Here is a 57,671-nt window from a genome sequence, read left to right as displayed (position 1 = left end):
GCGCGGCCATCGATCTGGCCCATCCCGCGGCCGCCGAGACCGGTCCGGAACCACGTCCGTTCCACGAGGACCAGGTGAACTCGTTTCCCGCCGTTCATCGGGGGCGGCCCTCCACGATCACGTGGATCGACGAAGAACGCATCACCCGGCTCGCCGCCCGCCACCACGTCCGCATCCGCCTGACCCACGCCGTCGGCGACTTCGCCGGGACGGGCCAAGTCGTGGCCGACGTGGAGGCGGAAGGGACAGATACCGACCCGCGCCTGGCGCGTCGGGTCAGCGCCTGCATCCGCTACGGTCCCAGCCGCAGCCTCCGGCAGGACGCCGCATACGGACTGCGACTGCTGGCCGACATCGCGATCCGGGCCCTGTCTCCCGGCATCAACGACCCCACCACGGCGGTCCAGGCACTCGACCAGATCGAGAACGCCCTGCTGCGACTCGCGCACCGGCCCCTCGGTCCCGTCTGGCTCGTCGACGCGCACGACACACCCCGCGTCAGACTGCACGCGCCTCAATGGGAGGACCTCGTCTCCCTCGCACTCGACGAGACCCTCCTGTACGGCTCCTCCACCCCGCAAACCGTGCGGCGCCTCAATGCCCTTCTCCTCAGCCTGCTCTCAGCAGCACCCCCGAGCCGCCGACCACCGATCACCGACCGCGCCGAGGCCTTGGAACGTCTCGCCGCCGCACGCCTGCCCGACCCGCTCCTCCACCACGTCGCGTCCCAGCCCGACCGGCAGGGCCTCGGCGGCACCGCTGCACCGCAGGACACTTCCGAGTGACGGTGCCGCACACAAGGTCCTGCGGAGCCCGTGCGGCTGGTCGGAGACCCGGGGGGCTCCGTCGGATGCCTCCGCGTCAGCGCGCAGGAGGCGTACGCAGGGCGAGAACGGCCAGGTCGTCGTGGCCATCGCTGGGATGCCGGTCCGCCAGGACGTCGCACAACTCCGTCAACGGAAGGCCCACGTGTGCCGCGGCAAGTTCGGCCAGCGTGCGCAGGCCGGCGTCGATGGGCCGCCGATGGTGCTCCACCAGCCCGTCGGTGTACAGAACCACGGTGGTACCGGGCGGCAGCCGGCGCGTGTGATCGCACCGGTGTCCCAGCGGGTCGACGCCCAGGGGCAGATCCGGCTCGAAGGCCAGGTAACGGGCCTGCCCGTCCGGGGTGACCAGCAGAGGCGGGGGATGGCCCGCCGTGCTCCAGGTGAGCGTCCATTCGTCCGACCCAGCGGGCTCGATCCGGGCCAGGCACGCGGTGGTCAGGCACTGCACGTCGAGTGTGTCCTCGGTGGCGTCCAGCCGCTTCAGGATGGAACTGGGCGGCACCGGACGGTCGCAGAGCAGCGCGCGGAGCATGCTGCGGGTCTGCGCCATGGCAGCCGCGGCATGCAGGTCGTGCCCTGCGACATCACCGATGATCGCGGCACAGGCGCCGTCCGGAAGAACGAACACGTCGTACCAGTCACCACCGATACGCTGAGGCCGACCCGCCGGCCGGTACACCGCGGCAGCCTCGAACGGCCGAAGATCCGGCAGGCGCGGCAGGAACAGTCGCTGGAACTCCTCACTCCTGTCCCGCACCCGCTCGAACAGCCGGGCGTTCTCGATCGCCACCCCCGCCGCACCGGCCAGCGCCACCAGCATCGCCTCGTCCTCCTCGTCGAACGGCAGATCGTCCCGACGCTCGGACAGATACAGATTCCCGTACACCCGCTCCTGCACCCGGACCGCCACCCCCAGCAGCGTCCTCATCGCCGGATGACCTTCCGGGAAACCCACCGACTGCGGATGACGCGCGATGTCGTCCACCCGCAACGGCTCCGGATGCCGGATCAGATACCCCAGCAACCCCCGCCCTCGCGGCAGATGCGTCCCCGCGAGCCGCTCCCGCTCCTCCTCGTCCAGCCCCGCCGTGATGAAGTCCGCCAGCCCCACCCCGTCCTCGTCCAGGACACCCAACGCCCCGTACCGCGCCCCGGTCACCTCCACCGCGGCCGACACCACCCGCGAGAGCACCACCCCCAGATCCAGCTCCCGGCTGACCGCGAGCATCGCCGCCATCAGCACCTGCAACCGCCGCTGTGCCCTCCCCAGGTCACGCAATTCCGCCGAGATCCTCTGCAGCCCCGGATCCAACGGAAACCGCACACCACCGTCCCCGCCCCTTTCCGAACCACCGGCCCCGTCCATGAACAAATCCTTGCATAAATCACATGAAGTGCCATGAAAGCCGCACCTCTCGACCCTCCGTCCGTGCATTCCCTTGTGCGGCCGGCGCGATGCATGGTCACCAGCCGCCCACCACTGTCGGGGGAAGGCGGCTCTGAACTGTCGTTCCGGATCACCGATGCGGGCCTGCGGGGCTGGAAGATCCGCACCGCGATGTTCCGGGTGCCACCTGGGCCGGCTGCCATACAGACCCCTGGAGGTATTGCATACAGTATCCTGTCAGGCTAACGTCTACTCATGCGGCTGACCAAGTGCACCGACCCGACACTCCCCATGACCACCGCACGGCGGAGCTGAGTATGGCGACCTATGGCGACGACACGACAATGAGGCGGATCCTCACCGCTGCGGGAGACACCTGGGCCCTGGTGGGCCTGTCCGACAACCCCGAACGAGCCGCCTACCGCGTGGCCGAGAAGCTCCAGCGCATCGGCAAGAGGGTGGTGCCCGTACACCCCAAGGCCGAGTCAGTGCACGGCGAGCAGGGCTACGCCTCCCTTGCCGAGATCCCGTTCGCGGTCGATGTCGTCGACGTCTTCGTCAACTCGGCTCTCGCCGGGAACATCGCGGACCAGGCCGTGGCCATCGGTGCCAAGGCGGTCTGGTTCCAACTCGGCGTCACCGACAAGGCCGCCTACGACAGAACCCGCGAAGCCGGCCTGCTCATGGTCATGGACCGCTCCCCGGGACGCGAAATACCCCGGCTCGGACTGGGCTGACACCGCTCACAAACCGCCCGCCACCCATCAGGCCCGGGCGGCCGATGGCACGTCGGCCGCTCCCGGGCAGAGTTGAGAACTCCCCCGGCCCGGCGTGGGCGACGGCCACCGACGAACTGCGCGCGAACATCCAGGAACTGCCGGCAGGCCTCACCGTTCGACGGTCGGCAGGCGGTGAAAGAGGCCCGCGAGTGCGGCACGGTCGGTGGTGGTGAAAGCGGGCTTGCCGACCGGCCGCTGCACAACAGCAGTTGCCGGCGGAGCGCGAGCATGTCGATGCCCTTCTCATGTCCGCTCATCGTCAGCGGGCCCGGGATCGCCGGGATGTTGCTCGCAGCGTCGTGTGCGTTCGCGGACGAGGCTCCCCGCAGGCTCAGCCGTGGAGGAAGGAGGTGACTTCGGAGAACGGTGTGGCGGTCTCGGGTGTGAAGCGCCTGGTCTCTCCTCGGAAGGAGCGGACCTCCAGCCAACTCTGGGCTGCCGCAGTCGGGAGCACGTCCAACAGTGCCTTGACGTCCGCGGATCTGAAGACCTTGAAGGTCTGCGTCCGCCGGTAGTTGGACGGCTGGACATCGAACCTGAGGTCGACGACCGGCTGTGGCCGGCGGCTCCAGTCGCTGTAGGGCAGTGCACCGTGGCCGCGGATTCGCGCGTCGACGAGGACTTCCGGATCCGCGTCGCCGATCTCGCAGTCGAAGATCGGGAAGGCTGTCGCGACGCGAGCGGCGATGGCCGGATACGCGATGCAGGCTTGCCCGAGTGCCGGCGAGCACAACAAGGCGTGACTGAAAGGTCCCACCGGCGTTGACAGCGGCACCTTGTGGTGGGACTGCCCGTCGAAGGGCAGGTCGCGCCCGGCGCCGAGGACGGCCAGGAAGGACGACACGGCCGCGGGGTCATGGCACTGTCCGCGCACGGTGAAGCGAACGGCGCTGCGTCCCTGGTCTCGCAGCACGAAGTACTCGTGGAATCCCATCGGGTGATCCGGGGCATGGCTGCGGTGGTACGTCTCGTCAAAGCCATCGATCGGCAGATACTCGGGGACCGGGGCATGCGGCCGGGTGCTTGACTTGATCACGTCGAGGACGGGCGTCTGCTGGTCAAGCTCGGCGGCGTCAGACGGCCGCTCGACCTCGGCGAAGCCCTTGCGGAGCCATTCGTTGATCTTGCGGGAAGCATGGCGGCCGGCGTGCTGTTCGTCGTCCAGCGTCGACGTGCTCGCCTTGCCGCTGGTGCCTATCACGCCCCAACGGAGGAAGCAGCGGATGCCTTCCTGACGAATCTCCCGGTACTCGGTCTTGGCCCCCCGCAGGAGCTCGAATCGCCGCCAGTCCGCCACCCGTTCCTCCAGCACATGTCCGTACCCGACCCCGACGACGCCGAGAGCCAGGGCGGGCCGAGCCACGTCCGGAGCCGCGATACGACTTATCGGACGGTCCAGCCGCGCAGCGTCACGGCGATCTCCTCCACGGTGACCTGGCCGGCCTCCGTGTCGCGGACGAGAGCGGCGGCCTCCTTGGGCGGGTACTCCAGGCGGTGGCCCTGCAGGGTCAGGAACCCGAAGGTGCTGACCCAGGCGAACTGCAGGTTCGAGTGCTCCAGGCAGGGGGTTCGGGCGAGTTGGTGCAGGAGCGCGGCCGCCTTGAGGTGGTCCGAGCCGTAGCAGTCGCGGTCCATGGCGCTGGAGTGGACGCGGGCCACTGCGGCGTACAGCACCCCCAGTTCGTGCACCTGCGGGTCGCCGTCGATCTGCTCGGCGACGTGCAGCAGGAACGGCACGTCGATGCGGTGGATCACGCGGCGTTCCCGTGGCCGGCCTCGGCGCCGTCCAGCTCGGCCAGGCGGTTGCGCGCGGCCTGGGCCGCGGCGCGGCGGTCCGTGTCGGGCCGGTCGTCGCCGAGTTCGGCGAAGGCCTCACGGGTGTACTCCGATGCCTGCCGGGCGGCGTCGAGGAAGACCCGCTCAACGGCCGTGGCACGGTCGTAGGCCGCGGACAGCACGTACTCCTGCAAGCTCATGTCGGCGGCCTTCGCGGCCGCGGCGATGGCGTCGTACTGCTCCGGGTCGGGGAACCGGAGGCTCATCGCCTTCTTCTCCGATGACGGCTTCATGGTGGCGATGCTACCACTGGTGGCACCACCGGGGAGGGGCAGCCCACCCGCTCAGGCGGGCTTCGTGTCCTGTTCGCCATGGGCGGGGCGACGGTAGGCGCCGTACCACCAGATCCGGGCGAGTTCACGGGCGAGGACGGCGTCATGACTGCCGTCGTCGACTTCGATGTGGTGCGCGATCGCCTGGGCGCCGCCCCACACGATGATCCGGCTGGCGGAAACGGCGTCGAGGTCGGCCGTCGTCATGCCGGCGGCCTGCTCGGACAGTACGGTGCGCAGCGTCGTCTCCTCGAAGCCTTCGAGGTTGGCGGTGTAGAAATCGCTCACCACGGAGTCGTACGACGCCGCCTCCCGGACCGCCATGATCACGCCTTGGTTGGCACGTTGGATCCTGATCACTTCCTCGAAGAACCGGGCGAAGCGGTCTGCTCCGTCCTCGCCCGCGGCAGGGTCCCACTGGCGTGCGAGCGCCAGCAGCGACTCCCGCAGGCCGTCGGTGAGCCGCACCAGGACCTCCGACTTGCTCTGGAAGTGCGCGTAGAACGTGGCCCGGGAGACGCCCGCTTCCTCGAGAAGCTGCTGGACACTGATGTCGGAGAAGGCCGTACCGGAATCGAGCAGCCGCTCCAGGGTGGACGTCACTTGCGCCCGGGTCGCGGCCGACCGCGCGGCGTAGCTGTCCGCCTGGCGGCGGGTCACGGGTCGCATCAGGCGCCCTCCGGTGTGTGTCGTGCCTCGAACCGACCCGTGCCGCAGTGTCCCTGCGCAGCGGCTCGCTCCATCTTCCCCGATGTGGAAACGGCCGCATGCCCGGTGGGGGCCCGCCTGCGGCTTCGTACGGCCGTGGGGCCGCCCCCCCCATTGTGCACGGGCGTCCCCGGCTCAGCGCACCACGGGAAGGGCGTAGTCCCACAGCCGGTCCGCGGCGGCGGGGTCCACCGACCACTTCGCGACACCCGCCATCACGTCGGGGCCCCCGTCGACGACCTGCGACTCCTGGTTGTCCTCGAAGTACCGCCCTGTCACGTTGTCCAGGAGCGGCGAAGCGGCCAGCAGCACGGTGGTGGCGGCTCCCTGGGCCGGGGTCTTGAAGTAGTCGGGGGTGAGCAGGTTGCCGTCCGCGTCCATGGCACCCAGGGCCTGCATGGTCGCCTGGTCCATGTGGCGGGCCAGGTTGGTGTGGATCCACCCCGGCGCGCAGGCGTTGGCGGCGATGCCGTCCTCCGCCCACCGACGGCTGATCCCGACGGCGAGCAGCACGTCCGCGGTCTTCGACTGCGCGTAGGCGACGAACGGGTCGTAGGGGTGCCGCTCGAACTGCGGGTCGTCGAAGTCGAACCCCGCCCGCAGCTGGGCGCCGGAACTGACCACGACGACGCGCGGCTTCTCTGCGGCCCGCAATGCGCTGTGCAGTCCGACCGCCAGGGCGAAGTGGCCGAGGTAGTTGGTGGCGAGCTGCATCTCCCATCCCTGCGCATTGAGCTGATGCGTCGGGAGCATCATCACGCCCGCGTTGGCGACGAGGCCGTCGAGCGGCCCACTCCAGTCGTCGCAGAAAGCGCGGACGGAAGCCGGGTCGGCCAGGTCGAGTGCGACGGCCCGCGAGCCCGGCAGCTCCTTGACCAGCACCTCGGCGTCAGCGGGGTTCCGTGTGGCGATCGTGACCTGCGCCCCGGCACCGGAAAGCGCGCGCACCGTCTCGACACCGAGACCGGACGACCCCCCGGTGACGATCATCCGGCGCCCGCTGAGGTCGACTCCCTCGAGTACCTCAGCGGCGGTGGCCCGCATTCCGAACGGCGTGGTGATGAGCGTCATAGCTGTGCCCTGCCTTCACAAGATCTGGTTCCTCGCCCGGCCGGTGAGACCACTCACCGCTTCGGTCCAGGCGTCACTGAAGAGAAACCATACATCGTGTTCAGACTCTCGTTCTGCCCGGAGTGCGCCTACGTGAAGCCGAGCCCGCGCGCGGAGCCCGCAGGTCACAGGAAGCGCCGCACAGGAATGACGGCTGCTTCCTTCAGACGCTGCGACAGGGGCCGCCGCTTCCACCGGTCCGCCTCGATCGCCTCGCTGCGTGTGAGGTCGTCGTCGAAATCGTTGTCCAGGACGCCCGTGAAGGTCTCGTCGAGAACGGCGAGCATGACTTCCTCGTCGTGCTCCATCGAGCGGCGGTTGAAATTGCTGGAACCGATCAGCGCGGCGACCCCGTCCACCGTCATGATCTTCGTGTGGAGCATCGTCGGCTGGTACTGGCGGATGTCCACACCCGCCGCGAGCAGCGCGGCGTAATGGTGCTGGCCCGCGAGCCGGCAAGCCCGCTGGTCGGTGTACGGGCCGGGCAGCAGGATCTGGACCTGGACGCCGCGGCGGGCGGTGGCGCACAGCAGGTCGACGAAGAAGGAGTCGGGAGCGAAGTAGGCGGTGGACAGCCGGAAGCGTTCCTGCGCGGAGGTGAGCACGACGCGGATGAGCGTCTGCATGTCCTGCCAGCCGAAGCTGGCCGAGCCGCGCACCACCTGTACGGTCGCGGAGCCCGGCTGGGCATGTTCGGCGAAGCGGTCCCGGTCGTCGAACAGGTCGTCGTGGCACTCGGCCCAGTTCTGGGCGAACGCGGCCGCGATCCCGTCAACCGCCGGGCCACGGACCTCCACGTGGGTGTCACGCCACTCGTCAGGGGTGCGGGCATCGCCGCACCATTCCTCGGCGATGCCGACGCCGCCGGTGAACGCGGTGCGCTCATCCACGATGAGGGCCTTGCGATGGCACCGGTGGTTCTGCTTGAGCGGGGAGATCCACGCCGGTTTACGGAACCAGGCGACCTGCACCCCGGCAGCGTCCATGTCATCGAGCAGTTCCTGTTCGATCTCCTTGGCCCCGAAGCCGTCCAGCAGCAGCCGCACCCGGACGCCGGCGCGGGCGCGGTCCGCCAGAGCGGCGGCGAAGTCACGGGCAATCTGGCCGCGCCAGTACACGAACGTCATCATGTCGATGACGTGCTCGGCCCCGCGGATCGCCTCCAGCATCGCGGGGAAGATCTCATCCCCGTTGCGCAGCGGAACAAGCTCATTGCCTTCGGTCGCCGCGACCCCGATCAGCCGCTCCAGACGTCTGCGCAGACGCTGCTTGCGCTCTCCCACCCGCACCGGATCGTCGCCGTCCTCCGGAGGGAGGGACGGGACAAGGGTCTTCTCCGTACTCATGCGGGGCTTCTCCTGGGGATCCGTAACGGGCTGGTGCCGGGCAGCCGACTGGACGCGTGCGAGGCGGACAGCGACACGCTCAGTCTGTCCACCACGATCGTTTTCATCGCCCCCCACGCCGAGCAGTCGGGCACCATCGCCGGACCCCGGACGAATCCACCACGGTGTCGTAGTGGCGCGCGGGGGCGCCCTCACGAACACCTGCGGACCCTGCCCCGCCCCGCTCCCTCGCGACGGAGCCGGCAGGTCCGCAGGCATCCAGCAGAGCCGAGGGCGTCCCACATGCGCATCCTCACTCCGGGATGGCCGCACGACGCGCCGCCACCGTCAGATCACTTGGTGGCGTAGACCGCCGTGTAGCCGCCGATGAGGGGACGGGCCACCGTCGTGGCGAAGCCCGCCGCCTCCAGCCAATGGGTGGCATCGGCGACGGTGTACTCGGATCCGCCTTCCGTGTCGATGAGCATGTTCAGCGACACCAGCAAACCGTAGGTGTTGTGCCGCCTGCCGTCGTCGATCATGGCGTCGTAGACGATGAGCGTGCCTCCCGCCGGCAGGGCCTCATACGCTTTGCGGAGCAGGAACTGCCGCTGCTCGGGAGCCCAGTCGTGCAGGATCTGCCCCATGACGTAGACATCGGCCGGAGGAAGGGGATCGGCGAAGAAGTCGCCGCTGTGGAAGGAGAGGCGGCCGGCCAGCTCGCGGGCATGCGCGGATTCCTCGAACACCGGCCGTACCTGGGGCAGTTCGAAGACCGTTCCGGTCATCTCGGGGTGGGATCGCAGTACGGCCGCGGGTACCGCTCCCAGAGCGCCGCCGAGGTCGACCACGTGCTGCCGGCCGGTCCAGTCGAAGTCGGCGGCGAGTGCGCCGGCGAGGGGGGTGCTGACTCCGTCCATGCCGTTGAGGAAGTTGCGCCAGGCAACGGGGTCCTGGCTCAGCGTGGCGAAGAAGGGGGCCCCGGTGAGCGTGACCTCGTTCTGCTGGGTGCCGGTTCGCAGGGCCTCGGTGAGGTTGCCCCAGAAACCGAAGAGGCGGGCATTGGCCATCTCCAGGATTCCACCGATGTAGGAGGGCTTCGCCCGGTCCAGGAACACGTCCGCCGCGGGGCTGTTGCGGTACACGCCGTCGTCGTCGCGTTCCAGCATGCCCAGCGACACGAGGGCGTCGAGGAAGTCCGCCGACGACCTGGGGTGAAGGCCCACTTCCCCGGCGAGCGATGTACGGTCCCGACCGCCCCGCGCGAGGGTCGTGAACACTCCCAGCTCCACCGCGCTCAGCAGCGTCTTCGACGCCATGAATCCCAGGCCCAGCTGCAGGATCGGCTCGGGGGTGATCGCAACGCCGGCCGTCGGGCCGGTGGTCGCACCGGCGTCGGCGACGACCCCGGCCTTGCTCTCGGAGTGCAGTTCCATGAAGCTCCTTTGTGGAGTGATCAATACAGAATTACGGCAGACGGAGACCGGCTTGCGCCGCGCAAGCCGGAGCCCGACCGCGGCCGCCCGCCAGACCACACACGTCCCCACCGCGAGACATCCGGAACGCGGGCCCGTCCCACCCGACCGCGATCGGGGTCGAGCGTTCGCTCCGCCTCACGGGGAAGGCTAACATGTTTCTGGATTGATCAATAAAGTTATCGATCGTGCCGTGACTGGCAGATCGCAGCAGGCAGAGGGGGCGAGCTGCGTCCAGGCCTCGGCGGCCCGCCCACGCCGCAGGAGCGGCATTCGGAGATCAGCTGCACCTGTCCGGCCGGGCATCGACCCGCAGCGATGAGCGGAGGATCCTCGCCCTGCGGCACCGGACGGCGTCAGCAACCAGCCGGCGGGCACGTACGAGTCGCGCCGGCAGACTCCTCATCGCATGGCATCGAGGACTTCGTCGGTCGACAGCAGTGCATGGGCGAAGAAGCGGTAGTTGATGATCGCCGCCTGATACCCGTCGCCCCAGACCGGGTGGCGGGGTCCGGCTGTCGCATCCCTGACCACGGTGACCTCGAATCCCTCCTCGATGAGGTGACGCATGTGGGACTCGACGCACATGTTCGCCAGCATGCCGCCAAGAATGATGCGCTGTATTCCCCGCTTGCGCAGTTGCAGTACCAAGTCGTTACTTTCCGGCCCGAACACCTTGTGCGGGCTGGCAACCACCGTTCTGCCGTCTTCGATATAGGGCTTGAAGCGCTCCACCCAGTCCGCACCGGAGTTCCGGAACCCCGTCAGATCGAGCTGTCCCGCACGGGCGAACGTGTGGTTCTCCAGCTCGCTGGTCTCGAGGGGGCCGTTCATTCGCCATCCGCTGTCGGTCGGATAGAAGTAATGGGGCGAGATGAAGACCTCGTATCCCCCCGCCTTCGCCGCCTCGAAGATTCTCTCCATGTTTTCGACGGTCCTGTTCTCCGTGACGCTCGCCCCCACCGCGTCCCAGGCAGCCCCGTCCTCGCTCAGCACGTCGTTCTGCGGGTCGATGAACACGACGGCCGTGTCGGTCTTCGAGATTTCCACCTGTGCTCCTCACGCGATACGCACCAGTGGCGCGACGAATATTCCGGTATCGCGGGGTGTCCTGCCGAAGTACATTCCGGTCCGGCGAGACGATGTCTCTTCCTTGTCCGGTGCGGATTGCTGCGACACCAAGCGACAGCACTCGAGTTCCGCGCTCACCTCGGGGTGCATGCCCTGAGGGGCGCTTTCCCGGCCACTCGGCCCTCCGTCCCACCCTGCACCATCTCGGGGCGTTCCGCATCGGTGCATTGCTGCACCCGATCACCGTCCCTGCCGCCCCACGATGCGATCGGCCGGTCTTGGCCGGTGCCGGCGGGCCGGGCCCTCGGGGCCGCACAACGCCGGTTCGGCGTCGTCGATTACGCCGTTGGGAGCAGGTGAACGACTCCACGCGACCCGAGCACGACGGGCGGACGGGAGTGTTCCCGACCGGGTTGACGCACTCGCGGAATGTCCCAGGATGCGCCGCGATGAGCCGCCTACCATGATGTGCCGAAAGAGCGCCAGTTCACACAGCCACTGGAATCATATCCCCGCCAGAATTCAGGAATCAGCATGGCTGAAACTTTTCCATCCCGCGAGGAGTGGATCGCCGGGGGCAGCCGCCGGCCCCTCCCCGGATTCCCGTACACGATATTCGTGCGACAGGACGGGCCCGTGTCCGGTCGTCCCGTGACCCTGTTGCACGGTTTCCCCACCTCCTCGCACGACTGGGGTGCCGTAGTCCCCCACCTCGTGGCTGCCGGGTGCCGGGTGACGACAGCGGACTTCCTCGGTTTCGGTGAGAGCGACAAGCCGTACCCCCATCACTATTCGGTTTGTGAGCAGGCCGACCTCGTCGAAGCACTCTGGCGGCTCACCGGCGATGAGACGACTGCCCTGGTCGCCCACGACTACGGGGTGTCCGTCGCGCAGGAACTGCTGGCCCGGGGTCCGGCCAGGGTGACGTCCATGACGTGGTTCAACGGAGGCATCTGGCCTGATCTGCATCACCCGATCCCCGAGCAGAACCTCCTTGCCGGCCCGGGCGGTACGGACGTGGCGCGCCATGTGGACGAGGAGAAGTTCACCGCGGCCATCCAGCGCCTCACCGGCGAACGGCCCCTGCCGGCCGACCTGCTGCACGACATGTGGCTCGGCGCACGCTCACATGACGGCTTCAGAATCCTGCCGTCGCTCCTGAACTACATGCAAGAACGCAGGGAGAACAGCACCCGCTGGACCGGGACGCTGTGCACCTACCAGGGCGAGCAGCACTTCATCTGGGGACCGGCCGATCCCGTCAGCGGCGCACACGTGATTCCCCGTATCCGCGAGGTCGCGCCCCACGCGGCGCTCACCGTCCTGGACAAGGCTCCGGCAGTCGGCCACTTCCCCCAGGTGGAAGCACCCGGAATCGTCGGCCCACTCCTCGCGGACTGGCTGGGAGACCGGACGTGAGTGGGCCTGCGGACCAGGCTTCTGCGGGCGGCCGCGTCAGGTGTTCTCCAGGCCGCCGTCGACGGTGAGGACCTGGCCGGTGACCCATTCCACCGTGGGGTCGGCGAGCCGGAGCACCCATGCGGCGACCTCCTCCGGCCTGCCACGGCGGCCGAGGGGGATGCGGGCGGCCTCGGCGTCCTTGATCTGCTGGACTTCGGCCGGGGAGAAGCCGGAAGAGGCCAGCGCCCCGGACTCCACGGGCCCAGGGGCGACGGCGTTCACCCGTATGCCCTCCGGGGCGAGTTCGAGCGCCCAGCTACGGGTCAGGTGCTCGATCGCCGCCTTCGACGCGCCGTAATGACTCGCCACGGCAAGGGGACGGTGCCCGAAGGTGCTCGCGATGTTGATGATCGACCCGCGGGACTGCGCCAGGTACGGCAGTGCGGCGCCGGCCAGCAGGCTGGGGGCGACGACGTTGGTGTCGAAGATGTGCCTGACGCGGTCGGCCGCCACCTCGCGCAGTGGCATGGACACGAAGACGCCGGCGTTGTTGACCAGGACGTCCAGCCGGCCCCAGCGGTCCACGGCCGTTTGGATGATCGACTGAGGTACGTCCTGCTCGCTGACGTCGCAGCGGATGGTCTCGATCGAGGGGTGTGCATCGGAGAGCTCGGCGAGAGCCTGTGCGTTGCGGCCGGTCCCGAGGACGGCTGCTCCGGCATCGGCGAAGGACATGGCCGCTGCACGGCCGATTCCCGAGCTGGCGCCGGTCACGATCACCACTCGGCCGGTGAAGTCGACTGCCGGACGATTCGACATGGTCGGACCCTTCCATTGGAACGTGGACTGGGAGCACCCGAGCCGCCGGGGTCACAGGCGTACGGCCACCGCGGCGGCAAACGGACCATGTGCGTCCGTCGCGCAGGCCCTGATTCCCGACGACATGAGGCATTTGCCTTTCGGGGTACTGGACCGGACGGCGCTCCGGTCTGTGACACGTTGGCCGCAGGACAGCGTGCGGCGGTCCGGCCGGACGGGCGGTACAACGACCACGGCGCCGCGTGGGGCGCGGTCCTGGCGGCATCGGGGCCGGGTGTCCACCCGGTCGCCCATGAGCCGGCTCTCTGCCCGTGCGAGTCGGCCCGCTCTTGAGTCTCCACCGGCTGGAAGGCCCACACTCCTGACGTGAACGACGACAGCCTTCCGCTGCTGACCATCGGGCAGCTGGCCCGGCGTACCGGCATGCCGGTACGCACGATCCGCTACTGGTCCGACCTCGGCGTCGTGCCTCCGGCCGACAGGTCCGGCGGCGGCTACCGGCTCTACGACACCGAGGGCGTGGCCCGCCTCCAGCTGGTGCGCACCTTGCGTGAGCTGGGGCTCGGGCTGGAAGAGGTGCGCCGGGTCCTGGAGCGGGAGGCCACCGTCGCCGAGGTCGCCGCCGCACACGTGCAGGCCCTGGACGTACAGATCCGTGCCCTGCGGCTGAACCGGGCCGTCCTTGCCACGGTGGCCGGACGGCAGTCCGACACGGAGGAGATGGAACTCATGAACCACCTCGCACGGCTCTCCGCACAGGAGCGAACGGCGATCATCGAGGACTTCGCCCGTGAGGTCTTCGACGGCCTCGAGGCCGATCCTCTCCTTCAGGACCGAATACGCGGCCTGCCCCCGCAGCTTCCCGACGACCCGACCCCGCAACAGGTCGACGCTTGGATCGAACTGGCCGAACTGGTCGCCGACCCCGCTTTCCGCACCCGCATGCGGCACATGATGGAGCACCACGCCCAGGGGCGAGGAGACCGGAACGGGCCGGGCCGGCAGCCCGGCGCCTTCCTGTTCTTCGCCCAGAAGATCGCCCTGCTCGTCACCCCGGCGCGAGAGAACGGCACGGATCCCGCGTCGGACGAGGCCGCCGCCGTACTCGACGACCTCTTGGGTACGGGGCCCGGGTCGCCTCGCCGTAGCGAGGTCCTGCAACGGATCGAGGCCGCCCTGGACACGCAGGCCGACAGGTACGGACACCTCCTGGCGGTCATCCGGGGCGAGGAACCCGGGCCCGCAGCGAACCCCGACCACCACTGGCTGGCACAGGCCCTGCGGGCGCACATTTGATGCCGGGCGGCTACGACCCGAACTTCGTCCATCGGCCCTCGGAGACCACCTCGACGATGCCGTCGACCACCTTGATGGCCGTCTGTTCGTCGATGGCGTAGGCCGGGGCGCCGATGTCGGCGGCCCACCGCTCCGCGTCGGCCATGGTGTTGCCCGGGAAGGCGTCCAGGTGCGGGAAGATCGAGAAGTCGACGACCCCCAGGGTACGGTCGTCCGGCGCGGACGCCCACTCGACGAAGTACGCACCGATCCGGGGTGTCATCACCATGCTTCCGGCACTGACTCCCACCCAGACCGTGTCGGGCAGCGAAGGCAGCAGGTCGGCCACTCCGGACTCGCGCATCCAGTGGCACAGGTACGTCGCGTCGCCGCCGTCGACCAGGAGGACGTCGGCCTCCCGGATCCAGGGGACGTACCGCTCGGCGCCGACCGTAGGAAGTGCGGTGAGCTCGAGGACGCCGAGCGACGCCCAGCCCAGGCCGGTCAGGTGCTGCCACGTGGGCTCGGCGGCCAAGAGGCCCCGTACCGACGTCGGACCGCACATCGGGTGACCCCATTGCGCTGTCGGAACGCAGAGGGCGTGGGATGCGGCGATCGGCTTGCCGAGAAGCTGCACGAGCGCCGTGCGGATGCTCGGGTTCGTGACGCCGCCTGACGTGAGCAAGAGCTTCAAGGTTCCTCCAGGTCCGTGCGCGCGGGGACGTCCTGAAGACCTCGGTCCGTGCGGGAACTCATCGGAGTTCGGGCAACCTCTTCAAGGGCCCCTCGGATCAAGGCGGTCCCGGCACCGGTGCCGACTTCCGCGGCGCGGACTTCAGTGCCGTGCGCCGCTCGTGCCGGCACAGCCGTACGGTGGCGTCACCAGACTTCGGGGCCCTCCAGCCCTCCGGAATCCGGCCGCACGTCCTCGGCGATCGCGTCCCACATGACCGCGAGAAGCACAAGCGTTCGATCCCGCTGGTTCCTGAGCGACAGCCCCGTCAGCTTCTCGATCCTGGTGACCCGGTACAGCAGGGTGTTGCGGTGCACCGGCAGCGCGGCCGCGGCGGCCGCGCTGTCGAAACCGTTGTCCGCGAGGCACCGCAGGGTGATCTCCAGATCCGTGGCATCCGCCTGCTTCAAAGGGCCGAAGACCCGCAGAGTCGTCCGCTCGGCGATCCCCGGCGAATTGGCAAGCATCAGTTCGGGCAAGAAGTCCTCGGCGTGCACGAGGCCCCGGCGCCCGGACCTGGCTGCGATCGCGATGAGTGCGCGCAACCCGTCCGCTGCCGCCCCCAGTCGGTGTCCGCCCGTGAGGGGCGGGTCCTGAGCCAGAAGCAGTCGCGGGTCATCGAGGTACGGCGACCAGTCGAACTTCGGCGAAGCGAGGCCGGTGACGCCGACGCCCTCGGTGAACGCGAGCACCCCCGCGGAACGCAGCCGCGACGCGAAGTGGGCATGCCCGCCGACGTGAACCCCTACCAGCCGCGCGGTGAAGGGGCAGAAGGGTTCTGTCAGGTCGAAGCCGACCCGGGCGGCCCGGTCCCGGTCCTCGATGGTGACGGGCAACTGCGCGCACAACCGGTCGAACAGGGCACGAGCACGCCGGTCACCAGCGGTGGACGGTGCGTCCTCCTGGTCCGCGTAGACCTGCGCGACCACGGCCACGACGATGTCCAGGTACTGCTCAAGAGCGCTCCAGAGCGTGTCCGACTCGGCGATCAGCAAGGACCGTCCCTCGTCGGTCGCCAGATCCAGCAGCGCTTCCCAGAACATCCGGGCACCGCGGCGGTACACCAGGATGCTGTCCTCGATCGGCTGGCCGGCCGCGGCACGTGCACGCAGGAATTCGTGCAGTTCGGAACGGAGGTAGTCGTCCGGGGGGATGCCGTTGATCATCCAGCGCATGACGAGATCGACGTTCCAGCGCACCACGGCCGCGCGGTCCACCGGCCAGAGAAAGTTCGTGTAGGCGGGGAGCCGGGCGAATCCGAACTCCATCCGGCGCACCAGAACGCCCGCGTCCATGCGCTCCAGAACACGCCGCAGGTCACCACTCGGTCTGCCCGGACCGGAGGGGTCGTGCACAGTCACTCACAAATCCTTGCACAGCCGCCTCTGCGAGCACCGGGCGCCGGTGCAGGGCGTCCGGCGAAGGCGCCCGGTGCACCGGCCCCGATCACGGCTCGTGGACCTCTCCTCAGGCGGCGGCCCGGATCCGGCGTGCGAGTCCCAGCTGCATGGCACCCAGCATGATCAGCCACAGCCCGGCCAGGAGGGACAGCGTCAGCAGGGACAGCCCCGGCCAGACCAGCAGTGTCAGGCCCGCGAGAACACCGAGCAGCCCGATGAAGACATTCCACCCACGCCCGGGCAGCGCGGGATGGTCGATCGCCGCGAACACGGCCGTGAAACCGTCCACGATCCAGTAGACAGCCAGCAGAATCCCCAGCGCGAGCAGCGTGATCAGGACGTGCCGGATCGTGTACAGCCCGAGGAGCAGGCTCACGACGCCGAGGATCGCCGTGAGGGTGCGGGCGGTACTCGACTCCCCGAGGCTTGCGGATCCCACCAACCGGAAGACCCCGGTGACGATCAACTGCGTGCCGAGGAGCACCGCGAGCACAACGAGGGTCGGACCGGGCCATGCCACGGCGATGATGCCGGTGGCGATGGAGACCACTCCATAGAGCAGATGCCAGGTCCAGGAGCCGCCCACGCGGGCGACGGGGCTCTTGTTCATGCCGCGACGCTAGGGGCGTCCCCGGTGGGCGAGGGCCCAGAAACCCGCCTGTTCTTCGTGCCCGCGCCCAAGGGGGAAGGGCATTGAATGACGGGGGCGGAAGTCACGTCCGTGGAGGCCGTACGCGCGAGAGCCGGCACGCATCGGAGCCGGCCGCAGTCCCCTGGGGCGGACCTGCGGGAGGTGGCAAACGGGCAACCGCCCGGCAGTGCTGCGGTGGCTGCCCCGATGAACGTGTTTCCAACTGCCGATGGGGAGTGTGCGAGGAGATGGCCGGTCTCGTTGGCTGGGAGAGCTTCGGCGTGATGACCGGGGGTGCCAGTGGGGCTCTGACCGGTCTGTTGTTCGTCGCGGTGTCCCTGAACGCCGAACGGATCGCGGGACACCCGGTGCTGCGGGCCATCGCTGCGCAGACGCTCGTGCTGTTCCTCGCGCCGCTGGTCATGGCGACGGTTCTGCTGGTGCCCCGCCAGCCCGACTGGGCCCTGGGCACGGAGTTCATCACCGCAGGGCTGGGTGGGGGCGTGAGCCTTCTGGTCATCGAGCGTCGCAAACGACGTGTGGCCAACGTTCCCAGGAGGCGGGCCGGGCTCTTCGATCGTCGGGACACCGGCATCGTCGTCATGCTGTTGTTCGTGGCCGGCGGAGCCGTCCTGGCGTGCGGCCTGCCCACCGGGCTCTACCTGCTGCTGCCCGCATCGGTCGTGGCGTTCGTGAGCGGCGTGCTGAGCGCATGGAACTTCCTGCTCCCGCCGCCGGACGTGATGTGACAACGCGGGGTGCCCACTCCGCATCCCCCGCGTCGCGTTCGGCACCGGCACAACGGTCACCACGGGATGGGCCACCCCCTGCGCCGGTTGCCACCGGTCGGGACGAAGTACCCGCGACACCTTGCATTCCTGCGCGTCGGCCGCCCTCCCCTGTCCGCCGGCGCAGCGGTATCCGCTGCCCCGCGCGCGGGCGGGAGCCGCATCGCACCAAGCCTCCGGAAGGTTGAACCATGGACGCCATGACCCGGACCGCCGCCGGGCCCGCGGCGGTCGGCCGGCTGCGCAGCGTTCTCCGGGGCCTCGACAGCGAGTCACTGGCACGGCAGGTGGCCTGCAAGCTGAGCGGCGCCCCGGTGGGCCGGATAGCCGGTCGTGGCTGTCAGGCGGGCGTCATGGAGGACATGGTCCGACGCAGTCTGGATCTGGCCAGGAACTGGCTGCTGAGCGGGCAGGGACCCGACGAGGCAGCGCTGTCCGACCTGTACGAGACGGCGCGGGAGGCGGCACGCCACGGCCTGGCCGCCGAGGACGTGATCCGCGCCTGCTCGGGAGCGGCGCGGGCAGTGCGGAGCACCGTGCTGGAAGCCGACTCGCCGGAAAGCGGTGCCTGGCTGCTCCCGCACCTGGAAGTGCCGTGGGCGTTCCTCGACATCGCCCTCACGACGGTCACACGGGCGTTCGCCGACCAGCGGGACCTGCCGTCCGCCCACGGCAACTCCCGGGCGGCGACGCTGTTCGCACGCGTCTGCGCGCAATCGGCGACGACCGTCGAGGACCTCGACCGGGCGGAGCGACTGGGTTTCCGACTCGCGGGGCCGCACTGCCCGTTCGTCGCCGCCATCGTCGGCGGCTCGGCCGCCGCGCACTCGGGACTGGCGGCGCGACTGCGGTCCGCGGGCGCACTCGCCTGCGCGGACGGTCACCGCGTCGCCGGCCTGACCGGACCGGACTTCGACTGGGCCGGCCCTCTTGCCGACAGTGCGCTGATTCTCGCCACCGAGTCGGCCACCAGCGACACAGGGCTCGCGGACGCGGTCGGCAACCTGCACGATCTCGTCACTCTGGCGATCGGGGACGGACGCCGGGGGCGGATCCGCCTGGACGACTTCCTGACGGAGATCATGCTCGCGAATTCCCCCCGGCTGGCCGACAGCATCGTGCGACGGGTCCTGGGCCTGCTGGATGCCGAGGACCCCTCGGGAACTCTGTCGCAGACACTGCGCTCCCTGGCCGCGCACGGCTTCAACCGGACGGAAGCGGCCGCGGCACTCCCGGCCCACCGCAACACCTTGCTCTACCGCATCAACCGGATCGAGAAGCTCTCCGGCCTCGACCTCGACCGCCACGCACATCGAGAGCTGGCCAGGCTGGCCGTGGTCTGGAGCGACACGGTGAGCAGTGGTAATCGGGCCCGGCACGACCACGGGCCGGCGACGGACGGATGAGCCCGAGCGCCCGGTCCTCGCGAAGCGAGCTGGTGTCGTCGCCGCGCACAACTGCGGCGGCGACTGTTGGGGCCGTGCACAGTGCGCGCGGCGGCACGCTGTCTGCGACAGAGCAAGGCCGTCCGGGCGCGTGCGCCTGGCCGCGGCCGCGGCCGCAACGATGGAGGGATGCAGGCATGACTGCTGCAACGAAGACGATCGTCCTGATTCACGGGCTGTGGATGACACCGCTGGCCTGGGAGCACTGGGTGGCCAGGTACGAAGCGCGCGGCTTCACCGTCGTGACGCCCGGCTACCCCGGGATCGCGCCGGGGGAAGCCGGAGTGGCTGCGCTCCGCGAGGACGCCTCGGCGATCGCCGGCGTCGGAGTCCGCGAGGTCCTGGACCACCTCACTGAGGTCATCGAGAAGCTCGACGCTCCTCCGATCATCATGGGGCACTCGTTCGGCGGGACGTTCGCGCAGCTTCTGGTGGGCTCCGGTCTCGGAACGGCCGGGGTGTCGATCGACGGCGCCGCGGTCAAGGGCGTGAATGCCATGCCGCTGTCGGAGCTGCGCTCGGTCCTCCCGGTGCTGAAGGACCCGGCGAACATACGCCGGGCCGTCCCCCTGACGGCCGCTCAGTTCCACTACGCCTTCACCAACACTCTGGACGAGAACGCCTCCCAGCAGGTCTTCGACCGCTACGCGGCACCCACTCCGGCCCGCATCCTCTTCCAGGGCGGTTTCGCGGCTGTCACCCCGCACGCCGCCACAACCTTCGACTTCTCCGACAGCGACCGCGCGCCGCTGCTCTTCGTCTCCGGCGGCAGCGACCACATCCTGCCCCCCGTCGTCCAGCGGCAGAACTACGAGAAGAACGCGAAGCACTCGACGGCGGTCACCGCCCACACCGTCTTCGACGGGCGCGATCACTTCACCTGCGGAGCGCCCGGATGGGAAGCCGTCGCCGACTTCGCCCTCGACTGGGCACTGAGCCCGCGGGCCGGAGTCCTCGACGCCGCGTCCGGCGAACGCTGACCGGACCGACGGCACCAGCGGACAGGGAGACACCCGCCATGTCGAGGACAGTGGCCGACGGACTGTGGGAAATGCTGGTCAGCGCCGGTGTGCGGCGCTGCTACGGGATCGTGGGGGACGCGCTCAACCCCGTGGTCGACGCGATGCGGCGCAACGGCCAGGTGGACTTCGTGCACGTCCGGCACGAAGAGTTCGGCGTCTTCGCCGCGGTCGCCGAGGCGAAACTGACGGGACGCCCCGTCGCCGTGTGCGGAACGGCGGGCCCCGGAGTGGCGCACCTGATCAACGGGATGCTGGACGCCCTCAAGGAAGAGGTGCCCGTCATCGTGCTGGCCGGCGACACCGAGACACGCCTGACGGACAGTTCGACCGTCGAAGAACTGAACCCCTACCGGTTCTTCGCGTCCGCGGCGGTGTACGTGGGCCGGCTGGTCAATCCCGCTCAGCTGCGCACTGTCGTGACCTCGGCGGTGATGGCCGCCGTGACCCGGGGCGGTCCTGCGGTCGTCGCGCTGCCTGGTGACATCGCGGCGGCGGACGCGCCGAAGGACCGCTACGAGATTCCGCTGCCGCGACCGGTGCGTGCGCCTGCCGGGGCCGAGGATCTCTCGGTCATGGCCGAGATGATCAATGCGGCCGGTACCGTGGCGGTCTTCGGCGGCGAGGGATGCGCCGGGGCCCACGCCGAGGTGAAAGCGCTGGCCGAGAAGCTCAGCGCACCGGTCGGTTACTCCCTCAAGGGCAAGCAGTTCCTCGAGCACGACAACGCGAACGCGGTGGGGATGACCGGTCTCCTCGGCTACGGAGGCTGCCATTACGCGCTTCAGCACGCTGACCTGCTCCTGATGCTCGGCACCGACTTCCCGTTCAGCGAGTTCCTGCCGCACGGCAGGACCAGGGTCATCCAGGTCGACCGGAACCCGGAACGGCTCGGTCGGCGCGTACCGGTGGCCTTGGGCGTCACCGGCGACGTACGGGCCACCGTGGCCGAGCTGCTGCCGCTGGTCGAACCGAAGGCCGACGGGGCGTACCTCGCCCACTGCGTGGCGGAGACCGAACGTTTCCACCGCAGGATGCGGCACTACACCGACAAGGGTCCTCGTATCAAACCGATCAGGCCCGAGTACCTCGCCACCGTCCTCAGCGACCTCGCCGACGACGACGCGCTGTTCTTCGCGGACACGGGCACTCCCGTCATCTGGGCCGCTCGACACATCAAGTACGGCCCGCGGCGGCGGTTGTTCGGATCGTTCTCATGGGCGTCGATGGCCACCGCCTCACCCGGCGCGTTCGGCGCACAGCTCGCCTTCCCCGGCAGACAGACGATCGCGCTGTGCGGCGACGGAGGGTTCACCATGCTCGCTCTCGGCGATCTGCTCACGGAGGTACAGCACCGCCTTCCCGTCGTGCACATCGTGCTGAACAACAGCAGCCTCGACTTCGTCAAGATCGAACAGCAGGAAGCGGGCTTCGTTCCCTTCGGGACTGATTTGGCCAATCCGGACTTCGCCGCCGTCGCAGAGGCCCTGGGCGCCAGGGGCATCCGCATCGAGGACCCCGATGACGTGGAGGAGGGGCTCGCCGGCGCACTGTCCCACACGGGCGGCCCGGTCGTCGTCGACGTCCTGGTCGACCCCTATGCGCTCGCCGTCCCGGCCCACGTACCCGTCGGCACCGCTGCCGGCTTCACGCTCAGCGCGGCGCGGCAGGTCCTTGCCGGCCGACTCGACGACGTCATCGAGACAGCGACGCACAACGCCCGGCTCATCCGACCGACCACCGGGCCGACCAAGAAAGACGCACGATGACAGACACCCGCACCTCCTCACCTGACGCTCCGGGGGCAGCCCCCTGGCGCGAGATCCACCACGGCGGCTCCCCCGAAGCCGAAGAGGCTCATTTCCGCGACTTGGCGGACATCGTCGTCGGTGTCCAGCGGGCCAACAAGGAGAAGTCCGGATCGCAGGTCTCCCGTCGCACTTTCCACGCCAAGATCGTTGTCGGCGTGGACAACGCGGAGCTCCGGTTCCGGACCGACCTGCCCGCCGACCTGCACGCCGGGCACTTCGTCGCCGGGACACAACTGCCGGTAATCGTGAGGCTGTCCAACGCCAGCGGGACCATCCGGTCCGACGTCGTCCCCGACCTCCGCGGCGCGGCACTGAAGATCAGCCACCCCGGTGGGAGCGAACACGACCTCCTCATGACGAGCTTTCCGGTCTCCCACGCCCGTGACGCCACCCAGTTCGTAGAGATCGCCAGGATCGGTGCCGGTCCCGAACACCTGGTCATGTCACGCATGCTGGAGGCTTTCGGCCCATCGGAGACCGCACGCATCGTCGGCAACCTGCGACAGGCCAACCGCCCGTCCCCCAGTCTGGCTCTGGAGTCCTACTGGAGCCGCGGGGCCATCCTGTGGGGCGATGCCGGACCCGTCAGGTTCCGCATCAGCCCTCTCGCCGGTCCCGAACCCACGTCCGCCCCGCCGCAGAACTCGAACGACGGACTCCGGACCGAATTCGCCGCCCGGCTCAGCGGCTCGTCCGTGCGATTCGCCCTCCACATCCAGAAGTACGTCAACGAGCGACTGACACCGATCGAGGACGGGTCGGTCGAATGGATGGAGGACGATTCGCCCTGGCTCGGCGTGGCCACCCTGACGATTCCCGTCCAGGACATCCTTGGCGAAAGAGGCCTGGCCAACTGCGACCGCGTGGACAGCCTTGCCTTCAACCCCTGGCACGCCCCGCCGGAGTTCCGCCCGCTCGGCAACCTCAACCGCGCCCGCCGCACCGTCTACTCGGCCAGCGCCCGGGAGTGGCAAGCCCGATGACGGCGGCGGAACAGTGCCACTGCTCCCCCTGGGCCCGGTCGGCCTGAACGGCGCCGCCCGCGCCGGAGACGGCAACAGGCGGCACCGTTGGGGAGACGTGAATGCGCTCGGCCTTTCGGCCCGGTGGGCAGCGACCCCACCGGTCCGAAAGGCCCACGCAGGACGGGCCGGGTCAGACGGTGAGGCGATCGGCCATGAGCTTGGCGAAGCGCGCCGGGTCCTTCAGTGCGCCGCCTTCGGCGATGAGGGCCATGCCGTAGAGGAGTTCCGCGATGTCGCCGAGGCCGGCGTCGGCCGGGTCCCCGCCACGTTCGGCGTGGGCCTTGTTGAGGCTGCCGACCAGCGGGTGGCCCGGGTTGAGTTCGAGGATGCGCTTGGTGTGCGGGACGTCCTGGCCCATGGCCCGGTACATGTTCTCCAGCGCCGGGGTGATGTCGTGCGTGTCGGAGACGAGACAGGCCGGGGAGACGGTCAGGCGGGTGGACAGCCGGACCTCCTTCACGTCCTGGGTGAGTACCTCGGTCATCCAGGACAGCAGGCCGGTGTACTCCTTCTGCTGGTTCTCGCGCTCGCTGACGGTCTGCGTGTCCTGCTCACCTGCGTCGAGGTCGACCTCGCCCTTGGCCACCGAGCGCAGCTGCTTGCCGTCGAAAGCGGGTACCGCGGTGACCCAGACCTCGTCGACGGAGTCGGTCAGCAGCAGTACCTCGATGCCCTTCGCGCGGAAGGCCTCCATGTGCGGGGAGTTCTCGACGGCCTCCCGGGAGTCGCCGGTCAGGTAGTAGATCTCCTCCTGGCCCTCCTTCATGCGCTCCACGTACTGCGCCAGCGTGGTCGGCGCTTCCGCGTCGTGCGTGGAGGCGAAGGAGCACAGCGACAGCAGGGTGTCCCGGTTGTCGAAGTCGCTGAGCAGGCCCTCCTTCAGCACGGAGCCGAACTCGCGCCACACGGTGGCGTACCGGTCGGGTGCGCCCGTCATCAGGTCCTTGAGGGTGGACAGGACCTTCTTGGTCAGGCGCCGGTGGATCATCTGGATCTGCCGGTCCTGCTGAAGGATCTCGCGGGAGACGTTGAGCGAGAGGTCCTGCGCGTCCACGACGCCCTTGACGAAGCGCAGGTAGGACGGCAGCAGTTCCTCGCAGTCGTCCATGATGTGGACGCGCCTGACGTACAGCTGCAGGCCGCGGCGGTGATCGGCGGTGAACAGGTCGTGCGGGGCGTGGGAGGGGATGAACAGCAGAGCCTGGTACTCGAAGGTGCCCTCGGCCCGCAGCAGGACGGTCTCGGCGGGGGCCAGCCAGTCGTGGGCCAGGTGCTTGTACAGCTCGTGGTACTCCTCGTCGGTCACCTCCTCCTTCGAGCGCGCCCACAGCGCCTTCATCGAGTTCACGGTCTCCGGCGCGGCAGGCTGCTCGCCCCCGTCGTCCTCCGGGTCGGCGGCCGCCGCTGGGGCCTGTGCCGGCATGCGGATGGGCCAGGTGATGAAGTCCGAGTACCGCTTGACGATCTCCCGGAGCTTCCAGCCGTCGGTGTAGTCGTGCAGCTGGTTCTCCGCATCGGCGGGCTTGAGGTGCAGCGTCACCGCCGTCCCCTGAGGCGCGTCGTCGGCGGCCTCGACCGTGTACGTTCCCTCACCGCGCGAGGTCCAGCGGGTTCCCCGGCTCTCCCCCGCCCGCCGGGTCACCACGGTGACCTCGTCGGCGACCATGAAGGCCGAGTAGAACCCGACTCCGAACTGGCCGATCAGGCCGGCCGCGGCATCCGCGTCCTTGGTGTCCTTCAGCTCCTGCAGCAGCCTCGCCGTCCCGGAACTGGCGATCGTGCCGATGAGGGACACGACCTCGTCGCGGGACATGCCGACCCCGTTGTCGCGAACCGTCAGCGTCCGCGCCTGAGCGTCCGCGTCCAGGGCGATGTGCAGGTCGGAGACGTCCGCGTCGAGTGCGTCGTTCTGCAACGACTCCAAGCGCAGCTTGTCCAGCGCGTCGGAGGCGTTGGAGACCAGCTCCCGCAGAAAGACATCCTTGTTCGAATACATCGAATGGATCATCAACTGCAGCAGCTGACGCGCTTCCACCTGGAACTCGTGGATCTCAGCGGACATGACGAGCGAACCCTCCATAGATCTGTGGCCTACTACCGCACGCACTCTAGACCGAGTGCCGCACACCCCTCAGCAGCATGCCGGGCGCGCGCCCGACGCCCCCGGATGACGGACCGGTGCTCCGCCAGGACCCCGGCGGTCGGGTACGGGCGGCAAAGAGCGGTCCGCCGTGCCACGGCACTCCAGGACAGGGGGCGCCCGTGTGCGCGGAGGGCTGAGTAGCGACCCGTCAGGGCGTCACGCAAGATTGGCTCATGCCGGTTCTGATCGCCGCATGCGCCATGGCCATGACTCTTGTGGGTGGATTCGTCGCGCAGCGGGTCGGTGACCGCCGTCATCTGGTTCTCGGTCTTGCCGCCGGTCTCATGCTCGGCGTCATCGGTTTCGATCTGCTTCCCGACGCGCTGGCCGCTCAGCCACGGCACGTGTTCGGGGTTCCCGCGGCATTGCTGATGTTCGTCGCGGGGTTCCTCGCTCTGCACGTGGTGGAGCGGGGGGTGGCCATTCACCGCGCCCACGAGAGCGAGTACGCGCCCCACACCCACGCGTTGGGGCACACCCACGAGTCCGCGGAGGGAGTCGGCCTGGCGGCGGCGTCAGCGCTCGTGGGACACAGTGTGATCGACGGGTTCGCCATCGGCGCGGCATATCAGGCCGGCAATACGCTGGGCATCGTCGTCGCGATCGCGGTGATCTCCCACGACTTCGCCGACGGCTTCAACACCTACACGATCACCAGGCTCTACGGCAATGCCCGGCGCCGGGCTCAACTGCTGCTCCTGGCCGACGCGCTGGCTCCGGTCGTCGGGGCGGCGATCACGCTGGGCTTCACGATCCCGACGGGGCTGCTGGGCCTGTATCTCGGCTTCTTCGCCGGCTTCCTGCTGTACCTCGCAACGTCGGACATCCTGCCGGAGGCCCACAGCCCCCATCCCTCCAAGGCCACCTTGTTGTTCACGGTGACGGGTGCTCTGCTGATGTGGCTGGTGATCGGGCTCGCCGACTGAGCGCTCACCGTGCCCGCTGTGACCCCGAACGCGGAGCACGGCCTCCACCTCGGGTGCCTGTCATCGGGACGGGACACGCAGCCGCCGGCACGCCGCGCGCAGGGCTGGACCCGGAGGTACGGTTTGTAAAGCCGCCCTGGGGTTGTCAAGGAGCCGGGGCCCCGGCTTGTCGGCATCGCCGCCGGAGGGACGGGCAAGGAATTCCCAGAGGGCCGGCCCATCGCCTCGGGCTCGTCGCGGTGGCCCCGGCAGCCTTGGAGGGGTCGTATGAGCTCCGACAACCGGGTTTTGATCGTAGGAGCGGGCCCCTCGGGCCTGTTGCTGGCGGGCGATCTGGCGGAGGCCGGTGTCAGCTGCACCGTCGTCGAGCGGCGGGTGCAGGAATCGCAGCTCACCCGGGCGTTCGCCGTCCACGCGCGGACGATGGAGCAACTCGACGCCCGCGGTGTCGCCGACCAGTTGCTCGCGACCGGCGTCCGCAACCCGGTTCTGCAGTTCTTGGGGATCGACCTGTCGCGGTTGCCGACCCGGTACCCGCATGTGCTGGTCACACCGCAGTACCACACCGAGCGGGTACTCCGGGAACGGGCCGTTTCCCATGGTGTCGACATCCGGGAGGGCTGGGAAGCCGTCGGGCTCGAGCAGGACGCGACCGGCGTCGACGTTCAGGTACGGGCCCCGGACGGCTCCCCCCAAACGCTGCGCGCGACCTATGTCGTGGGCGCCGACGGGAGAAACAGCATGGTGCGCCGATCCCTCGGCCTGCCGTTCCCCGGCCGCTCCGCGGTGCGGTCCATGATGCTGGCCGACGTCCGGCTGGCCGACCCCCCGACAAAGCCCCCCACCGTAGGGGCAGTGGGCGACGCCTTCGCCATCCTCGTTCCGTACGGCGACGGATGGTTCCGCATCATGGCCTGGAATCGCCACCATGAGATGCCGGACAGCGCACCGGTCGATCTGGAGGAGATCCGGGCCATCGCCCGACGGGCACTCGGCCGCGACTTCGGTATGCACGATCCGCGCTGGATCTCGCGGTTCCACAGTGACGAGCGGCAGTCGCCGCACTATCGCGCCGGGAGGGTCTTCCTCGTCGGCGACGCGGCACACGTGCACTCCCCCGCCGGCGGCATGGGCATGAACACCAGCATCCAGGACTCGGCCAATCTGGGCTGGAAACTCGCTGCCGTCCTGCGCGACGGTGCCCCCGAAGCCCTGCTCGACACCTACGAGGCCGAAAGGCACCCGGTGGGGCGCAGAGTGCTGCGTATGAGCGGCGCGCTGCTGCGCGGTGTCCTGACCACCCCGCGCGCGCTGCGCGGCGTCCGGGACGTCGCCGCCCGGACCGTCCTGCGTCTCCCCCCGGTGGCCTCGCGGCTGGCGCGGGCGATGTCCGGCATCGACATCGCCTACGGCGCCCCGGCGGGCGCGGACCCGCTCACGGGGAGGCGTGCTCCGGATGTCCCGCTCACCGACGGCCGACGCCTGTACGAGGTACTGCGCGGCCGCCGGTTCGTGCTGGTCACACCGGCGGACGCGCCGCTTCCCGCTTCGGTGACCGAAGCGTGGGCCGGCACGGTGGAGTGCGTCACGACGTCCGGTCCGACCAGCAGGTCCGTACTGGTCAGACCGGATGCCTACATCGCGTGGGCCTCCTCCGAGCAGTCCGCACAACGCCGGGCGGACGAGGTGGGGCGGACGCTGGCCGGCCACCGCGGTGACGCGATCAAACCTGGTTGAGACCGCCGTCGACGAAGAGCTCGGTTCCGGTGATGAAGCTGCTCTGGTCGCCGGCGAGGAAAAGCGCCGCCGCCGCCGCTTCCTCCGGGTGGCCCATCCGCCCCAGAGGTATCTGGCCGGCGAAGAAGTCCCAGAGCTTTGCGGCCTCTGCCGCATTGGGAGCGAGCCCGGAGTTGCCGGGGGTCTGGATCGGACCCGGAACGAGGGTGTTCACTCGGATCTTCCGGCTCTTGAGTTCGTTGGCCCACGTGCGGGAGAAGGAGCGGATGGCCGCCTTGGAGGCCGCGTAGACGCCGAAAGCCTCTCCGCCGGAGGTCGCCGCGGTGGACCCGGTGAGGATGACCGAGGCGGCCTCGTTCAGCAGGGGAAGCGCCTTTTGGACGGTGAAGAGCGTCCCCCTCACGTTGATCCCGAAGGTCGAGTCGAAGTGCTTCTCGGTGACGGCTTCCAAGGTCGAGAACTCGCCGCCGCCGGCGTTGGCGAACAGCACGTCGATGCGGCGCCCCTGCCCGGAAACGGCGGCGTAGAGGCGGTCGATGTCATCGAGGTCGGAGACGTCGCCCCGGACCGCGGTGGCGTTCGGACCGATCTCGGCCAGCGCGGCGTCGAGCGCTTCCTGGCGCCGACCGGTGATGAACACGTACGCGCCCTCGGCCGCGAACCGCTTGGCGGTGGCCAGCCCGATCCCGCTGTTACCCCCAGTGACGATGGCTGTCCTGCCGTCGAGCTGTCCCATGATCAAGTCTCCTGTCCGGTGGAGGTCCGACCTCCACAGCTGTAGCTGTACGGCCCGCGCCGACGCGGCGGGGCACGTTATGGACGATACGGTAAAAAACACGATGCTGGACGGATCGGTCAAAAACTATGACCCAGCCCACTCGGCGCTCGACGCGGACGGTGGGCGGCGGGCGCCGGGCGGACGGGCGGACGGGCGGACGGGCGGCAATGAGATCGCGTCGTCCCCAGCGCCGGCAGGGGGCCCTCGCCCCTGCCCCGCCCCGTCCAGGGCTGCCCGGGACGGGTCGGCCCGCCTCGTGGGAGGGGTTGACCCCGTGGAATGAGGGCCACCGCGGACGTGCCGCCCGCTCCAGCGCCGCCGCGTCGACGCCCGACCTGGCGATCGAGACGAGGTACCGCCCCCGCCGCGCCACGGGCGAAGTCGTGCATGGACGTACCCGCGAATCCGGTCGCTCAGAACCGGTCCCGTGCGACATCCGGGCCCCTGGCCGGCGGCCCGCGACGGACGCGAGGGCGACCTCCGGCCACCTCTATCCCCGTGTGCGGGTCGCGACATGCGCCCCGTCTTTCGGCTCGACGCCGGCCTCACCATCGGCCGCAGCGCCCGCGGTCCCGTCCTCGCCCACGACGACGAGCACTGCACAGCCTGGATGCTGGCGCCGAGGCCGTCGGCCTGCCACGCAATGCCAGGCGACCGAAGGGGCGGCACCGGGCGCACCGTAATTCCTCCAGGCCAACAGGGTCGTCTCAGTATGATCCGCGCATGTCCTGGATACGACGCCGTGGGCGCAAAACCGAGCAGGCCGACAACCGCCTGCCCGACCTGGAGTTCCTCGCTCTGGTGAAGGCGGGCCTCGAGGCCCTCGCGCCCGGCGTGACCGAGGGCGCCGAACTCAAGGGCAACTCGCTGCTCAGCCCGCACGGCTGGGCGGTAGCGGTGACCCCGCCCCAGCACGGGGGTGGCCGTCACTACGACCTGGTCGCGCTGCCCGACGTGAGTCTCCAGCCGGACGTGCCCTGCTTCACGGACTGCGTCGTGGCGGTCGGAGCCGATGCCCGTGACGCCGCAGACACATGGGTGCAGACCGCCGGCGCGTGCCTGCTTGAACTCCTGTACCAGCAAGGGCGCTTCGCAGCGCAGGAGGGCCCCGAGCACGAGCGAGGTGTGACCGACTGGCACTCGATCACCTCCGGCACCGTGGCCTTCGGCCTCGACCCCACCGAGAACCGGCGGATGCAGGCCGCCCTGCTGGAAGCGAACGTCCTGCACCGCGTCGCGGACACGTTCACCGCGGACCTGGAATCCCCGTTCTTCAACGGCGTCAAAGTCTTCTACGGCGGCCGACCCGGCGCGATGGAGGCCGAGATCCGGGTCAACGGCACACGCCACCAAGCCGCCTCCGCGGCCATGGCGGCACTGAACCTGCCCGAGCCGACGACGTTCACGGCGGTCCGCTACTACACGCTGCTGCTCCCGACTCCGGCCGAGGACCCCGCGCCGAGCGGCGCCACGACCGGCCCCGCCCCCCACCACGGCCACGGTGCGCAGTGCTGCTGCGGCGGGGCGCTGGATCCGGAACGCCCGGGCTTCGACTTGGCTCTGCCCCACCTTGTCGCCGAACTCCCCGAGGAGGAGCGGGCGAAGAGCGTACGCGTCGCCACCAAAGCCATGATGGTCGTGGACGGCGTCGGCAACTTCCTCAAAGCGCGGCTCCCGATCCCGCTCCAGGACGGCCGCACGGTGGTCTACCTGGTCTGGATCTACCTCCAGGCCGAGGTGATCGAGGAATTCGTCACCCGTGTCCACGACGGCACCCTGCCCGGGCACCGCTTCGAGGGCCTGCTGTGCAACGCGGTCGGGCCGTGGGGCGAGGAGGTGCTGCGTGCGCCGGTCGTCCTTGAGAGCCCGCCGGCCAAGGAGGAGGGGAGGATCTCCCGCTGCGAGGTGGTCGACTCCACCCATCCACTGCTGGCCAAGGTGCTGAACGACCGCTGGCCCGCGGAGTTCGTGCTCGGCGAGCGCGATCGCCGATCGTAGGTGCGCTGAGCGGCAACCCGTTGCGGGCGCTCCTGTGATCCGCGTTGAGGCGCGTTGCCGGCGGCCCCGCTGACCACACGCATGGTTATGCCTCTGAATCGCGCGCCATCATGTACATGTTCCCGATGTCGGGATCGCCGTAGAAGAAGAACAACTGCACATCGTCGTGTTGATCGCGGTCCACGAAGAAGGACCACGTGTAGGTCGACGGGGGTTCGGGGTCCGAGGAGTCGGCGGACGTCGAGGGGGAACGGCTGTCCACCCGGGTCCGGGCTGTCAGCGCGAGTCGCACGACCTGTCCACTGTCCCTGTCCTTCAGTTGCCAGGTTCCCGTACCGGAGAGACGCCAGCCCTCCTCGAAGTCGAAGTCCTGCCCGTCGAGCTTCTCAACACGAGCCACCCCGTCTTTGCGAAGCACCATGCGGGTACCCTCGACGTTTTCCCAGGCCCCTGCGATCTCGGCCGCCGTGGTGTCGTGGACCCCTGTTCCCCCGTAGTACTGATACGGGCCGGCGCATGCCGTCAGGACAGCCAGAACCACCGCCAAGCCCCCGATGGCCGCCCCCCACGCATGCGGCCTTCTTCCAGCGCCCACCAGGACCTCCCCGCCCTCAGCCGGTCTCGGCCAACCGATAGATGTGGGCCGTGGAGACGTACCTTGCCAGAAGAGTTGAACACGTTCAACTTTCCGACGGGAAGGGTCACGTCCCACTCCGCCGGAGCCGAGCCGTCAGAATGTGCACGAACACGCGGGACGGGAGCCATATATGGAGCTGACAACAATCGAGCGCTCTGCCGGGGCCTTCCAGAAGCCGGTCGGCGCGGCGGAGCTTCAGGCGATCTGCCATCGAGCCTTCGGAAGCCGGGCGCGGGTGGTCTCCGCCGTCGAACTGGGTGGCGGCATGTACAACAACACCTTCCGTGTGGTGGTGACTGGGCAGGATCGACCGGTGGTTGTACGTGTCGCGCCCGAGCCGGGCCTTCAGTTCCGGTCCGAGCGTCAGCTGATGCGCAACGAGTACGCCAGCGTTCCCTGGCTCTCGGTGATCGCACCCCTCATGCCCAGGGTGATCGCGACGGACTGGTCGCACGAGGTCATCGGCCGTGACTGGATGATCCAGACCCTGCTGGACGGAGCGCCCGCTTCCGGTCCTCAGGGTCTCGTCGCGTACCCACGTCCGGCGTGGAGGACGTTCTTCCGGCAGATGGGCGCCATCGCCGGCAGGGTGCACGGCGTACGGGGCCCGCATTTCGGGCCGGTTGCCGGGCCCGGATACGCGACGTGGCGTCAGGCGGTGATCGCGTCCCTGGAGGACATCGCCACGGACCTGGACGCCGAGGGCCTCAACGCGGCCGACATGCGCCAGGTGGTGGCAGTCGCCAGGGAAGAGCCGGCCCTGGACGACATCACCGAACCGCGCCTTCTCGCCGGCGACCTGTGGATCGTGAACGTCATGGTCGCCGAAGGCGCCCCTGAGCCGACGATCAGCGGGGTCCTCGACCTGGACCGGACCCTGTGGGGCGACCCCGCGGCCGACTGGACCATCCGGATGGCCGTGGCCAAGCCCGGCACGGAACGGGACGCGTTCTGGGAAGGCGACGGCTACGGCCCGCTGGACCGATCTCCGGCGGCAGTCCGGCGCTCACTCATCTATCAGGCACGCCACCTGGGAGCCGTACGCCTGGAGCACCACCGCCTGGGGAACACCGGCGGCGTGCGGAGCACCTGCGACGACATGGCGGCAGTACTGACCGAGCTGAACTGACCCGTTCAGCACCCCGCACAGAACGGCGGGCCGCTGAAGTCCCTCGCCTGCGACCCGCCGTCTGACACCCGTCACGGGGAACTTCCGCGAACGGACGGGCGGCCTGGTGCGGGCACGATGGCAGGATGGCGCGAAGCCGATCACAACGGTTGTCGTGCGCGACGGCCGTGAGAAGACAGGAACTGCGATGAGTTCGGAAAGCCGGCCGACGCGTCGGGTCGTCCTCGGGACGTGGCCCACTCCTCTGGAGCCGATGCCGCGGCTGGCCCGTGCGCTCGGCCTCGGCGCCGATGACCTGTGGGTGAAACGGGACGACCTCACCGGCCTGGGCGGTGGTGGCAACAAGGTACGCAAGCTCGAATGGACCTGCGGCCAGGCCGTCGCCGAAGGCGCGAACGTCCTTGTTACCACCGGGGCGCCGCAGAGCAACCACGCGCGCCTGACCGCTGCCGCCGGGGCCCGGCTGGGACTCGATGTCGTCCTCGTCCTTTCGGGGACACCCGGTTCCTCTACATCCGGCAACCTCGCGCTCGACGGTCTGCTCGGGGCCACGATCGTCTGGGCCGGTGACGTGGACGATCGGGAACTCGCCGCGGTTGCCGACGACGCGGTCGCGCGTCTGCGACGGCAGGGCGCTGTGCCGTCACTGATCCCCTTCGGGGGCTCCAACGTCACCGGCGCGCGCGGATACCAGGAGTGCGGGCGGGAACTGCTCGTACAGGCACCCGATCTGGCGACGGTCGTCGTCGCGGTCGGCTCCGGGGGCACGATGGCGGGCCTGCTCGCCGCGCTGGACACGACACGAGTCATGGGAGTCCACTGCGGAGCCGTCACGAATCCCGGGCGGGCGGTCGCCGACCTGGCCTCCGGTCTGACCGGGGGAAACTGTCCGCCCGAGACGTTGCGGATCAGGCTCGACCAGGTCGGCGAGGGCTACGGGGCCCTGACCGGGGCCGCGCTGGCGGCTCTCACCATGACCGCGCGCACCGAGGGCATCGTGCTGGATCCGGTCTACACCGGGCGGGCGATGGCCGGCCTCATCGCGGCGGTCGAGGAAGGCGAGGTACGTCCGGGACAACGCACGGTCTTCCTGCACTCGGGCGGCATGGCCGGCCTCTTCGGCCACCCGGCGACCCTCACCAAGCTCCAGGAGACGCCGGCGGACCCGGCCCCGCGGACCGTCCGACCTCCGGCGTCGTAGAACGCCAACGGCGGCGAAACGAATTCCCGGCACGCCCTCATGCCCAGCGGGCATGACAACGCACCCCCCGTTGGTTGACGTACACGCAACGCTCACACCACATCCCGGTGGGACAACCCGCCCACCGGCCGAACCACAGCAACGGGAGACGCCATGCCAGTCTGCGGGGAATGCAAGCACCCCGTGCACGCCCATGCCGGTGCCGCGCAGGGCGGTCCCGACCCCTCGGGCCCTGGCTGCGCCGCCAGTTGCGGTATCTGCGAGGCAGAACTCTCCCGGTCGGCCGGCCCGTTCGAAACCGTCCGGACCGCTCCGGCACACGCACGGATCGTCCTGCTCACGCCGCACGGTGTCTCCACCGTCGAGTGCGCCGTGGAGCCCGCGGTCAGTCTGCGATGCACCACGGACGAAGGAACGGCCGCCCTGGCCCTGGGATCGTGGCTGTTCACCACGGATCCCACCAGGTACGACGAGCTGGAGATCCCGCTGCTGCAGTTCGCCTACAACCCCGGTCAGGAATCGTTCGCCGCCGAGGAGATCCTGGCCCTTGGTGCTTTCGTCGCCGAGCAGCAAGGCACCGCGCGCTGGAACCACGCCTTGACCACCCTGCTGGCCAGGCTGAGGAGCACCGCGGCGGCACTGCACCAGCACACCGCCGACGCAACAACGGGCTGACGCCAACGACGACGGCCCGGTGCCCATCGCCTGTCAGGCGGTCGTCGCGGTGAGGAACTGCGTCCGGATCCGGACCGCCCGGTCGGCCACGGGCAGCTCGAAGTGGTCGACGGCTGTCGCTTCGTCGGCGTTCTCCACCTGCCAACCGTGCTGGTCGAACAGGGTGAGCCAGGCCTCGCGGGTCATGATCGTGTGCAACGGGCCGTCGCCGGCGAACATCACCTCGTCCACGGTCGTGACGACGAGCGCGGAGTCGAGGCCGGCCGGGTGCGTCTCGGCAGTGAGGGCCAGGGTGCTGCCCCGGGCGGCGCGGTGGGCGATGCCGGTCATGAGCCGAGCCACGTCTCGGGGCTTCAGGAACAGGGCGAGGTGCTCCGCGATGAAGAGCGTGGGTTGGTGGGCGTCGTGCCCGGCGCGCGCCAGAACATCGGTGACGTCGTCGGTCGCGAAGTCCGCTGGGACGAGGGTGGCGTGGGCCGAGTCGGTGTCGAGGGCTTCGAGGCGCCGCGCTTTGTCGGCGGTCGTGTGGGGCAGGTCCAGGTCGAAGAACCGGACGCCGGAGTGCCTGAACCGCAGTGCTCGATCGTCGTAGCCGGCCCCGAGGTTGACGATCTGGCGGGTACCGGCCGCGAGGGCGTCCAGGACGAGCCGGTCGAAGTAGGGGGCGCGGGGCGCCAGCAGGCCCACGGACAGGGAGATGTCGCTGGGCTCGCCGTCCTGGTCGATGGCCCGCAGTCCCTTGACCAGCGCTCGACCGGCGGCGGGGTCGCCGTCGGGGGTGTGTGGGCGGTCGAGCTCGACGCGTCCCAGAGCGCACACCTCACGGATCATGGTCAGGGTCTTGTCTGCTTGCGTGGTCACGGGGATGCTCCGTTCGCGTGGGTGCGCGCCCCGCCCGGGCGGACGGCGGCGCACCGTTGGCGTGTGGCTTGATCAGAGGACCTGGCGGTTTCGGCGCGTCGGTCAGGGCATGTCGACGTGCGGCAGGTCAGCGGTGATCTTGTCGAGGAGAGCCTGCAGGGTGGCACGCTCGGCCGGGGTGAGGGACGCGAGGATCGACTCGTCCGCGGCGATCATCGCCTGCTCGTGTCCGGAGATGAGCTCGGTCGCGGCGTCGGTGGCGAAGACGCGTTTGCTGCGTTCGTCGCCGTTCTCGAAGCGCCGCTCGACCAGTCCGCGCGCCTCCAGCCCGCGCAGGACACCGGAGACGTTCGCGGCAGTCGTCCGTGTCGCCTGGGCGATGTCGCGCTGGATCGCCCCGGGATGTGCAACGAGGTGGTTGAGAACGAATGCCTGCTGCACGCTGAGCCCGCGGGAGCGGATCCACTCCTGCCCCGCCCGCATCTGCGCCCAAGCGATCACCTTGAGCTGTTCGAGCGGACTGGCGCGTGCGCTTCCGGCGGCGTCTTCGGCTGTATCCACACCTCGAAGCTAATCATTAAGTCCTTAACAGTCAAGCACCGAACTGATGCACTGGCCACCTTCCAGGCGGGCCCGCCCCTTCAGCGCGCGGTGCGCCGTCGCGGGGTGTCCGCTGGGCACCGCGGACGCCGGGGCGGACCACCGGCCCCACGGCCACGACTGGCGTCCCGTCAGGACCGACGACGCCATGTCCAACTGATTGGCATATGAAAGTGCAATCTTAAATGCGCCCGACAACCGCCTCTCTTCACGCCGTGGCGCTCACCTGAAAGGGAGACATCTCGGCTTAAGCCTTGTCGCGCAATCACTCTGATGGGTTACTACACATGTCCGTGCCAACGGCTTTCGACTTTGCAGGCGGACGTGGGCAATCCCCTGATCAGGCGGCAGCTCACACCTGACAGGCTGTTCTCCCTCGACAGGCCCTCCAACGTGACCGACAGATGCGCACTGCCGGTCGGGGCGACGCGTACGACGCCGATCGGGTTCACCACTTGGCCAGTGGAGACGAGAGCTGACTTCCACCGCCAGGTACGTGTGCGGACCGAAAGCCCTCATCACTTCTCGGCAATGCGGCGCATTCCGAGCGAGGAGGAACACGCATGCCCATCAGTCCGAACCAAGGGTCCAGCGGTGGCGGCACAACGGTCACCATTACCGGCGTCAACCTCGCGGGCACCACGTCCGTGCACTTCGGAACGCGGCTCGCGACGATCGTCAGCGTCACGCCCACCAGCGTCACCGTCATCGCGCCTTCCGGCAGCGGGGCGGTCAGTGTCACCGTCACCACTCCAGGTGGAACGAGCAACCCGCTGCCCTTCTACTACATCGGGGCGCCCTTCAAGCAGAGCATCAGCCCGACCGGCGGATCGACGGCGGGCGGGGAGACGGTCACCATCAACGGCACCGGCCTGTACACCGCGAGCAGCGTCGCCTTCGGCGCGAACTCCGCCGTGCCGACCGTGGTGTCGGACGGGCAGATCACGGTCACCGCACCAGCCGGTTCACCCGGGTCGGTGAGCGTCAGCGTCACCACCGTCGGCGGCACCAACAACGGATTCTCGTACACCTACTTCGACGCCCCCACGCTCACGACCCTCACGCCGACGCAGGGGCCGGCCTCGGGCGGCACCTCGGTGACCCTGGTCGGCACGGCACTGACCAGCACCACCGCGGTGACCTTCGGCGGTGTCCCGGCACCCTTCAGCGTGATCAACGGCAATGTGGTCTCGGCGGTCGCCCCGCCCGGGACCGCCGGCGCCGTCGACGTCGTGCTGACCGCCGACGGGGGCAGCGCCACCGCGACGGGCGCGTTCAGCTACGTCGCGAGTCCCGGTATCTGACCCCCTCCGTGCCTCCCGGGCCCCGGCCCGGACGACCCGCACGGGCCGGACCTCCGGCCCGTGCGGGCGCGAGCAGGACAACGACAGGCCTCCAGGCCGATCCGACACCGTACGGAGACTCCGTGAAAGACAAGACCAGCCCCGCGGCGGCCGCACAGCCGACCGCCGTCGCCGCCGTACCCGTCCTCACCTCGGCATCCCCCAACACCGGCCCCGCCGCGGGCAACAACAACGTCGTCCTCACCGGCAGCGGTTTCACCGGAGCGACCGCCGTCAAGTTCGGCACCACCGCGGCAGTGGGCTACACGGTCAACTCGGCCACCCAGATCACCGCTGTCGCCCCGCCGGGGACGGGTGCCGTCCCGGTCACGGTCTCCACGCCGGGCGGCACCAGCAACTCGGTGACGTACACCTATACGGCGCAGCCCTCCCTCGTCTCCGTTTCCCCGCCCCAGGGGCCGACCGCCGGCGGGACGACGGTCATCCTCACGGGATCGGGGCTCACCGGGGCGACGGCGGTCAGGTTCGGCAGCACTGCCGCGACGTCGTACACGGTCAACTCGGCCACGCAGATCACCGCGGTGGTCCCGGCGGGGACGGGGGCGGTCCCGGTCACCGTCACCACACCCGGCGGCACCAGCAACGCGGTCTCCTTCTTCTACCTCGGCGCGCCCGCCCTCTCCTCCCTTTCACCGAACCAAGGGCCGGCCGCCGGCGGCACGGCGGTCACCCTCACCGGCACCGACCTCAGCGGGGCCACGGCGGTCAGGTTCGGCAGCACTCCCGCCACCAGCTACACCGTCGACTCCCCGACACAGATCACCGCGGTCGCCCCGGCGGGCACCGGCAGCGTCCCCGTCACCGTCACCACACCGGGCGGCACGAGCAACTCCCTCGTGTACAGCTACGTGGGATCCCCGGTCCTCACCCTCCTCTCCCCCACCCAGGGCCCGACCGATGCGGGATCCGGCGTGACCCTCACCGGCACGGGGCTGACCACCACGACCGCGGTCCACTTCGGCGCGGCGTCAGCGGCGTTCACCGTGCTGTCCGACACCGCGGTCGCGGCGGTCGCCCCGGCCGGTCCCCCGGGCGCCGTCTCCGTCAACGTCACCACTCCGGGCGGCACGAGCAACTCGCTGACGTACACACGTGTCGCACCTCCCGTCATCTAGGCGGCGACCGAAAATCCCGGGGCGGAGCCCCGCTCGCTCCACGTGCGGGAGCTGTATGACCCACGTAACGTGACGCTCCATGACCAACTGCAGGATTCACGCCTGCAGTCGAACAAGGAGCCTATTTCGTGAAGAGCTGGTGCAAACGAAGGACGTGGAGTGCCGGGGCTTTCGCGGCGATAGCCGCCGTCGTGGGGACCGCGTCTCCGTCGGCCGCGGCCGACCAGTCGACGACGACACTCCAGGTGCCGTCCACGACCGCCGCCGCCAGGGCGTACGTACGGCTGACCGCCACGGTGACCTGCACCGGCACCCCCAGCGGCGGCAACGGCCTCGGCGTGACGTTCTTCGACGGCGGGGACATCATGGCGACGGTGCCGGTCGCGGCCGACCGCCGGGCCCTCTACGTGGCGATCTTCAACACCACCGGCCTGCACAAGATCACGGCCGCGTACAACGGGAACGACAACTGCTTCGCCTCCCACGACGAGAAAACGGTCACGGTCACCGAGGCCCCGTACTGCCCCTGGGGAATCGGCCCGTGCCGGGACGACCACGGCTTCCCGTACTGCCCGCCCCGTCCCTCACCTCCGGTGATCAATCAGCTGACCGGCCCTCGGGACCAGTGCCGGTCCTGGTGAACCAGGTCTGAGGGCGACGGGCCGGTGCGCGCTCGGCTTCCGACCGCGCCCAGGCCGTCCACCTCTTCCGATCGGGCGCTCTGGGGTTTCGTCGGGAGACCTTAGGTGATGAGCGTGGTCCGGGTTTACCTTGGGCCGCACTCGGCGCGCGCGGCCATGCTCGTCACCGAACGCTTCCGCAGACGTTCCTGGCGACGAACGGGTCACGGACCGCTCAAGATCGCGTACGCACACATCTGGAGCAGGCCGTACGGGCCTGCACCACCGCGTACTTCGAGCCCGACGTCGACACCGGGTACGCGATGTGGTCCAACCGGTCGGTGCCGGGTCGCCGGCGGCAAGGACCGGCTCGCCGGGCTCATGGAGCGAGCGAAGTCCATGAATAACCAGGTGTTCGGTGCCCACGCGGTCGTGACGTACGGGGTGGGAGGCGATCCGAGGTTCGACCTGACGGAGCAGTGGGTCCGCGAGGACGGCGCATGGCACTACGACCGCTGCGAGCCCCTCGACGACTACTGACGGGTGCCGCATGCACCCCGTCGGCGCATCCACCTGATCAAGCGGCCCATCTGGAGCCCCGCGCCGCGGAATCGTGCGCCGGCGTTCCGTACCCTGAACTCCCCGGCCTCCAGGGGATTCCTGCGCGTCACGTCGCCTGAAACGCGCGGTCCGCTCCCGGCCGTGAGACGCGCCGCCTGGTCGTGCGTACGGCGGCGGGTTGCGTGCCGACGTCCGGGAGCCTCCGGCCACTCTTCCTTTGAGCGCGGATGCAGTCGGTCCGTCCGCGGGACCGTTCATGGGCTGGGAAGGCGCCGGGATCCCGTCCGGCTGTCCAACGGTTCCTCGACGGACCAGAGGTCCGTGGGCCCGGCCATCGGACAGCCCCGCCCCTCGGCGCTGCACGCCGCATCCGGCGCGATCAGGCCCACGCGCCATATTGACAGCCATCTGCAGTGGATCACTAATGGACGCGGCAGTGAATGGATTCATTCGCTCACCGCCTTCAGAGTTGATCGAGTGTCACCGGTCAGATGGGAACGGTCACTTGCACATATCGAGAAAGCCCACGCGCTCCGGGCGGCTCAGACTCACCGCGTTACTCGCGGTGTTGGGCCTCGCGGCGCTCACCCTGCTCGGGGCGCAGACATCGGCCGTCGCGCAGGCGCCTGCCGGCGTGGCGCGCACGGTCGCGGACACCGCCCGGGACAACGGACTGTCGACGGAGCCCTCCTGCTCGACGCCGAAGAAGAACGAATTCGCGTGCTTCGCACTGCGCCGCACGGACCTCCCGACCGCCCGCCGGTCTGAGGCGCCCGCCGGATACGGCGCCGGCGACCTGCGCGGCGCCTACGACCTCCCGGCAGCCGGCGGCGCCGGGCAGACGGTCGCCGTGGTCGCCGCGTACGACGACCCCACCGCCGAGCAGGACTTGGCCGTGTACCGGCAGCAGTACGGGCTGCCTGACTGCACGACCGGCAACGGCTGCTTCCGCAAGGTCGACCAGCGCGGCGGCACCGAGTCCCCGCAGCCCGATCCCGAGTGGGCCGGGGAGATCTCGCTGGATCTGGACATGGTCTCCGCCGTGGCGCCGAACGCGCACATCCTGCTCGTGGAGGCCGACAGCGCCGACCGGGACAACCTCGGGGCGGCCGTCGACCTGGCCGTCGCGCTCGGCGCCAAGGTCGTGTCCAACTCGTACGGCTCCTACTACGACAGCCTCCCCGGGGGCGGTGAGGACCCCGCCGAGACCACCGACACGCACTACAACCACCCGGGTGTGGCCATGGTCGTCGCCGCCGGCGACCTGAACTACGGAGTCCCGTATCCCGCCGCCTCGCCCTACGTCACCTCGGTCGGCGGGACCTCGCTCGCCCGCGACCCGAGCAGTCCCCGCGGGTGGTCGGAATCGGTCTGGAGCAACGGCGACCGGGGCACCGGCTCGGGCTGCTCCGCCTACCAGGCGAAACCGGCCTTCCAGAAGGACACCGGCTGCCCCCGCCGCACCGTCGCGGACGTCTCGGCCGTCGCGGACCCGGCCACCGGTGTGGCGGTCTACCAGAGCTACGGACAGAGCGGCTGGCAGGTGTACGGCGGGACGAGTGCTGCCACGCCGATCATCGCCGGGGTCTACGCGGCGGCCGGAGCGCCGGCGGCCGACAGCTACCCCAACTCCTACCCCTACGCCGCGGCCAGTGGCCTCAACGATGTGACCAGCGGGTCCAACGGCACGTGCGACCCCGCCTATCTGTGCACCGCAGGGCCCGGATTCGACGGGCCGACCGGACTGGGCACGCCCCGGGGCCTGGGCGCGTTCCGCGGTGGGCCGCGCGGGGAGATCTCCGGGACGGTCACGGACGCCGGTACCGGCAAGGCACTGGCGGGGGCCGCGGTCTCGGGCGGCGACGTCACCGTGCACTCCGACGCCTCGGGGGCCTACACGCTGTCCCTGCCGGCCGGAACCTACGACATCGGCGTCGAGGCCTTCGGCTACGCGACGGCGTCCACGCCGGACGTCACGATCGCCGACGGGGCCACGCTGACGAGGAACTACGCGCTGACCGCGGTGCCCAGCCGTACGGTCACGGGGAGGATCACCGACGGTTCCGGGCACGGCTGGCCGCTCTACGCCAGGATCGTCGTGGACGGCTCGCCCGCCGGCCCGGTGTGGAGCGACCCCGCGACCGGCGTGTACAGCCTCGAGCTGCCGCAGAACCGTGCGCACACCCTGCGGGTCACGGCGTCCCTTCCCGGCTACGAGGAAGTCACCCGGCACCTGGCGGCGGGCACGGCGGCGCAGCAGCTCGACATTCCGGTGCCCGCCGACGTCTGGTCGGCCGGCGCCCCTGCCTACGCGCCGGAGCTGACCGGCCCGACACAGGAGTTCACCTCGACGGACTCCGCGCCCGAGGGCTGGTCGGTGGTCGACGCCGAGGGGACTCAGGGCGGCTGGGCGTTCGACGACCCCGGAGCGCGGTCCAACACCACTGGCGGCAACGGCGGTTTCGCGGTGGTCGACAGCGACCACTACGGCTACCCGGCCGCGCAGGACTCCAGCCTGGTCAGCCCGCGCTTCGACTTCACCGGCGTCACGGTCCCCGAGCTGGCCTTCGACACCGACCTCAAGCCCTTCTTCGGGCAGACCGCCGACCTCGACGTCAGCACCGACGACGGCGTGACCTGGAAGAACGTCCGGTCCCTGACCACCGACGCGGCCGGCCCGACCCATCTCGACGTACCCCTGGCCGGGTACGCGGGCGAACCCTCGGTCCGGGTGCGGTTCCACTACACCGCCTCCTTCGCGCTGTGGTGGGCCGTCGACAACGTCTTCGTCGGAGGCAGGGGGCTCACCCCCACCCCTGCCGGTCTCATCACCGGAACCGTCACCGACGCCAACACCGGCGCGGGGCTGGCACCGGCCACCGTCATCGACCGGGACCAGCCCTCGCTGAGCGCGATCACGGCGGCCACACCCGAGGACCCGAACCTCGGCGACGGCTTCTTCACCCTGACCGCGCCCGTGGGCAAGCACACCCTCACGGCAGCGGCGCCGCGCTACACGGAGCGGTCCAAGACGGTGGCGGCGCGCGCCGACACCGTCGTGGCCTCGGCGTGGAAGCTCACGGCGGGTCAGCTGTCCTTGACGACGGAACCGATCGAGGCGACGGCGGTCCTGGGAAAGACCGCGACGCACAAGCTGACCATCACCAACACCGGAGGCGCCCAGGCCACCTTGACCCTCGCGGAGCGGGTCGGCTCCGGCAGCACCGGCGCCGGCGCACCCCTCCACCGCGCCGCCCGGCGACCGCTCCCGTCATCGGGCGCCGACGGGCGCACCGCACCGATCGACGGCCGCACCACGCTTCCGCCCGGGCACGCCGTTCCCTCCCGCGAGACCGGGCCCTCGGGTGACGCCTGGAAGCCCGTCGCCGACCTGCCCGCGGCCATCATGGACAACGCCGTCGACAGCTTCGACGGCAAGATCTACTCGGCCTACGGGTACGACGGGGAGGACGACACCGGCGACCTGTACCGCCTCTCCCCCGACACCGGCGCCTGGAGCCGGCTCACCTCCTCCCCGCACCCGCGCCGCGCGCCCGCGCACGGCTTCATCGACGGCTTGTTCTACGCCGCCGGCGGCTGGGGCAGCAGCACCGGCGGCATCGACCCGGCCCTGGACATCTACGACCCCGTCAGCAACCGCTGGACCAGCGGTGCCAAGGCGCCCAAGGCCTACGCCGGATCGGGAAGCACCGTCCTGGACGGAAAGCTGTACATGGTGGGCGGTTGCGCCGCGACGAGCTGCGGCACGACCGACGCCTTCGTCTACGATCCCCAGGCCGACCGCTGGTCGGAGATCGCCCCCTATCCGGAGCCCATCGCCTGGCAGTCCTGCGCCGCCATCGGCACCAAGATCTACTGCGCCGGCGGGGAGAGCGGCGGCGCCGTCGCCGTGGCCTCCTCGTATGTCTACAACCCCGCCACCGACAAGTGGTCGGCCCTGCCCGACATGCCGATCCCGCTGTGGGGCGCGGCGTACACCGCTGCCAACGGACTGCTGCTGATCTCCAGCGGTGTGACCGACGACAGCCTGCTGACGAACCAGGGCTTCGCCCTCGACCCCGCGACGGCGACCTGGACCGCCCTGCCCAACGCCAACACCAGCACGTTCAGAAGCGGCGGCGCGCCGGGCTTCTACAAGGTCGGCGGCACCGTCGACGCCTACGAACTCGCGCCCACCACCGCCGTCGAGGTGCTGCCCGGCTACGACCAGGCGGGGCTGTCGGAGGTCACCTGGCTCGGCGAGTCCGCCAGGACCATCACCCTCGCCCCCGGTCAGAAGACGGTGCTCACCCTCACCTTCGACACCGCGAACCTGGAGGTCGCCCAACCCGGCGACCTCGGCGCCAGGCTCGCACTGTTCACCGACACCCCCTACGCACTGCCCGACATCCCCGTCACGCTGCACGTCGACCCACCGCGACGATGGGGCAACATCAGCGGGACCGTTCTCGGGGCGACCACGGCAGGAGGAACCGCCCCGCTGGCCGGCGCGACCGTGCAGATCGACAGCTGGGCCGGCTCCTGGACGCTCACAACGCGCCCGGACGGCACCTTCGGACTGTGGCTCGACACCCGCAACAACCCGTTGACCGTCATCGTCGCCAAGGACGGCTACCGGCCGACCGTAGCCACCGTGCGGCTCCAGAAGGGAGCAACCGTCGTCCACAACGTGACGCTGGAGCGCGCGTAGCAGCCGCCGGCACCTGATCCAGGCCGGGGCGCGGCCCACTCCGGGCCGCGCCCCGGCCGTCTGCCGGCACCGGATATATTCGCGCACGTTCGTTCGATCGTGCACGAGGAGCGCTGTTCCGTGGACTCGCCGTACTCGCCCCAGCCGTCGGCCCTCGAACCGCCGACGCGGCGGCCACTGAACAAACTCGCGGTCATGGCGCTGGTGTTGGGGCTGGTGTGCGTCGTGCCGGTGATCGGCGTCGTGCTGGGGGCCGTGGCGCTGACACAGATCGACAGGCGGGGCGAGCGCGGCAAGGGCCTGGCCGTCACCGGTCTGGTGCTGTCGGCGCTCAGCACGCTGGTGGCCGCGCTCCTCGCGCTCGGCGGCCTCGCCGCGTTCACCAAGGGCTTCAGCGACGGCCTCGCGCATGGCGCCCGGGGCGGCGACACGCTCTCCTCCCTGCGCAGGGGCGACTGCTTCAACACCCCGAAGGACGAGGTGAAGGGCGCGGTCAGGAACGCGGCCACCGTGCCGTGCGCGCGCGTGCACACCGGCGAGGTCTTCGGGGTCTTCCAGATGTCCGGGGAGAACAGCGGCTTCCCGGGGGACGACTCGGTCGCCACCGTGGCCGGGAAGCGGTGCGGGCAGCTGCGACACGCCTACACCCTGGACACCTGGGCGTTCCCGAAGGACGCCGGCGTCTCCTACTTCGTCCCCACCAGCAGGTCGTGGAACATCCACGAGCGCCAGGTGATCTGCTTCTACCGCAAGCACAGCGGCCCCCTCACGGGGTCGCTGCGGCGCGACGAGACCACGCTCGACGCGCATCAACTCGTCTATCTGAAGGCCGCCAACACGCTCGACGACGCGAAGGACGACGCCCCGGAGGCGGAGTACATCGAGGACGACCTCAAGGGTTACAAGCAGTGGGCGCACGACGTCACCATCGCCCTCGGCCAAGAGTCGCGTCTCCTGCGCCACCACGACTGGCCGGCCGCCGCGCGGCCGCACGTCGCGGCGCTCGCGAAGGAGTTGGACGCGGCCCGCGCGCACTGGGCGAAGGCCGCCGGCGCCAAGAACGCGCATGCGTACTACGACCACTACAAAGCGGGGGAACGGCTGTCGGGCCACGACGAAGCCGTCAAGGCCCGCGCGGCGCTGGGCCTTGCCACGACCGACCCGACCGCGGGCTCCTAGCGGTTGCCGTTGCCGATGACCGCTCGCCCGCACCTGGGAACCGGCGGCGGGCAACGCCGGTCAACGCGGTGACGCATGCACCGCGGAGGCCAGTCGTACCGCCGGCGGCAGTGGCGCTTGGCCGGGGCGCGCCTCGAGCGCCTGGATCGCCAATGCCGCGAAGCGCCGGGAGGCCGCCACCTGGGTGGTGGCCGACGCGGCGTGGATCCCTTGGTTCGCCATCAGGATGACGATCAGGTCGTCCAGGACGAAGTCGGGCCGAAGGCGTCCCGCTGCTTGGGCCCGTTGAGCCAAGGAGGCGACTGCGGTCACCGTGTACTCGCGGCTCGCGGCGGCATCCACCGCTCCCGGAAAACTGGACAGGAACGCCTGCGTGAAGCCGCGATCGCGTGCGTGCAGCTCGCAGGTCCTCTCGATCACCAGGCACAGGCCGCGCCAGGGGTCAGGATCCGCGCTGCCCTCGTCGACGATGGCGCGACAGGCGGTCAGCTGGTCGGCGAAGGCTTCGGCGACGAGCGCCTGCTTGGTCGGGAAGCGGCGGTACAAGGTGGCGGGCCCCACACCGGCGTGCCGCGCGATCTCTCGCATCGGCACGTCCAGGCCGTCGGTGGAGAACAGCGCCCGGGCGGCATCGAGGATGCGCTCGCGATTGTCCAGCGCGTCGGAGCGCAGCGAATGAGGCACGTCGTCGGTCACCGCTCTCACTTTACCCAAACGGACGGGGGCGTCCGTTACGGTCCCGGGATGTGAGGGCCGCCACCGTCCACAGGCGGTTCGGAGATTCGGAGATGACCTTGAAGGCAGTGGTGATCCAGAGGTTCGGAGGTCCTGAGGGCCTGGCTGTCGTCGACCTGCCGGAGCCCGTACCCGGCGCCGGGGAGGTGCTGATCGCCACCGAGGCCGTGGGGGTGGGCGGTGTCGACACCTTGATCCGGAGCGGGGCGCTGGCCTCGTACGGCTTCAAGGAGGGCCACGTGCCGGGTGGCGAAGTGGCGGGCACCGTGACCGCGGTCGGTGACGGCGTCGACCCGTCGTGGGCCGGCCGGCGGGTGTGGGGCTCGCCCGGCACCGGCGGGGGCTACGCCGAGCAGGTGCTCGCGCCGGTCGGGCAGCTCGTTCCCCTGCCCGCCGGTCTGTCCGCCGCGGCGGCGGTGACGCTCGGCAGTGCAGGTGCGGTCGCCCACTTCGGTCTGCGGCACGCTCACTTCGCCCCCGGGGAGGCCGTCCTGGTGCGGGGTGCGGCCGGCAGTATCGGGATCATGGCAGTGCAGCTCGCGGCAGTCGGTGGAGCCGCGGCAGTGGCGGTCACGACGTCGTCGGCCGAGCGCGGTGAGCGGCTGCGCCGCCTCGGCGCGACCCACGTGCTGGACCGCTCCGGCGACGGAGGAACAGATGCTCCCGGCGGCTACGACGTCATTCTCGATGTGGCGGCCGGAAAGGACATGGCGTCGTTCTTCGACAGGCTCAATCCGAACGGCCGCATGGTGGCCGTCGGCGCGGTCGCGGGCCGGCCGCCCGCGGACTTCGGCACCAGAATCATGGCGGCGTTCCAGAAGTCGATGTCGTTCGCCGCCTTCAGCGCGGCCACCGTCCCGGAGGCCGACCTGCGTGCCCGGCGCGGAGAGCTGTTCGCCGCGGCCGGCCGCGGCGAGGTCGAAGCGGTGGTGCACGAGCTGCTGCCGCTCGACAAAGCCGAGCTCGCGCACCGGAAGATGGACGCCGGTGAGGTCTTCGGCAGGATCGTGCTCACGCCGTAGCACCCGCAGGTGTGCCGGCGCTGGGCACCGGCCGCAAATGCCGCGGGGCCGGCCTCCCTTGCGGAAGGCCGGCCCCGGCTGGGTGTGCGCCGGTCAGCGGGAGCTGATCAGCAGGCCGGGGACGACGGTCCGGCCGGTGCGGAACTCGGTGTACGCCCACTGCTCGACGTCGGGCTGCGGGCCCACGGGGTTCAGCGTCACCTGGGAGTACCCACCCCGCTGCACCTCGGTCGGTGTGGTCAAGGTGGCGTTGTGCCGCTCGGCGTTCTCAGGGACGACGGTCACCCCGAGCCGGTAGGGAACCTCGGGGGAGGTCGCCGTCTGGGCGTGCACGTAGGCGGTGTAGACGCCGGGTTCGGGGAAGAACCGGGCGCTGCGCTCGTTGCTGTGCCAGGAGGCCCAGCTCCGGTCGACCAGTTTGCCGTCCTTGTAGAGGTAGAGGTCGAGGTTCGTGTTCGGGTCGTCGGAGGCCGTCTGCACGATGAGTCCGGCCGAACCTGGCGGTACGACGATCTTCGTGCCCTGGGTGCCCACTCCGCCGGGGGAGAACACGCCGCCGCTGACGGAGGTCGTGAGCTTCTTGTCCGTCCAGGTCACGGGGGTGTACCCGGTGGTGCGGCCGGCCAGCGGTCCGGTGAAGCCGGGTTCCAGGTATCCCTGGCCTTGCCCGCCGACACGGCCGAACTCGATGCCCGTGTCGTCGTACGGACGCGGGGTGAAGCCCCACGGTCGGGCGGCGACCGTCAGCCGCACCTGGTGCCGGGCGCTGGTGAAGGTCAGTGACCCGGTGGCGTAGCGGTCCCAGGTCGCGGTGCCGCGCTCCAGCGTGATGGTCACCGTGGCGGTGGCACCGGGCTTCACCGAGATCGTCTTGGGGCTGACGGTCACCTTCATCCCGGCGAGTCCGTCGACGTGCGCCGTGTACGCCTCGGTTCGCGTGCCGACGTTGGTCAGCCGCCGTGTGACACGGACCGGCTTCGTTCCGTCGTACTCGCGCAGCGCGATCGACGGCAGGTTGATCTCCTTGCCGTCCGGGGTCGCCGCGGACGCGAAGGCGGTCAGCTCGGCCGGCGAGGGCTCGATCACCAGGCCCGGGTCGTCGGCGGACGAGGTGCGGGGCAGCCCGGAGCCCTGGCGCAGCGGGCTGGCCGTGCCCTTGGTGTCGGTGGCGGTGGTCCGCAGTGCCGAAGCGGTCGCGCCGGGCGACCACTTGGGGTGCCGGGCACGCAGCAGTGCGGCCATGCCGGCCACGTGCGGTGCGGCCATCGAGGTGCCCGAATACGCGTCGAAGAGCCGTCCTCCGGCCATCGGCGACACCGCCGCCACCACGTCGATGCCGTCCGCGACGAGGTCGGGCTTCTGCAGTCCGGTGTGCACCTGGTCGGGACCGTAGGACGAGAGGCCGGCCACGCTCGGCACCCCGACGAGGCTGCTGCCGTCCCCGCCCTCGGCCAGCGACGCGGTCCCGTCAGTTCGGTGCGCCCACAGGTAGTTGAAGAGCTTGCCCGCCTGTTCGGCGCTCCACAGGTAGACGGTCGGGAAGTCGTAGATCACGTTCAGCCGCGTGTTGCCGGTCGACTGGAACAGCACCACGCCGACACCGCCGGCGGCCTTGACCGTCGCCACCGCGTCGACGGCGTCGATGAAGTCGCAGGCCACGATCTTGCCCTTGACCTTGGCGGGGTCGAGGCTTCCGGACCAGCAGTACTGCGCGCCGTCCTCGAGCGATCCGGCCTGGTCGGCGAAGACGATGGGGGTGTCGCGGCGGGACGGCAGCCGGTCCATCGACGTGCCGACGATACGGGTGCCGTCGCCGAGCCGGACGGTCGCCTCGTGGGAACGCTCGACGGTCGCGCCCACCGTGGTCACCCACGGTTCGGCGTTGCTGATCATCCCGGACATGCCGTCGTTGCCGGCCGAGGCCGCGACGAAGACCCCGGCGAGGTAGGCATTGAGGAAGGCGTCCCCGATCGGGCTGTTGGGCTCGTAGTCGCCCATCGACACGCCGGCCGAGTAGTTGATCACCTGGACACCGTCGGCCACCGCCGCGTCGATCGCCGCGATGATGTCGGCGTCCGTGCCCGAGCCGCCCCAGAGGGCCTTGTACACGGCGATACGCGCATCGGGGGCCACCCCGGAGATCGCGCCGTAGTCGTGCCCGAGGATCATCGCGTGCTTGACCGGGAGACCCGCCGCGGTCGAGGCGGTGTGGGTGCCGTGCCCTTCCATGTCGCGGGGCGAGAGGCTCTCCCCGTCGGGGAGCGAGCCGTAGGCGCTGAGCCACCCGTCGGCGAAGTACCGCGCCCCGACGATCTTGCCGTTGCAGGCGGAGGCGGGGAAGTCCTGACCCCTCTGGCAGGTGCCGTGCCAGCCCGGGGGTCGCGGCATGGTGGCGGCGAAGGACGCGCTCTCCGGCCAGATTCCGGTGTCGATCACACCGATGACCACATCGGAGCCATGGCCCGGTTTGGTCTGCGCGGCCGGTTGCGCCGGTGTGCGCGTCGACGCCTGTGCGGTGTCCTGTGCCGTTTGCGGGGTCGTGGTCGTCGCGGCGTCGGCCTTCACGAGACGGGCCGCGGTGACCGCCGCGACGCGCGGGTCCTTGGCGAGCCGGCCGGCCTGATCACCGGTCAGCTTGGCGGAGAAGCCGTTGAAGGCGGTCGTGTAGGTGCGCTGCGCCCGCACACCGAAGTCGCCGAGCACGTCACGCTGCGCGTCGCCGAGGTGCTGACGGTACTTCTCGGCCGCGGCCGAGTGCGGCTGGAGTTCCTGACCGGCCGCCGGCCTGGTCGCCACGAGCCCCTTGACGCCACCCGCGTACGAGGTGACCGGCGCCTCCCGCAGCCGCACGACGTACTGCCCCTTGATGGTTCCGGGCTGCGCGGCGGAGTGCAGGGCACCCCCGCCGGTCAGGGAGGGGCGGGGTCCGTCGTACTGACCCAGCTTCAGGTCCGGCAGGGGATTGCCGGACTGCGCCATGGCCGGTCCGGCAATCCCCAAGCCGCTGAATATGGTGGCGAAAACAGTGATGGCCGACGCCACGACAAGTCGGCGTCGTCGTCGAAGGCTCGGGCTTGTGACCACGAGTCTCCTCCCATGAGGTGAACGGTGTGCATGTCCGTCACACCCAATCTTCACCCGATCACGGCAGGGTTACGTTCGCGTGACGAATCGTCGCGCCCGACGTCGCAACAGGCCTCTGACGTGGGGGTTTTGTCCTGGTGGCGGAGCGGGCCGCCGGACGCGGGAGCGAATGGCAGGCCGGCTTCCGGGCCGTCGCGATCCGGAGTCTGCCGGGAGCCTGAGCTGCACGAACTCCGCCACGGACGCGGGCACTCGATGCCTGGACGGCCACCAGGATCCCGGACGGCGGCATGTCGCCGACGCCGCCGGTGAGGCCCGCCCCCAACTGCTGTCGTTTTGACGACAGCTGTCGGAATGCCGACACCGCCAACACGTTCACGGTTGGCCGAAACCTGTCACCACGGCCGCACCGCCGACTGTTACACCGACATGAAGCCGCAAGTGACTCCACCTCGCAGTGATGGCCCCGCTATGAACCGCTCACCGCTTTTCGGACAATGATCTCCGAACTGTGGACGGTGGTTGGGGTGGCTGAAACGATCCCCGGGTCGTACACACCTGCGCATCGTGCGACGTCGCCGCGGAGGCACCGTCGCCTCCGGCCACCCCCTCCCCCGGCCCCCTCCGGCCGGGCGCAAGGAGCTGCACCAGTGACGCACAACCCCCCTGTCACGGGCGCCACTTCGCCACGGACCTCGCCCCCTCCGCGCCGCACGACCGCCGTCCTCGCGGCGCTCGCCCTGGCCGCCGCCCTCGCCACCGCCCTCCCGGCGGCCGGCGCCGTCGCCGCCCCCCGGGCCGCGGACGACGCCGCGCACCGGCCCGCACCGCCCCGGATATCCGCGACCGCCCGGGCCGGCGCCGCGCCGCTGCGGCTCTCCACCGCGCAGCACGCCGCACTCCTGGACGATGCCGCCGGCGCGAGCGCCGGCACCGCACGCGCGCTGCGGCTCGGCAGCGGCGAGAAGCTGGTGCCGAAGGACGTCGTCAAGGACGCCGACGGCACCGTGCACACCCGCTACGAGCGCACGTACCGCGGACTCCCCGTCGTCGGCGGCGACTTGGTCGTGCACCAGCAGGGCGCCACCCGCACCGCCACCGAACCCACCGGCCGCATATCCCTCCCCACGACGGTCGCCTCCGTGCCGGCCGCCACGGCGAGGAAGTCCGCGCTGGCCTCGGTCAAGGAGGAGGGGAACGACAAGGCGAAGGCCACCGCCGCACCCCGCCTTGTGGTCTGGGCCGGCGGCAAGGGCAAGCCCCGGCTCGCCTGGCAGTCGGTCGTCACCGGCGTCCAGGACGACGGCACCCCGAGCAGCGTCCAGGTGCTCACCGACGCCGCGACCGGCGAGGAACTGCAGCACGCGGAGCAGATCAACGCGGGTAACGGGCAGAGCCAGTACAGCGGCCGGGTGCAGATCGGCACCGTACGCAACGGCGACCACTACGAGCTGACCGACCCGCAGCGCGGCGGCCACAGCACCTACGACCTGACGGGCGTCGGCGGCAACGGCACCCTCGTCACGGACACCGACGACCAGTGGGGCGACGGCACGACGGCCGACCGCCAGACGGCCGCCGTCGACGCCGCCTACGGCCAGCGCAAGACCTGGGACTTCTACCACGACATGTACGGCCGCAACGGCATCGCCGACAACGGTGCCGGCTCGTACTCCCGCGTCCACTACGGCACCAACTACGCCAACGCCTTCTGGGACGACGGCTGCTTCTGCATGACGTACGGCGACGGCCTGGACAACGCCCACCCGCTGACCGAACTCGACATCGCCGCACACGAGATGACGCACGGCGTGACCGCCGCGACGGCCGGACTGATCTACGAGGGCGAGTCCGGCGGTCTCAACGAGGCCACCAGCGACATCATGGCCACGGCCGTGGAGTTCTACGCCAACAACCCGTCGGACACCCCGGACTACACCCTGGGCGAGCTCGCCGACGTCCGCGGCACCGGCAAGCCGCTGCGCTACATGGACCAGCCCTCCAAGGACGCCGACCCGGTCAAGGGCACGTCCCAGGACTACTGGACGCCGCAGACCAAGGGCCTGAACGTCCACAACAGTTCGGGCGTCGCGAACCACTTCTTCTACCTGCTCTCCGAGGGCAGCGGCAAGAAGACGATCAACGGCGTCGCCTACGACAGCCCCACCTACGACGGCAAGCCCGTCGCGGGCCTCGGGCTGCACAACGCCACCAACGTCTGGTACCGGGCGCTGACCCGCTACATGACCAGCACCACGGACTACGCCGCCGCCCGGGTGGCCACCCTCCAGGCCGCCGCGGACCTCTTCGGCAAGTCCAGCGACGCGTACGAGGCGGTGGGCAACGCCTGGGCCGCCGTGAACGTCGGTCCGCGCTTCGTCAACCACATCGCCGTGGTGCCGCCGTCCACCCGGAACTCGGCGGTGGGCGTCCCGGTCAGCCGGCAGATCGTGGCGGCCACCAGCCGTCCGGGCGCCCTGACGTACTCGGCGGCCAACCTGCCCACCGGCCTGTCCATCAACCGTACGACGGGCCTGATCACGGGCACGCCGACGGCCGCGGGCACCTTCGCGGCGGTCGTCACGATTCGCACCTCGGCGGCGGAGACCCTGCCGGTGCCGTGGACGTGGACCGTCCTGGCCTCGGGCGGCAGCCACTTCGTCAACCCCGACCGGTACGACATCGGGCCGTGGGCGACCACGGAGTCACCGATCACCGTCACGGGCCGGCAGGGCAACGCCTCCGCCTCGGTCAAGGTCGGTGTCGACGTGTACAAGGGGTGGATCGGCGGGCAGATCATCTGGCTGGTGGCGCCGGACGGCACCGCGTTCCTGGTGAAGGACTTCGTCTGGGACACCGGCAACGAGCTGCACGCCACGTACACCGTCGACGCCTCGACCGTGGCGGCCAACGGCACCTGGAAGCTGCGGATCCAGGACAACACCCCGTCCTTCCCGGGCAACGCCGCGGTGCCGGGCTACCTGGACGACTGGAGCCTGGACTTCTGACAGTCCTCCGCTCCGCCGCGTGCCGTCGCACCCCGGTTCATGGGGGTGCGACGGCACGCGCACGGCAACCGGCGCTCGTCAGCCGGCGTACGCCTGCTCGTACAGGCTGCGCAACTCAGGGGTGGCCTCCGCCGTCGCGCCGCACAGGCTGACGCGGCCGTCGTCCGCGGTGACCAGGTAGTGGTGGCCGACGGCGAACTCCGCTCCGTTGAGGAGCTGGGCCAGGTTCGCGTCGCTGGTGAGCCCGACGGTGGTGGGGCCGGTGCCCCGGTACCAGTGGTCCACCCGGAGTTCGACGCGGTCGCCCTTGACCGAGGTCGCCGTGCCTTCGAACGCGGTCTTGAAACCGCGCAGGAGGTCGGCGCTCACCGGGGCGCACTTCCCGGCAGGCGCGTCCGGGACGGCCAGGGTCAGAGCGGGGGCCGACGGGGTCGCCGCGGCCGACGGCTCGGTCTCCTGGGAGGTCACACCCCAGGCGAGTCCTCCGACCACCACAAGCAGGGCGGCGCCCACCGCGACGGGCAGGAAACGTCGGCGGGACGTGCCCACAGCAGGGGGCGTGGTCGGGGAAACACGGGTGTCGGCGGTCACAGTGGCCTCCAGGAGACGCTTGGGATCGGGGGAAGGCGCCGCGGATGTCCGTGCCGGGTCGATGGCCCGCATCCGGGCCAGCAGTTCCTCGTCGTTCACCGACGGCTCCCTTCTTCATCCGTCCTGTGTCCGGCCCGAGCGGGATTCTTTCGCTCGAGGCGAGCGGCGAGCTTCTTCTTCGCCCGGTGCAGCCGGATACTCGCGGCGTTGGCGGTCAACCCGGTGACCTGCGCGATCGCGCTCGGCGCCAGTCCCTCCCAGGCCCAGAGCCGGACGACCTCGCGGTCGAGCGCCCCCAGCGTGCCCAGTGCGTGATGCAGTTCCAGGTGCTCCGCCTCCACCTCGCGCGGTGGCTCCTCCGCCTGCGTCAGCCGCTCCACCAGCCGCAGCCGGCGCCCCTCGGCCCGGCGCGCGTTGGCCAGACAGCCCCGCGCGACGCCGTAGCACCAGGGCAGCACCTCGTCGGGATCGACGGGACCGTCCCCGCCGAGCCCCGGCACATCCTCCAGCCGGCGCCACAGGACGAGCATCGTCTCCGCGAGCACGTCATCGACCACGGCGGCGTCCGCCCGCCGCCGCAAGTACCGGTGCAGCGGCTCCGCCACCACACCCAACAACGCCTCGAATCGAGCCTCCCGCACCCGGGACGGCTCCTGCACCAGCCTCAATTCCACACCTTCACCTGTCCGGCACCGCCCGCTCCCTTTCACCCTCGGCCGGACAAACTCCCGCCGGCGCGGAAACCTCGGATGCCGCCCGGCATCCCGACCGCCGAGGACCTGATCCTCGCAGGTCACGGCAGCACTGACCGACCGGGTCGGTCTCGGGGCGCCGCCAGCGTGTCTGCGGCCAGGCCTTTCGCGGCCTTCAGTCGGCGTCGGGGTTGTCGGACTCCGCGAGAAGCCGGGCCGCCAGCTCGTCGGCCCACTGCACGGCCCAGGAGCGCAGCGCGGTAATCGTGGAGTCGTCGAGGCCGTAGGCGGCGAACGCTTCGTCGTCGGTCCACTCGGCGCCGGCGAGGTTGGCCTGGAGATCTTCTCGTTCGAAGCGGCCCCGGGCGTGTCGGCGGCCGAACTCCTCCAAGTCGGTGGTGGACCAGCGTCGGGAGGCGGCGAAGACGTCGATCAGGTCCCGGGGGGCACCTCGGTCGCCGAGGGCGCGGACCTTGGTGCCGATCACGTCTTCCTCGGCGAGGACGGGCCCGTAGGGGCTGTGGGTGATGGGTCGCCAGAAGTTTTCCTTCAGGATGTCGACCTCGCACTCCTGCCCCGTTGCGGGGTCGGACACGGTGAAGCGTGCAGAGAGCGGAGCGATCTCCAGCGACTGCACGTGCCAGCCCTGTTCTTCCAGGCCGGCGCGGAGTGTGGTGGCGATGTCAGCCATGGGAGCCGGGTTCTGCGTGGCGACATCGAGGTCTTGGCTGGGGCGGTCGACCAAACGGTGGGCGCGCACGGCATAGCCACCGGTGAGCACCAGCGGGTAGGGGGAACCAAGAGCGATGACATCGGCCAGGAGCCGCGCGTGCAGCTCCGGCATGTCCGTCACGCTGCGGCCCGGGCACGGGCGGCGAGCTGAGGGAACGCCTCCTCCCACACGGCGCGCACTGTGCGTCCGACCAGGCCGCGCAAAACAGGCCACATCTGGAGGAGCAGGTCCCTGTTGAGGTACTGGGGCAGGTCGTCGTGCAGTCCTTCGTGCAGGACAGTGCGGTAGAGGCCCATGCGCTGGCGGGGCTTTTCCAAATCGTAAGAGGTCATCCCCGACCAGGCGACGTGCAGCGGCAGATCCACGATCCCGTGGGCAGGCCCGCGCAGCTCGTCCAGCGAGGCCGGAAGGCGCCGCCGAAACTTCTCCCGGTACAGTGCCAGGTCCTCGGCGTACAAGCCTGACTGGTCTGCGGTCCCCGGGACCGAGGGCTGCGAGCTGGCTGCCATACCCCCATTATGACCGCGGGACGACAGTGGCGAGGCAGAACCCCACCGGGTGCGACAGGTCGAGGGTGCCAACAGTCACGCCACGGCCGAGGCCCAGGTCGGACGGCGGTCGAGTCCGGCGTCCACGTCCGGTCACAGCCAACCGGCCCAGCCGAACGTCAGGAGGTAGGCGCGCGTGACTGCGGCCCGGCCGCGGCGCCCGCCACCGGCAACCGCCACAAGGGCCACGGTGAACCAGCACGCGACCGCTCCGCCGATGCCCAGAGCCCAAGCGGCGCCGCCGACGGCTGCGGAGAAGGCCACGATGAAGACCGCTATGACGAGCCCGGCATGGGCACCGCCGATGCTCACGCGGAACATCTCGCGCACGACGCGACGGCCCTCTGCGAGAACCCGCTCGTACGCGTTCAGCTCTCGCCCCGGACCGTCCTGCTCCTCCATATCCCCCTCCACGGGCCCCTCTCAACACGTCCTGGCCAAGCTGAGTCCGACCGAGCTATCAGCTCGGCACAGTGGTTCGAAAGAGAGCGAGAAGCGCGCGACCCGGGATGCTTTCAGGGTCGAAACTCTGGATGCCCTGCTCCTCGGGTGGCACGCCTGGCCCCCGCAGACGTGCACCTTGGCAGTGGAAGCAGAAGGCGATCTCGAAGAGGAGCTCCTTGTCGCTGTGGGCCCGGATGCCCCAGCCAGGGACAAAGCAGCGGTACCGTTCCCCCGGGGGCAGCTCAGCGATCAGCGCCAGAGCCTCCCGAACCTGGTCCGCTTCCCACAGCGCGGTGTCCTCACCGGTCAGGTCGTCGGAGAGGGGGCTGTGCATTGCCTCGGTGATGCGCACGACCTCGATCATTTCCGTCTGCGCGCTGACGGCGGGAAGCAGCATGTGGGCAGCATCGCCGATCACCCGCCGCGCAGTCCATGGCTTGGTGCCCCAACGAAGGGGCAGGTTCGGCGGGCGATGTCACATCGCGGGCGCCTCGTCTGTCTCATTGGTGGAAGAACCACGGCGTGCCGTGGACGGTGCCGGAACCGGGTGGTTCCGACGTATCGAGCGAGTGGTGGAACGTGACACGGAAGCACAGCGACGACCAGGTCTTCCGGATCACCGGGGCCGCAGCCGGGCTTTCGGACGACGTACGCGCCAGGCAGCGCCGATACATCATCTCGATGTCGATCCGGACGGTGTCGTTCGTCCTCGCCGTCGTGCTCTGGCAGGTCTCCACTCCCCTGGCCTGGATCACGCTGGTCCTGGGGCTGGTACTGCCCTACATCGAGGTCGTCGTGGCCAACGCCGGGCGGGAGAACGCTCGTGGGCTGCCCCGAACCCACATCGCACCGCCGGAACGGCCGGCCCTCGGGCCCGGCGAGACATCGCTCCCATCGGAACGGGCCCCTGGAACCCGCCAACCGGTGCAGTAGACGGACCGCAAGCACGCTCACGCAAGGCGGTCAGAGCCACCATGGGCCGGACGCGATCGGCAGTCACGGCCTTGCTGGCGTCATGCAGTCGGACCGCGATCAAAACGTCGTTTCTGATGGCGGACCGCTGGCCGCTTGAAACGGGTGGCCTGCTTGAAGGACTGCTCGGTACGGTGACGCGGTGTGCTTCTACGCCATGACCTACTACAAGCTGCACTACGCGTGTGTCTCGTGCCGTGTCAGCTTCAAGCAGCATGCCTGTCCGCAGCGGAAGCACCTGTGCCCGAACTGTTCTCAGCCCCTCATTTGCGCTGGTCACGACTTCGCTCCGCCGCCCAGGCGTGATGTCCGCAGTTGGTCTGTGGTGGCGGCGGTGTTGGGTGAAGGACTTCGCTACGAAGGGTTGTCGGTCTGTGTCGGCGACGCCTGAATTCTGAGCCGCTTCCGACGGGTGAAAGGTGACCCCCGTTGCTTCGGTTGATGTTGGTCATTCCCCGGTGTTGGCGGCG

General features: G+C 70.0%; 50 protein-coding genes (1 of these 50 running past the window's edge). 24 read left to right on the top strand and 26 right to left on the bottom strand.

Features of this window, described 5'->3' with window-relative positions; all coding sequences use genetic code 11:
- Positions 1–785, top strand: partial view of a DUF2254 family protein gene (locus tag ACIP64_RS29950; protein WP_401592695.1) — the 3' portion only. The gene continues 529 nt to the left of window position 1, outside the view; only the last 785 of its 1,314 coding nucleotides appear in the window; the start codon falls outside the window, past its left edge; its stop codon occupies positions 783–785.
- A gap of 76 nt (positions 786–861) precedes the next feature.
- Here the strand turns inward: ACIP64_RS29950 and ACIP64_RS29945 are convergent, their stop codons facing one another.
- A complete protein-coding gene (locus tag ACIP64_RS29945) occupies positions 862–2,193 on the bottom strand; it encodes a PP2C family protein-serine/threonine phosphatase (protein WP_401592693.1) in 1,332 nt (443 codons plus the stop codon).
- A 338-nt stretch (positions 2,194–2,531) separates the two neighbouring features.
- Between ACIP64_RS29945 and ACIP64_RS29940 the strand changes: the two genes are divergently transcribed.
- Positions 2,532–2,951: a CoA-binding protein gene (locus ACIP64_RS29940; RefSeq protein WP_401592691.1), complete on the top strand. Its 420-nt coding sequence runs from the start codon at positions 2,532–2,534 to the stop codon at positions 2,949–2,951.
- A 373-nt stretch (positions 2,952–3,324) separates the two neighbouring features.
- Here ACIP64_RS29940 and ACIP64_RS29935 read toward each other — a convergent pair whose 3' ends face one another.
- The 8 genes from ACIP64_RS29935 to ACIP64_RS29900 all read right to left on the bottom strand — a co-directional run bounded on the left by ACIP64_RS29935 (position 3,325) and on the right by ACIP64_RS29900 (position 10,769).
- Complete coding sequence (locus tag ACIP64_RS29935; protein ID WP_401592689.1) at positions 3,325–4,305, bottom strand: WGR domain-containing protein; 981 nt, start codon at positions 4,303–4,305, stop codon at positions 3,325–3,327.
- Positions 4,306–4,376: 71 nt separating this feature from the next.
- Positions 4,377–4,748: a type II toxin-antitoxin system death-on-curing family toxin gene (locus ACIP64_RS29930; protein WP_401592687.1), complete on the bottom strand. Its 372-nt coding sequence runs from the start codon at positions 4,746–4,748 to the stop codon at positions 4,377–4,379.
- Positions 4,745–5,062: a hypothetical protein gene (locus ACIP64_RS29925; RefSeq protein ID WP_360915789.1), complete on the bottom strand. Its 318-nt coding sequence runs from the start codon at positions 5,060–5,062 to the stop codon at positions 4,745–4,747. Before ACIP64_RS29925 ends, ACIP64_RS29930 begins: the two co-directional genes overlap by 4 nt.
- 51 nt (positions 5,063–5,113) lie before the next feature.
- Positions 5,114–5,770, bottom strand: coding sequence for a TetR/AcrR family transcriptional regulator (locus ACIP64_RS29920; protein ID WP_401592685.1), 657 nt, complete (start codon positions 5,768–5,770; stop codon positions 5,114–5,116).
- 174 nt (positions 5,771–5,944) lie between these two features.
- Positions 5,945–6,880 (bottom strand): SDR family NAD(P)-dependent oxidoreductase, encoded by a 936-nt coding sequence (locus ACIP64_RS29915; protein WP_401592683.1) that lies wholly within the window; start codon positions 6,878–6,880, stop codon positions 5,945–5,947.
- Positions 6,881–7,044: 164 nt separating this feature from the next.
- A complete protein-coding gene (locus ACIP64_RS29910) occupies positions 7,045–8,265 on the bottom strand; it encodes a phosphatidylserine/phosphatidylglycerophosphate/cardiolipin synthase family protein (protein WP_401592881.1) in 1,221 nt (406 codons plus the stop codon).
- Positions 8,266–8,597: 332 nt separating this feature from the next.
- Positions 8,598–9,680 (bottom strand): methyltransferase, encoded by a 1,083-nt coding sequence (locus ACIP64_RS29905; protein ID WP_401592681.1) that lies wholly within the window; start codon positions 9,678–9,680, stop codon positions 8,598–8,600.
- 441 nt (positions 9,681–10,121) lie between these two features.
- Positions 10,122–10,769 (bottom strand): cysteine hydrolase, encoded by a 648-nt coding sequence (locus ACIP64_RS29900; RefSeq protein WP_401592679.1) that lies wholly within the window; start codon positions 10,767–10,769, stop codon positions 10,122–10,124.
- Between the two features lie 672 nt (positions 10,770–11,441).
- Here ACIP64_RS29900 and ACIP64_RS29895 point away from each other — a divergent pair.
- Entirely contained in the window at positions 11,442–12,209 is a 768-nt protein-coding gene (locus ACIP64_RS29895; RefSeq protein ID WP_401592677.1) for an alpha/beta fold hydrolase, read from the top strand.
- Positions 12,210–12,245: 36 nt separating this feature from the next.
- Here the strand turns inward: ACIP64_RS29895 and ACIP64_RS29890 are convergent, their stop codons facing one another.
- Positions 12,246–13,010, bottom strand: a complete 765-nt coding sequence (locus tag ACIP64_RS29890) for an SDR family NAD(P)-dependent oxidoreductase (protein WP_401592675.1) — start codon at positions 13,008–13,010, stop codon at positions 12,246–12,248.
- A gap of 366 nt (positions 13,011–13,376) precedes the next feature.
- Here ACIP64_RS29890 and ACIP64_RS29885 point away from each other — a divergent pair, with 366 nt between their 5' ends.
- Entirely contained in the window at positions 13,377–14,306 is a 930-nt protein-coding gene (locus ACIP64_RS29885) for a MerR family transcriptional regulator (RefSeq protein ID WP_401592673.1), read from the top strand.
- 10 nt (positions 14,307–14,316) lie between these two features.
- On the opposite strand, the gene ACIP64_RS29880 is transcribed toward ACIP64_RS29885, so the two are convergent.
- From ACIP64_RS29880 to ACIP64_RS29870, 3 genes are all read right to left on the bottom strand, one after another.
- On the bottom strand, positions 14,317–14,970 hold the full coding sequence (locus tag ACIP64_RS29880) for a Type 1 glutamine amidotransferase-like domain-containing protein (protein ID WP_401592879.1): 654 nt from the start codon (positions 14,968–14,970) through the stop codon (positions 14,317–14,319).
- A gap of 194 nt (positions 14,971–15,164) precedes the next feature.
- Positions 15,165–16,313, bottom strand: a complete 1,149-nt coding sequence (locus ACIP64_RS29875) for a PucR family transcriptional regulator (RefSeq protein ID WP_401592671.1) — start codon at positions 16,311–16,313, stop codon at positions 15,165–15,167.
- Positions 16,314–16,485: 172 nt separating this feature from the next.
- On the bottom strand, positions 16,486–17,028 hold the full coding sequence (locus ACIP64_RS29870) for an HdeD family acid-resistance protein (protein ID WP_401592669.1): 543 nt from the start codon (positions 17,026–17,028) through the stop codon (positions 16,486–16,488).
- A 269-nt stretch (positions 17,029–17,297) separates the two neighbouring features.
- On the opposite strand from ACIP64_RS29870, the gene ACIP64_RS29865 reads away from it, so the two are divergent.
- From ACIP64_RS29865 to ACIP64_RS29845, 5 genes are all read left to right on the top strand, one after another.
- Positions 17,298–17,798 carry a hypothetical protein gene (locus tag ACIP64_RS29865; protein ID WP_401592667.1) on the top strand — a complete coding sequence of 167 codons (501 nt, stop codon included), beginning with the start codon at positions 17,298–17,300 and terminating at the stop codon, positions 17,796–17,798.
- Between the two features lie 230 nt (positions 17,799–18,028).
- Positions 18,029–19,243, top strand: coding sequence for a helix-turn-helix domain-containing protein (locus ACIP64_RS29860; protein WP_401592665.1), 1,215 nt, complete (start codon positions 18,029–18,031; stop codon positions 19,241–19,243).
- 176 nt (positions 19,244–19,419) lie between these two features.
- Positions 19,420–20,262 (top strand): alpha/beta hydrolase, encoded by an 843-nt coding sequence (locus tag ACIP64_RS29855; RefSeq protein WP_401592663.1) that lies wholly within the window; start codon positions 19,420–19,422, stop codon positions 20,260–20,262.
- A 38-nt stretch (positions 20,263–20,300) separates the two neighbouring features.
- Positions 20,301–22,070 carry a thiamine pyrophosphate-dependent enzyme gene (locus ACIP64_RS29850; protein ID WP_401592661.1) on the top strand — a complete coding sequence of 590 codons (1,770 nt, stop codon included), beginning with the start codon at positions 20,301–20,303 and terminating at the stop codon, positions 22,068–22,070.
- On the top strand, positions 22,067–23,095 hold the full coding sequence (locus ACIP64_RS29845) for a hypothetical protein (RefSeq protein ID WP_401592659.1): 1,029 nt from the start codon (positions 22,067–22,069) through the stop codon (positions 23,093–23,095). Before ACIP64_RS29850 ends, ACIP64_RS29845 begins: the two co-directional genes overlap by 4 nt.
- Positions 23,096–23,267: 172 nt before the next feature.
- Here the strand turns inward: ACIP64_RS29845 and htpG are convergent, their stop codons facing one another.
- Entirely contained in the window at positions 23,268–25,199 is a 1,932-nt protein-coding gene (htpG, locus tag ACIP64_RS29840; protein ID WP_401592657.1) for a molecular chaperone HtpG, read from the bottom strand.
- A gap of 254 nt (positions 25,200–25,453) precedes the next feature.
- Between htpG and ACIP64_RS29835 the strand changes: the two genes are divergently transcribed.
- Positions 25,454–26,206, top strand: a complete 753-nt coding sequence (locus tag ACIP64_RS29835) for a ZIP family metal transporter (protein WP_401592655.1) — start codon at positions 25,454–25,456, stop codon at positions 26,204–26,206.
- A 267-nt stretch (positions 26,207–26,473) separates the two neighbouring features.
- Positions 26,474–27,943 (top strand): FAD-dependent monooxygenase, encoded by a 1,470-nt coding sequence (locus ACIP64_RS29830; protein ID WP_401592653.1) that lies wholly within the window; start codon positions 26,474–26,476, stop codon positions 27,941–27,943.
- Here the strand turns inward: ACIP64_RS29830 and ACIP64_RS29825 are convergent.
- On the bottom strand, positions 27,930–28,679 hold the full coding sequence (locus ACIP64_RS29825) for an SDR family oxidoreductase (RefSeq protein ID WP_401592651.1): 750 nt from the start codon (positions 28,677–28,679) through the stop codon (positions 27,930–27,932). The genes ACIP64_RS29830 and ACIP64_RS29825 overlap by 14 nt on opposite strands.
- 765 nt (positions 28,680–29,444) lie before the next feature.
- Between ACIP64_RS29825 and ACIP64_RS29820 the strand changes: the two genes are divergently transcribed.
- Positions 29,445–30,719, top strand: a complete 1,275-nt coding sequence (locus ACIP64_RS29820; RefSeq protein WP_401592649.1) for a DUF6348 family protein — start codon at positions 29,445–29,447, stop codon at positions 30,717–30,719.
- Between the two features lie 85 nt (positions 30,720–30,804).
- Here ACIP64_RS29820 and ACIP64_RS29815 read toward each other — a convergent pair whose 3' ends face one another.
- Positions 30,805–31,260: a hypothetical protein gene (locus ACIP64_RS29815; protein WP_401592877.1), complete on the bottom strand. Its 456-nt coding sequence runs from the start codon at positions 31,258–31,260 to the stop codon at positions 30,805–30,807.
- Between the two features lie 226 nt (positions 31,261–31,486).
- Here ACIP64_RS29815 and ACIP64_RS29810 point away from each other — a divergent pair, with 226 nt between their 5' ends.
- The 3 genes from ACIP64_RS29810 (at position 31,487) to ACIP64_RS29800 (ending at position 34,361) form a co-directional block, all read left to right on the top strand.
- Positions 31,487–32,485: a phosphotransferase family protein gene (locus tag ACIP64_RS29810; RefSeq protein ID WP_401592647.1), complete on the top strand. Its 999-nt coding sequence runs from the start codon at positions 31,487–31,489 to the stop codon at positions 32,483–32,485.
- 187 nt (positions 32,486–32,672) lie between these two features.
- Complete coding sequence (locus ACIP64_RS29805; protein ID WP_401592645.1) at positions 32,673–33,686, top strand: D-cysteine desulfhydrase family protein; 1,014 nt, start codon at positions 32,673–32,675, stop codon at positions 33,684–33,686.
- Between the two features lie 183 nt (positions 33,687–33,869).
- Positions 33,870–34,361 carry a hypothetical protein gene (locus ACIP64_RS29800; RefSeq protein WP_401592643.1) on the top strand — a complete coding sequence of 164 codons (492 nt, stop codon included), beginning with the start codon at positions 33,870–33,872 and terminating at the stop codon, positions 34,359–34,361.
- Between the two features lie 33 nt (positions 34,362–34,394).
- Here the strand turns inward: ACIP64_RS29800 and ACIP64_RS29795 are convergent, their stop codons facing one another.
- Together ACIP64_RS29795 and ACIP64_RS29790 are read right to left on the bottom strand one after the other, a co-directional pair.
- Positions 34,395–35,222, bottom strand: coding sequence for a class I SAM-dependent methyltransferase (locus ACIP64_RS29795; protein WP_401592641.1), 828 nt, complete (start codon positions 35,220–35,222; stop codon positions 34,395–34,397).
- Between the two features lie 102 nt (positions 35,223–35,324).
- Complete coding sequence (locus ACIP64_RS29790; protein WP_401592639.1) at positions 35,325–35,783, bottom strand: MarR family winged helix-turn-helix transcriptional regulator; 459 nt, start codon at positions 35,781–35,783, stop codon at positions 35,325–35,327.
- Positions 35,784–36,385: 602 nt separating this feature from the next.
- Here ACIP64_RS29790 and ACIP64_RS29785 point away from each other — a divergent pair.
- The 6 genes from ACIP64_RS29785 to ACIP64_RS29760 all read left to right on the top strand — a co-directional run bounded on the left by ACIP64_RS29785 (position 36,386) and on the right by ACIP64_RS29760 (position 45,372).
- On the top strand, positions 36,386–37,126 hold the full coding sequence (locus ACIP64_RS29785; RefSeq protein WP_401592637.1) for an IPT/TIG domain-containing protein: 741 nt from the start codon (positions 36,386–36,388) through the stop codon (positions 37,124–37,126).
- A 122-nt stretch (positions 37,127–37,248) separates the two neighbouring features.
- Positions 37,249–38,301 (top strand): IPT/TIG domain-containing protein, encoded by a 1,053-nt coding sequence (locus ACIP64_RS29780; RefSeq protein ID WP_401592635.1) that lies wholly within the window; start codon positions 37,249–37,251, stop codon positions 38,299–38,301.
- Positions 38,302–38,492: 191 nt separating this feature from the next.
- Positions 38,493–38,942, top strand: coding sequence for an Ig-like domain-containing protein (locus tag ACIP64_RS29775; protein WP_401592633.1), 450 nt, complete (start codon positions 38,493–38,495; stop codon positions 38,940–38,942).
- Positions 38,943–39,320: 378 nt separating this feature from the next.
- Positions 39,321–39,461: a hypothetical protein gene (locus ACIP64_RS29770; RefSeq protein WP_401592631.1), complete on the top strand. Its 141-nt coding sequence runs from the start codon at positions 39,321–39,323 to the stop codon at positions 39,459–39,461.
- 526 nt (positions 39,462–39,987) lie between these two features.
- Positions 39,988–44,193, top strand: coding sequence for a carboxypeptidase regulatory-like domain-containing protein (locus ACIP64_RS29765; protein ID WP_401592629.1), 4,206 nt, complete (start codon positions 39,988–39,990; stop codon positions 44,191–44,193).
- A gap of 120 nt (positions 44,194–44,313) precedes the next feature.
- Positions 44,314–45,372 carry a DUF4190 domain-containing protein gene (locus ACIP64_RS29760; protein WP_401592627.1) on the top strand — a complete coding sequence of 353 codons (1,059 nt, stop codon included), beginning with the start codon at positions 44,314–44,316 and terminating at the stop codon, positions 45,370–45,372.
- Between the two features lie 60 nt (positions 45,373–45,432).
- On the opposite strand, the gene ACIP64_RS29755 is transcribed toward ACIP64_RS29760, so the two are convergent.
- The gene (locus ACIP64_RS29755; RefSeq protein WP_401592625.1) at positions 45,433–46,068 is read right to left on the bottom strand and encodes a TetR/AcrR family transcriptional regulator; all 636 of its coding nucleotides are present in this window, start codon (positions 46,066–46,068) and stop codon (positions 45,433–45,435) included.
- Positions 46,069–46,166: 98 nt separating this feature from the next.
- On the opposite strand from ACIP64_RS29755, the gene ACIP64_RS29750 reads away from it, so the two are divergent.
- On the top strand, positions 46,167–47,129 hold the full coding sequence (locus ACIP64_RS29750) for a zinc-binding dehydrogenase (RefSeq protein ID WP_401592875.1): 963 nt from the start codon (positions 46,167–46,169) through the stop codon (positions 47,127–47,129).
- A gap of 93 nt (positions 47,130–47,222) precedes the next feature.
- On the opposite strand, the gene ACIP64_RS29745 is transcribed toward ACIP64_RS29750, so the two are convergent.
- Entirely contained in the window at positions 47,223–50,129 is a 2,907-nt protein-coding gene (locus ACIP64_RS29745) for a S8 family serine peptidase (protein WP_401592623.1), read from the bottom strand.
- A 734-nt stretch (positions 50,130–50,863) separates the two neighbouring features.
- Here ACIP64_RS29745 and ACIP64_RS29740 point away from each other — a divergent pair.
- Entirely contained in the window at positions 50,864–53,221 is a 2,358-nt protein-coding gene (locus ACIP64_RS29740) for a M4 family metallopeptidase (RefSeq protein ID WP_401592621.1), read from the top strand.
- Between the two features lie 78 nt (positions 53,222–53,299).
- Here ACIP64_RS29740 and ACIP64_RS29735 read toward each other — a convergent pair whose 3' ends face one another.
- From ACIP64_RS29735 to ACIP64_RS29710, 6 genes are all read right to left on the bottom strand, one after another.
- Positions 53,300–53,911, bottom strand: coding sequence for a hypothetical protein (locus ACIP64_RS29735; protein WP_401592619.1), 612 nt, complete (start codon positions 53,909–53,911; stop codon positions 53,300–53,302).
- Entirely contained in the window at positions 53,908–54,486 is a 579-nt protein-coding gene (locus ACIP64_RS29730; RefSeq protein ID WP_401592617.1) for an RNA polymerase sigma factor, read from the bottom strand. The genes ACIP64_RS29735 and ACIP64_RS29730 overlap by 4 nt, the downstream gene beginning before the upstream one ends.
- Before the next feature lie 193 nt (positions 54,487–54,679).
- Positions 54,680–55,348 carry a nucleotidyl transferase AbiEii/AbiGii toxin family protein gene (locus ACIP64_RS29725; protein ID WP_401592615.1) on the bottom strand — a complete coding sequence of 223 codons (669 nt, stop codon included), beginning with the start codon at positions 55,346–55,348 and terminating at the stop codon, positions 54,680–54,682.
- A gap of 5 nt (positions 55,349–55,353) precedes the next feature.
- Entirely contained in the window at positions 55,354–55,746 is a 393-nt protein-coding gene (locus tag ACIP64_RS29720; RefSeq protein ID WP_401592613.1) for a hypothetical protein, read from the bottom strand.
- A gap of 132 nt (positions 55,747–55,878) precedes the next feature.
- Positions 55,879–56,187 carry a hypothetical protein gene (locus ACIP64_RS29715; RefSeq protein ID WP_401592611.1) on the bottom strand — a complete coding sequence of 103 codons (309 nt, stop codon included), beginning with the start codon at positions 56,185–56,187 and terminating at the stop codon, positions 55,879–55,881.
- Positions 56,188–56,245: 58 nt separating this feature from the next.
- Complete coding sequence (locus tag ACIP64_RS29710) at positions 56,246–56,626, bottom strand: hypothetical protein (protein WP_401592609.1); 381 nt, start codon at positions 56,624–56,626, stop codon at positions 56,246–56,248.
- A 182-nt stretch (positions 56,627–56,808) separates the two neighbouring features.
- Here ACIP64_RS29710 and ACIP64_RS29705 point away from each other — a divergent pair, with 182 nt between their 5' ends.
- Positions 56,809–57,162, top strand: a complete 354-nt coding sequence (locus tag ACIP64_RS29705; RefSeq protein WP_401592607.1) for a DUF3099 domain-containing protein — start codon at positions 56,809–56,811, stop codon at positions 57,160–57,162.
- Positions 57,163–57,671: the final 509 nt, after the last annotated feature.

Source organism: Streptomyces sp. NPDC088733, assembly GCF_044751185.1.
Classification (GTDB): Bacteria; Actinomycetota; Actinomycetes; order Streptomycetales; family Streptomycetaceae; genus Actinacidiphila.
This window is presented reverse-complemented; position numbering and strand designations above follow the sequence as displayed.

What these genes read in the sequence shown, in the direction of transcription:
- ACIP64_RS29945 (WP_401592693.1), bottom strand. Translation starts at nt 2,193, where the DNA reads ATGGACGGGGCCGGTGGTTCGGAAAGGGGCGGGGACGGTGGTGTGCGG.
- ACIP64_RS29940 (WP_401592691.1), top strand. Translation starts at nt 2,532, where the DNA reads ATGGCGACCTATGGCGACGACACGACAATGAGGCGGATCCTCACCGCT.
- ACIP64_RS29925 (WP_360915789.1), bottom strand. Translation starts at nt 5,062, where the DNA reads ATGAAGCCGTCATCGGAGAAGAAGGCGATGAGCCTCCGGTTCCCCGAC.
- ACIP64_RS29920 (WP_401592685.1), bottom strand. Translation starts at nt 5,770, where the DNA reads ATGCGACCCGTGACCCGCCGCCAGGCGGACAGCTACGCCGCGCGGTCG.
- ACIP64_RS29915 (WP_401592683.1), bottom strand. Translation starts at nt 6,880, where the DNA reads ATGACGCTCATCACCACGCCGTTCGGAATGCGGGCCACCGCCGCTGAG.
- ACIP64_RS29910 (WP_401592881.1), bottom strand. Translation starts at nt 8,265, where the DNA reads ATGAGTACGGAGAAGACCCTTGTCCCGTCCCTCCCTCCGGAGGACGGC.
- ACIP64_RS29905 (WP_401592681.1), bottom strand. Translation starts at nt 9,680, where the DNA reads ATGGAACTGCACTCCGAGAGCAAGGCCGGGGTCGTCGCCGACGCCGGT.
- ACIP64_RS29890 (WP_401592675.1), bottom strand. Translation starts at nt 13,010, where the DNA reads ATGTCGAATCGTCCGGCAGTCGACTTCACCGGCCGAGTGGTGATCGTG.
- ACIP64_RS29875 (WP_401592671.1), bottom strand. Translation starts at nt 16,313, where the DNA reads ATGGACGCGGGCGTTCTGGTGCGCCGGATGGAGTTCGGATTCGCCCGG.
- ACIP64_RS29870 (WP_401592669.1), bottom strand. Translation starts at nt 17,028, where the DNA reads ATGAACAAGAGCCCCGTCGCCCGCGTGGGCGGCTCCTGGACCTGGCAT.
- ACIP64_RS29865 (WP_401592667.1), top strand. Translation starts at nt 17,298, where the DNA reads ATGGCCGGTCTCGTTGGCTGGGAGAGCTTCGGCGTGATGACCGGGGGT.
- ACIP64_RS29860 (WP_401592665.1), top strand. Translation starts at nt 18,029, where the DNA reads ATGGACGCCATGACCCGGACCGCCGCCGGGCCCGCGGCGGTCGGCCGG.
- ACIP64_RS29855 (WP_401592663.1), top strand. Translation starts at nt 19,420, where the DNA reads ATGACTGCTGCAACGAAGACGATCGTCCTGATTCACGGGCTGTGGATG.
- ACIP64_RS29850 (WP_401592661.1), top strand. Translation starts at nt 20,301, where the DNA reads ATGTCGAGGACAGTGGCCGACGGACTGTGGGAAATGCTGGTCAGCGCC.
- ACIP64_RS29845 (WP_401592659.1), top strand. Translation starts at nt 22,067, where the DNA reads ATGACAGACACCCGCACCTCCTCACCTGACGCTCCGGGGGCAGCCCCC.
- htpG (WP_401592657.1), bottom strand. Translation starts at nt 25,199, where the DNA reads ATGTCCGCTGAGATCCACGAGTTCCAGGTGGAAGCGCGTCAGCTGCTG.
- ACIP64_RS29835 (WP_401592655.1), top strand. Translation starts at nt 25,454, where the DNA reads ATGCCGGTTCTGATCGCCGCATGCGCCATGGCCATGACTCTTGTGGGT.
- ACIP64_RS29830 (WP_401592653.1), top strand. Translation starts at nt 26,474, where the DNA reads ATGAGCTCCGACAACCGGGTTTTGATCGTAGGAGCGGGCCCCTCGGGC.
- ACIP64_RS29825 (WP_401592651.1), bottom strand. Translation starts at nt 28,679, where the DNA reads ATGGGACAGCTCGACGGCAGGACAGCCATCGTCACTGGGGGTAACAGC.
- ACIP64_RS29820 (WP_401592649.1), top strand. Translation starts at nt 29,445, where the DNA reads ATGTCCTGGATACGACGCCGTGGGCGCAAAACCGAGCAGGCCGACAAC.
- ACIP64_RS29810 (WP_401592647.1), top strand. Translation starts at nt 31,487, where the DNA reads ATGGAGCTGACAACAATCGAGCGCTCTGCCGGGGCCTTCCAGAAGCCG.
- ACIP64_RS29805 (WP_401592645.1), top strand. Translation starts at nt 32,673, where the DNA reads ATGAGTTCGGAAAGCCGGCCGACGCGTCGGGTCGTCCTCGGGACGTGG.
- ACIP64_RS29785 (WP_401592637.1), top strand. Translation starts at nt 36,386, where the DNA reads ATGCCCATCAGTCCGAACCAAGGGTCCAGCGGTGGCGGCACAACGGTC.
- ACIP64_RS29770 (WP_401592631.1), top strand. Translation starts at nt 39,321, where the DNA reads ATGAATAACCAGGTGTTCGGTGCCCACGCGGTCGTGACGTACGGGGTG.
- ACIP64_RS29725 (WP_401592615.1), bottom strand. Translation starts at nt 55,348, where the DNA reads ATGCCGGAGCTGCACGCGCGGCTCCTGGCCGATGTCATCGCTCTTGGT.
- ACIP64_RS29720 (WP_401592613.1), bottom strand. Translation starts at nt 55,746, where the DNA reads ATGGCAGCCAGCTCGCAGCCCTCGGTCCCGGGGACCGCAGACCAGTCA.
- ACIP64_RS29715 (WP_401592611.1), bottom strand. Translation starts at nt 56,187, where the DNA reads ATGGAGGAGCAGGACGGTCCGGGGCGAGAGCTGAACGCGTACGAGCGG.
- ACIP64_RS29710 (WP_401592609.1), bottom strand. Translation starts at nt 56,626, where the DNA reads ATGCTGCTTCCCGCCGTCAGCGCGCAGACGGAAATGATCGAGGTCGTG.